Below are 56,655 nucleotides of genomic sequence, written 5' to 3' on the forward strand. Positions count from 1 at the left end.
CGGACGCGGACGATGCGCTGCGGGGCCGCCAGATCCGGCCGCTTCCCGGGCAGAGTGCCGCTGCCGGTGCCGGAAGCCGGCCCGCCACCACCCGCCACCTCGTGCACACCGCTGTTCACCCGTCCGGCATCTGCCATACGCCCGCCTGCCGCCTCCCCGCGGTCCAACGCCCGTGAACCTTCAGCCTAGCGGCGCCGGGGGCCGGCTCCCATACGTTATTTTGCGTATGCGGCAGCGGCCATACTGCTCCGCAGCATGGGCGTCGTCCGGAACCTTGTGACCGGCCCGGCAGTTCTTCGGCCAGGCGGACGCCCAACCGGGCGCCCGAAGCGACATGACGCGGAGGCCCGCATGAACGAGCCCACCCCCGCCCAGGAACGCGCACGCCACCAGGGCCAGGGCATCACCCCCGGCCCCCATCCGGGCGCCGACGCCCACGGCACCCCCGGCCCCGACGCCCCGGTCAACCCATCGGGCCACCCCCCGGTCGAAGACCGCACCGACGCCCGCCAGGCCCGCACCACCGGCCGCATGCGCCATGTGCTGTGGATCAGCCTGTCGCTGGCGGTGCTGGCGATGGTCATCGTTTATCTGCTGATGTTCTGAGGGGGCGACAGCAGGCTCCGCCACATCGCCGCACCCCCCGATCCCCGCCCCACCCCGCCCGCGCCTTGCGTTATGATGGCGTTGCCCGATGGTGCGGCGAGGGGATGGATGTCCGATGCACACCGAAGACCAGAGCGCTGCGATCGCCTGCGTGAAAGAGCATCTGGCGGCAGGCGACGGCGTGCCGCCGCGGCTGGTGGAGACCCATATCTCGCTGGTCTTCATCGGCCGCACCCGCGTGCTGAAGCTGAAGAAGGCGGTGCGGTTTCCCTATCTGGATTTCGGCACCGCGGCGCTGCGCGCGGCCGCCTGCGGGCGCGAGGTGGCGTTGAACCGGCGCACCGCGCCCGGGATCTATCTGGGGGTCCGGCGGCTGACCGCCAGCCCCGACGGCCGGGTGGTGATGGAGGGTGCAGGGCCGCTGGTCGATGCCGTCGTCGAGATGGTCCGGTTCGACGAGGACGGGCTGCTGGACCGGCTGGCGGCGCGTGACGGCTCGGGAGAAGGCGACGGGCTGAACCGCGGCCTGATCGAGGCGCTGGGCCAGGCGGTGTATGATTTCCATGCCGCCGCCCGGGTGATCGGGCCCGAGGGCGGCGCCGATCGGGTGCGGCGGGTGCTGGAGATCAACCGCCAGGGGCTGGAGGCGGGCCGTGCCGCCGGGCTGCTGGATGGCGGGGTCGTGCGCGCCGTGATCGGGGCGAGCGAGGCCGCCTTCACCGCCCATGCCGCCCTGCTGGAGACGCGCGGGCGGATCGGGCGGGTGCGCCACGGCCATGGCGATCTGCATCTGCGCAACATCGTGCTGATCGACGGCCGCCCCACCGCCTTCGACTGCATCGAATTCGACGACGATCTGGCGATCACCGACGTGCTCTATGATCTGGCCTTTCTGATCATGGATCTGCTGCACCGCAACCGTCCGGCCGCCGCCGCCGCGGTATTCAACCGCTATCTGGATGCCGGCCCCCAAGACGATGCCGGCGCCGCCCATGACCGGGGCCCGGGGCTGGCGCTGATGCCGCTGTTCCTGGCCATGCGCGCGGTGGTGCGCGCCCATGTGGGGGCCGCCGCCGCGATGGATGCGAGCGGCGCGGATCGCGACCGGATCGCGGCCGAGGCCGGGGCCTATCTGGATCTGGCCCGCCGGCTGCTGGCCCCCGCCCCGCCCCGGCTGGTGGCCGTGGGCGGGTTCAGCGGCAGCGGCAAATCGACCATCGCCGCAGCCCTTGCGGCCGATCTGGGCGCCGCACCGGGCGCCCGGGTCATCGCCAGCGACCGGCTGCGCAAGCGCGCCTTCGGCCAGGCCGCCACCACCCGCCTGCCGGCCGAGGCCTACACGCCCCAGGTGTCCGAACGGGTCTATGCCGGGATGGCGGCAGAGGCCGAAGCGGCGCTGGCCGCCGGCCATTCGGTGATCGCCGATGCCGTCTTCGACCGCGCCGACACCCGCGCGCGCATCCGCGCCGTGGCCGAGGCGGCCGGCCTGCCCTTCGACGGGTTGTGGCTGGAGGCAGCCGAGGCCGTGCTGGTGGCACGCGTCACCGCCCGCCGCGGCGACCCGTCGGATGCCGATGCCGATGTCGTCCGCGCCCAGCTGGCCCGGGCGGCCGGCCGCGGCGCCCCTGCGGATTGGCACCACCTGGCCGCGGATGGCGCACCCGACGACCGGGCGGCACGGGCGCGGGCCATGCTGGGGCTGGCCGCCGATCCCCTCTCAGGCCCCGCCGTTACCTCTGCCACTGCGCCAGAATGACCAGCGCGCCGGCGAAGACCAGCCCCGCCCCGGCCCAGTCGGCCGTGCTCAACCGCACGCCGTCGACCAGCCGCAGCCAGACCAGGGCGGTTGCGACATAGATCCCGCCATAGGCCGCAAAGACCCGGCCGCTCGCGGCCGGATGCAGGGTCAGCAGCCACACGAACAGCGCCAGCGCCGCCGCGCCGGGCAGCAGGATCCAGAATCCGGCGGCGCCACGCAACCACAGCGCGGGCAGCACACAGCCGACGATTTCCGCCAGAGCCGTCACCACGAACAGCCCGACCGTCTTCAGCACCGGGTCCGCCTCGCATCATTTTTCATGACGTGCCACTTGCTTTTTCTTTACCATCACCATGTCATTCTTTCGCAAGAAGGAGGGATCCGTCCATGCTGCACCGCGCAGCCGGCGACACCCGCCGCAGGACAGGTGGTTCCCCATGTCTGACGATCGTCTGCCGCAGGTCGACATCCCCCGGACGCCGGGGCGACGCTGGACGTTACGAAGCACGATGGCCGCGGCCAGCCTGCTGGTGGTGGCCATCTGCACCGCCATCGGCATCACCGGCACCCGCCTCGCCGATGCATTCGACCGCGTGGCGGATACCCGTGCGGTCATCGCCGCCGCCGACGGGCTGCTCGCCGCCCTCACCGATGCCGAAACCGGCCAGCGCGGCTTCCTGCTGACCGGGGACGAAACCTATCTCGGCCCCTATTACAGCGCTCGGCCGCTGATCGAGGCGCGCATCGCGGATCTGGACCGGCTGACCGGCGATTCGGCCGCCCAATACGATATTCTTGAAGAGTTGTCGCCGCTGGTTGAGCACAAGCTCGCAGAGCTGGAAGAGACCATCATCATCCGCCGGATCGGCGGCCTGCCCGCCGCGATCGACATCGTCCGGGCCGGTCACGGCATTCAGACCATGGACGGCATCCGCGGTGGCCTGAACCGCCTGCTCGCCGCCGAGCAGCAGCAGCTCGACAACCATACCAATGATGTGTTCACCAATTTCCGCATCGCCATGATCCTGGGCGGCAGCGCCGCGATCGGGCTGGTCGTCCTGACCTTCGCCTATATCCGCATACAGGATCGGGCCCATCGCCAGCAGATCGCCCTGACCCGCGTGCTGGAGACCGCGAAGGTCGAGCTGGAACGACGGGTCGAAGAGCGCACAGAAGAGCTTGCGCAGGCCAATCTGATCATGTCGCGCTTCCTTGCTAATGTCAGCCACGAGCTGCGCACGCCGCTGAATGCGATCATCGGCTATGCCGATGCCATTTCCAGCCGGATGCTCGGCCCGCTTGGCAATGACCGCTACGCCGAGTTTGCCGGCAACATCATCTTCAGCGGCCGGCATCTGCTCGACATGATCAACCAGATCCTCGACTTTTCGAAAGTCGAGGCGGGCGGGCTGGAACTGGAGCTGGAAGCCCTGGATCCGGTAGAGCTGGCCGAGGGCTGCATCGACATGCTCCGCCCGATGGCGGACCAGAACCAGGTTGAACTGATCCTCGATCCAGGCGACGCGCCGCGCCGGATCGTCGCCGACCCGGTGCGCCTGCGCCAGATCCTGGTCAATCTTCTGTCCAACGCGGTGAAATTCACCCCTGAAGGCCGGACGGTGCGGCTGGAACTGGCCGCGGTGCCGGTCGATGCCGCCACACCCTGGCTGATCCGGATCCGGGTCTGCGATCAGGGCATCGGCATGACGCCCGACCAGATCCAGGTGGCCCTCACCCCCTTCGGCCAGGTCGACAACAGCATGGCCCGCCGTCATGCCGGCACCGGGCTCGGCCTGCCGCTGGCCCGCCATATGATTGAGCTGCATAACGGCCGCTTCGCGATCGAGAGCGAACCCGGCGTCGGCACCACGGTCGAGATCGCCCTCTGATCCGCAGAGCGGACCGCAGGCCGCCGCCTCTTGTCCAGCCGCCCCGCACGCGCCTATGCTCCCGCGGAACCACAAGAACCGTATCCAAGGGAGGCTGCGGCCCCATGCAGAACCTGTTCGACATTTCCGGCAAGGTGGCGCTGGTCACCGGCGGATCGCGCGGCATCGGCGAAATGATCGCCACCGGCTACGTCGAGAACGGCGCCAAGGTCTATGTGTCGTCGCGCAAGGCGACGGTCTGCCAGCAGATCGCCGACAAGCTGTCGGAGCGCGGCACCTGCATCGCACTGCCGGCCGACGTGTCGACCCTGGCCGGCATCGAAAGCCTGGTCGCCGAGATCGGCGCGCGCGAGCAGAAGCTCGACATTCTGGTCAACAATGCCGGCGCCACCTGGGGTGCCGCCATCGACGACTACCCGGAAAACGGCTGGGACAAGGTCGTCGACCTCAACATGAAGTCGGTCTTTTTCCTCACCCAGAAGCTGCTGCCGCTGCTCAGGGCCTCGGCCTCGGCCGCCTCGCCGGCGCGCGTGATCAACATCGCCTCGATCAACGGCATCAACCCCACCTTCCTTGAAACCTACGCCTATACCTCGTCCAAGGCGGGCTGCATCATGCTGACCCGCCATCTGGCGAAACGGCTGGCGGCCGAGAACATCCTGGTCAATGCCATCGCCCCCGGCCCCTTCCCCAGCCAGATGATGGCGGCGACGCTGGCCGAGCGCGGCGACGAGGTGATCGGCGAGGTGCCGCTCGGCCGCATCGGCCAGCCCGAAGACATCGCCGGCGTCGCGATTTTCCTGGCCGCGCGCGCCGGCGCCTATACCACCGGCGCCACCATCCCCTGCGACGGCGGCGCGGCGGAAGTCTGATACACCCCGTCCGGATCCTGCCGGCTCAGCCGCCCTCGACCACCGGCAGCGGCAATTCCCCCAGCGCGGCGCGGATGCGCGCCGCGCCGGCGGCGGGCCAGTCGGGTGGCAGATCCAGCCGCAGATGCAGGCCATGGGTGCCGTCGGTGGCGGCGCTCACCGCCTCCGTCGCCGCCGGATCGATCGCGGCAAGCAGCGCGCGGGCGGCGGTCTCTGCCGCCAGCTCGCGCAGCCGCGGCTTGAAGATCTTGCCGACCGGGGTCACCGGCATGTCGGCGAGCGCTTCGATCCGCCTGGGCCGGGCCGGCGGCTCGGTGATGCGGGTTTCCATGAAGCCCGCCAGATCCGCCAGATCCGCGCCCGCGGCCGGCACCACGAACAGCATCGGCACCTCGCCCGCGTAAGCGTCGGGCAGGCCCACCGCCGCCGCCATGGCGACGCCCGGATGGGCCAGCGCCGCATCCTCCAGGATCAGCGGATCGATATTATGGCCGCTGCGGATGATCAGATCCTTGATCCGGCCGGTGATGTGCAGCTGGCCGCTCTCTGCGATCCGGCAGATGTCGCCGGTGCGCAGCCAGCCGTCGTAAAAGGCGGCCTCGGTCTGGCGCGGGTCCATATAGCCCGCGAAGACCTGGGGGCCGCGGGCGAGCAGCTCGCCCGCAGGCGTCGGTGCCGTGCGGTGCAGCACGCCATCGGCCAGAACCGCCACCTCCACCTGGGCCAGCGGCAGACCGACCGCGGCGCCGTCGGGCATGACGTCGTGATGGACCTGGGCGATGGCGCCGGAAAATTCAGTCATGCCATAGACCTGGCGCACGGCATCGCCGCCCCAGGCGGCCAGGAAGCGCTTCACCACCTCCGGCGGGCAGGTGGAGGCGCCGGTCAGCACCAGGCGCAACGACGACAGATCGGCGCCGTCCGTGGGCGTGCCGGCAACCGCCCCCAGGCTGGTCGGCACCAGCGCGCCCAGGGTGATGCGGTGGCGGGCGACCATCTGCCAGAAGGCTGCGACCACGGCCGGGTTGCGGAAGCCGGCGATGGTCGGGAACCACATGCCGGCCCCGGCCGCCGCCGCGGCCAGCGCGCCCACGAAGGCGCCGCCGACATGAAACAGGGGCAGCCCCGCCAGCAGCCGGTCATCCCGGCGATAGTCGATCGACAGCATGGAGCCCAGGGCCGAGGCGACCATGCTGCGCTCGGTCAACCGGGCGAGCTTGGGCGCGCCGGTGGTGCCGCCGGTGGGGTAGAGCGCCGCCACCCGGTCGGGATCGGCCGCGACGCGCCCCTCGTCGAGCCGGGTGCGCCAGTCGGGATCGGGCGCCAGCGCCTCGCCATCCAGCGCCACGCTGCCGTCGATGGGCGCGGTCATGATCCGCAGGCCGGGGATCTCGGCCTCCAGCCCCGCGACCTTTTCATACAGCCCCGCCGGCGCGCCTTCGGGCGGCACGATCAACAGCCTGGCCTTCGCCGCCGTCAGCTGGGCGGCGATGGCCTCGCGGGTGAAGAGCAGATTGAGCGGCTGTGCCACCCCCGCCCACATCGCGGCCCACAGCGACACCATCAGCGCCGGGCAGCTGGGCAACAGGATCGCGACCGCATCGCCCGGCTCCAGGCCGGCGGCGCGGAAGCGGGCGGCGGCGGTTGCCACCAGACCCATCATCCGGTCATGGGTGACGGGCGCCATGCCCGGATGATCGGGGGTCGGCAGATGAACCAGCGCCACGCCCTCGGGGTTCAGGCGGGCACCGCGCGCGACCAGATCGATCACCCGCGGATGGGCGGCGGTCAGGTCGGCGGCCAGCTGGTCGGTTGCCGGCTGATCGGTGGGGCTGGGCGTGGCGGCGGAAACGTCGGTCCGGGTCATGGGGTCACGTCACCTCTGGTCGAGGGACCGCCCATTCCGGCCGGTCGGGATCAGCTTCGGGCAAGCCCTGCGACGGCGGGCGGCCGCATGGCCGGCGGCAGCACGCCATCGGTCAGGCGGATGTCGAGCCGGCGGGAGCCGGCGACGATGTCGCGGGGGCGCAGGCCGAAGATGTTGCGGATCGACCGGCTGAAATGGGTCTGGTCCGGATAGCCGAAATCCAGCGCCAGATGCGCCAGATTGGGGTTGCGGTTGACATGGGCAAGCGAGATCCGCGCCCGTTTCCAGGCGCGCCAGTTGCGGAAGCTCAGCCCCGTCTGGTCACGGAACAGATGCAGGAAGCGTGAGACCGACAGCTCGCACAGCGCGGCACAGGCCTCGGCCGAGGGGAAGGCCTGGATGTCCGCCGGGGCCTGGCGCACCACGGCGCGGATGCGGCGGTCCAATACCCGGGGCGGGATCGCGGCGCCGAAGAAGGCCCGGTCGAAATCGGGGCTGTCGGGGCAGGCGCCGCCCGGGCGGGCGGCAAGATCGGCATGGGCGGCGCGGATCCGGGCCACCGCTTCGGGCGCCTCGACGATGCCGGCGGCATCGGGCAGGGTCAGCGCGCGACGGATGAAACCGGGCAGGCCGTGGAGGTCGACGGTCTCGGGCTCGATCTTCACCGCCAGGATGTCGCGGCCTTCGGCGCGGATGGTGTGGGGGGTATAGGCGGGCACCACCGCGCAGCTGCCGACGCGGTCGGGGCCGCCGTCCACCTGAACCGCGATCCGGCCTTCCGCTGCCACATAGATGCCGATCCCGCCCAGATTGCGGGTGCTGGGCCGGCCCAGCAGCCCGGCATAGAACAGCCGTTCCGGGCCGATCAGCATCACCCGCGGATTGCCGCCAGCGCTCATGCTCATCACCGCCCTCCGTCCGGTCAGGCGAGGCCCGAGAAATCGGGCTTGCGCTTCTGGAAGAAGGCGCCCACGGCCTCGCGCACGGCGGGGCCTTCCATCAGCGTGGCAAGGGCGCGCATCTCGGCCTGGATCGCGCCTTCAAGTGCGGCCAGATGGACATCCTGAAGCAGTTTCTTGGTTGCCCGCACCGCCTCGCCCGCGAAGCCCGCAAGCTGGTCGGCGACCGCATCGGCGCGGGCCTCCAGCATGTCATGGGGCACGATTTCGGTCACGAGGCCCGCGGCCAGCGCCTCTTCGGCGCCGATCTTCCGGCTGGTCAGCATCCAGTCCCGCGCCCGCCGCTCCCCCACCGCCAGCGGCAGAAGATAGCTGGAGCCGATCTCGGGGCAGATGCCCAGGCTTGAGAACGGGAACACGAAGCCGGCGCGATCCGATGCGATGACGATGTCGCAATTCAGGATCAGCGTCGACCCGCCGCCGATCGCCGGCCCCTGCACGGACGCCACGATCGGCTTCTGGAACCGCGCCAGTTCCAGCGTGCATTCATACAGCGCCGACTGTTCCCAACCGCCTTTCAGCGGATTCTCGACGAATTCGTTCAGATCCCCACCGCGGGTAAAGGCATCGCCGGTCGATCCCAGCCGCACCACCCGCACCGCCGGATCACCGCCCACATCCCGCAGGGCATCGCGCAGCGCCGCAAACAGCGCCGCATTCATCAGATTGCCGGTCTCGGGCCGGTTGAACACGATCTGCGCGACACGTCCGCGACGCTCGACGGCGATGGGCATCAGGCATTTCCTCCCTGGCCACCGCCTGCATGGGCGGGGCGCGTTCTTGTGGATTGGGGGTATAATGCCTGTGTTTAGGTATTTAGGCAATGCGGGCTGACATCTGTCAGCCGCATGCATACACGGCTCATTTATACGCGATTCATTCTCATTTGCATATTGACCAGAGAGGCACCTGGTTCCTATCGTACCGGGTATCCGCTTTGGGGTTGATCCCCTGCCCCGGGGAGACCTGAGAGGAGATGCAACGGATGCCCGTTCCGGCCCATCCCGATCCTCGCAGGCCGGCACGGCTTGCCGGCCGGATCCTGCCGGGGATCCTGTTCGCCGCCGGTGCCACTGCGCTGATCGTCCTGCCGCTCAGCCAGGGGCCGTTCCTGGCGATGCAGACGGATTACCCGAGGGACACGCTGATCGCCGGCACCGTGGTCACCTTCCTGTGGTTCCTGGCGCTCTGGCTGATGACCGCCCGCCTGGTCCGCATCGCCCGCCGAAGCCCGGCCCGCCGCGCCGCGGGGCTGGGCTTCAGCCTGGGCCTGCTGCTGATCCTGGGCGTCGCCCTGGCCCGCATGCTGACGGGATCCGGCCTGATGGGCGTGGTGATCGGGGGGCCGGCGGCACTGGCTCTGGTGCTGGTGGGTGAGCGGCTGTTCCGTGACCACAAAACATACTGAAACGACCCGGCCTGCTTCCAGGATTGGCCGCATCTGGCGGCGCTATGTCGACCTCGTCTGCCGGTATACCCCGATCTACCGGCGATCCGTGCCGCGCCTGACGATCGGCTTCGCGCTCGTGCTGATCGGCATCGGCCTCTGGGCGCTGTTCGGCGACATCTGGATGGTGGGTGTCTTCGCCGTTGCCGGCGTCTCACTGATGGGGGAGTTCCAGGGTGATATCCGCCATGCCTGGGATACGAGAAACAGAAAAAGAGATCATGAGCGAGACTGATTCATAGGTCAGTCACAAGGAATTCGATGACCGGGTCGGGCATCTTTCAACGGTATTTGACAGCCTGACAGATGCTTCAGAGGCCGTCTCGACACCAACAAAGAGAAGGATATCGAGGCCACCATCGACTTCGCAGAAACATTCCTCTACGTCGCTGCGGTCATGCTTCTCGTCCGCAGGATCCCAAGGGGAGGATGAGTTTCGAGGCCGCCCCTAAGCAGAAGGCCAGACCGGCATGATCGAGTTCGGATCGGTCGCGTTGATGCAGTAGACGAGTGTCAGATAGGGTGACATGTTGGGGTGCGGGATACCGCCCCCGGTAGACGTAATGGTTGCATCGGCCATGGCGACGGTGACAGGCGCACTGCCGTCACCGATATACCCTTTGTACAGATACTGCTTGCCCTTGAACGGATATTGCGGCGATCCGATCAGGGTCGTGCTTCCGGGCTGCGCCGCGCGCTCAACGCTTATCTGCGTCTGTATCACATGCGTATGGGCTGGAATGGTGTCCTTGGTCAGCGCGACGGTGGCAGAGCCCACCGCCTGCCCGGCGGTGAAGCTGCGTCCGGCAGACATGCCCGTACCGATCACCGCCGACCCCAGCAGAGACGGCAGGCCGAACGTCCCCTCGCCGCCGCCATAAGTCGTCCCGATGACCGAGAACAGATTCTGGTATGTGTCCATCGACACCAGGCTTCCGTCGCACAGCAGCCATCCGGCCGGGATGAAGGCATAAGGAAAGGCGCGGACTTCGCCGACAAACACGTCCATCAGGCACCTCCTTCCGGCATCGTCTGCGGCATGCTGCCCGCCACGGAGATGATGTAGGCCATGGGCATGCTCGGCATCATATTGTCGTGGGGCTGGTTGCCGCCGACATAGGTGAGCATGCTCGCCGACAGGGCGACCGATCCGGCCGTGGCCGATTGCGGCACGAAGGTCTGAAACGGCTGGGGCGGAACGGCGGGAACCGCGCCGTCCGGCTGGGTCGTCGTGGCCGCATCCGTTGTCACCATGAAATCATGGCTGTGAGGCGGCAGGGCCGTCAGGGTCGTGGTCTGCTGGCCGCCGGTCTCCGCCAGCAGATAGGCCGGCTGCGCGGCGGTCGCCGCCCGCTGGCCGATCGGCAGCCGCCCGCGAAGATCGGGCAGGGCGAACTGCCTGACCCCGTCCCCGCCATAGGTGGTGCCGATCATGGAAAACAGGCCGGGATACTGGCTGATATTCACCAGGCTGCCGTCGCATTTCAACCAACCGACCGGCGCCCGATCCGTCGCGATCAGACGGATTTCCCCCATCAAGCTGCCATCCATGGACCTGACCTCCGGTCAGCTGCTGCGTGAAGGATAGGGGCCGTTCGTGCAGATGCAGTAGCTCAGCACGATATATGGCTGCCGGTTTTCATGCGGCAGATCGGACCCGGTGGAGGCGACGGTCATCGGGTGCAGCGCGGTGAGGGCCGCCGGATCAGGCTTCCAGACGGGCGGCCCGGCCGGTAGCGACGAGGATTGCGGCGTCGGCTCCGCCAGATATGCGCCGGCCGGGTTGGCCGTATCGGCCGGTGCCGACACGGCGGCCACGGGGTGCGTATGTGGCGGCAGATTCTCGACCGTCACCGTAACCTGCTCGCTGCCGCCGGTCTCCCCCCGCCCGGCGGGCGCCACGCCGATGACCGCCCGCCCCCGCAGATCAGGCAGGGCGAAGTTCAGGGCATCACCGCCGAAGGCCTTCCCCAACAGGGTGAACAGGGCCGGATTGGCCGTGATACCGATAAGGGAGCCGTCACATACCGCCCAATTATCGGGGATCTTGTTGTGAGCGAACAGACGGATTTCACCAAGATAGGCCAGCAGATCGGACACCGGCGCACCTTTCCGGCCAGGGCTTCAGACAAGGCGCGATGTCAGCTGGCGTTTCCCAGCCCGTCATTCACGACCACCGGCCCGCCGGCAATCGTGTTGTCGGTGACGTCGAGCACGGTCAGCTGCGGGCGCTGCCACAGGGGGGAGGTCGCGGCCGTCTGATCGGATGCCGCCGCGGAAGGCTTCGGATGCGCGCTCATGGGCATGGTTTCTTGCACAAGGGATGGACAGGGCCCACGGATGGACAGGGGCCAAGGATGGACAGGGGCCAGAGATAGACACAGGCTGGCATCCTGCGCCACGTCCGGTCATGCGGGGGTACCGTGTGGCGTGAATATCCCGTACATATACGACGACATTTGCACAGGCGGCAACGCGGATCAGCGGCCAGCCCGAGACAAATCCGCGTGATGTGTCATCGGTGCAACATCGTCCCGACCAGGGTTTTCAGCTGCCCGAATTCGGCCTCCAGCCCGCTCGCCGCGGCAAGCACCTCCTGCGACACCCGGCCGCTTTCATCGGCGGCCTCGCGGACGCGGCCGATACTGACCGCCACCTTGCGGGCACCCTCGGCGGCCGTGGTGACACGGCCGGCGATGTCGCGGGTGGTCGCGCCCTGCTCTTCGGTGCCGGCGGCAATGGCCGACGAGATGTCGCGCAATCGTGCGATCACCGCACCGATGTTCTGGATCGCCTCCACCGTGCCGCGGGTCTGCTCCTGAACCGAGGCGATCTGGCCGGCGATCTCTTCGGTGGCGCGCGCGGTCTGGGTCGCCAGGCTCTTCACCTCGCCGGCCACCACGGCAAAACCTTTGCCGGCGGCCCCGGCGCGCGCCGCCTCGATGGTGGCGTTGAGTGCCAGAAGATTGGTCTGGCTGGCGATCTGGTTGATCAGGCTGACCACCGCGCCGATCCGGCCTGCGGTGCCGGCCAGTTCCTGCACCAGGGCATCGGCGCGGGTGGCCTCGTCACCTGCCGAGCGGGTGACGGCGTCGGCTTCGGCCATCCGCGCGCCGATTTCGCCGATCGACGCCGCAAGCTGGCCGGTCGCCGCGGCGATCGCCTGGGCTTCGTCGGACACCTGTGCCGCGGAACCGTCGGCCGCCCTGATCTCGTCCAGCCCGCGATGCGCCTCCACGGCCAGGCTGCGGGCCCGCGACTGCATCTCGTCGGTCCGGCGGGCGAAGCCCTCGGCGCGCCCGATCACCTCTTCCGCCATGTGCCGGCCGGCCTCGCGCTCCTCCACCACCCGCGTCAGATCGCGCCAATAGACCACCGCCAGAGGGCGGCCCTGGTGTTCGAAGGCCACCAGCGTCACCTCGACGGGCACGGGCGTGCGGTCAAGCCGGCAATGGGTCCATTCGAAACGCGAGAACCCTTTGGCCAGCGCCGCCCGCAGATGGGCCACGGCCCCCACCTCGGACGGGGACCCGTCGGGCTGAACAGGGGGCGACAGCCGCGCCGGCTGCAGGCCGATGATCTCGGTGCGATCGCGTGCGCCCAGGAAGCGGACGGCGGCATCGTTGCAGGCCAGGAACCCATCGGGCCCGGCGACCAGGATCGGATCTGCCGAGCGGTCGAAGGCGATCCGGGCCAGCATCTCGGCCACATCGCCCTCCCGCGCGGCAATATCCGCGGCACCACCGGTCGGGCCACGCCCGATGCGGCCAAGGCCGAGCCCCCCCCAGGGCAAGCGCGGTGCCCGCCACCCCCGACAGCAACTCGCCGCCGCCGGCCATCTGCCCTGCCACGATCGCCGCCGGCACCGCCGCCAGCACAAGACCCGCTCCCAGAAGCTGCCGCATATCCATGGACCGATCCCACTCCGAAATCCGACCATCGGTGCAGATTGCATCGATGGCGGGCGCAAGCTAGTGGAATCGGCACGCAGATGAAAGAGCCAATCACTGGCGCGTCATATGACACCGCAGAAATTGAGTGTTTTCTTTAACTATCTGAAATTTACCTATTATTTACCATGACCCGGCAGGCTCTCCGGGGTCGTTTACCATATCGGCGGCACACGAAATCTGCGCAATATCCTGCAATTTTTCGGCAGGTGGTCAAACGGCCGTGATCGAGCCCGGCCTGCATGCGCCATCGCCCGCATGCACCATCGGAGGGCGTTCTGAGCAAAGGTGCAGCTGGGGGACGGCAGTTTCGGCCGCCCCCATTCGACCCGGTCGGCTCAGCTGAAGATGTCGACATCGCCAGTGCCATATTCACCGGCCGCGGTCTGCGTCGCGTCGAGCATATCCAGCTTCGGGCTGCGCCATGCCGGCCGAGATCCGGCAGGGGTCGCCTTTTCCAGGTATGCGGCGGACATACCAGGGTTGGTTTTCTCTGCAAGGCTGCTGATCATTTGTTCACCTGTCCCGACATCAGAGTCGTTTGACAACATTCGGCTGCCAGGATTCTGATCAGATGACTGGCTGATGCTATTCCGTTATACGTTTTAATCCGTCGGATCTCTCATCTTCTGCATTAAAAATACATTTTTAGTTGCTTTATTTCCGGATGTTAACGCATAGGCTAAACGCCCTCCCGCAAAATCAGATCAGCCGGTCGGCAGGCCGGAAACGCGGCGAGGCCGCGCTCATGCGCAGCACCGACGGCCGGCGTCCGGCCCTTCGGGCAGCCACTGAACGCAAGACGCACCGCACCGCCACCCGATAGGCTGTGGTCCGGGCGGTTGCCGGCTGCATCCCCCAATGCTCTCCTCCCGAGGCCGGCGACCGCCCCCGCAGGACCAGACACGACCATTCCATCCGCACGGCAGAGGTGCCCGGCCCATGACGCAGATAACGTCCTCCATCTCGACCGGAGCCGAGAGCTTCCAGGCGAATCGCCGGGACATGACGGCGCTGATCGATCGGGTCCGGGCGCTGGAGGCGCGGACGCGGGCGGCATCTGCCCGGTCCAAGCCGCGGTTCGAAAAGCGCCACCAGCTGCTGCCGCGCGAACGGGTCGCCCTGCTGCTGGATCCGGGCACGCCTTTCGTCGAGCTGTCGACCCTGGCCGGCTATCTGATGGACAGCACGGATCCCGAAAAGAGCATTCCCGGCGGCGGCGTCATCGCCGGCATCGGCTTCGTGTCGGGCGTGCGGGTGATGGTCTCTGCCTCCGACAGCGGCATCGATGCCGGCGCGCTCCAGCCCATGGGCCTGGCCAAGCAGCTGCGCGCGCAGGAACTGGCGCTGGAAAACAAGCTGCCCTATGTCCAGCTGGTCGAAAGCGCCGGCGCCAATCTGATGAACTACCGCGTGGAAGATTTTGTCCATGGCGGCAGCATGTTCCGCAATCTCGCCCGGTTGTCGGCCGCGGGCCTGCCGGTGGTGACCGTCACCCATGGCTCGTCGACGGCCGGCGGCGCCTATCAGACCGGGCTGTCGGACTATATCGTCATGGTCCGCGACCGCACCCGCGCCTTTCTGGCCGGCCCGCCGCTGCTGAAGGCCGCCACCGGCGAGATCGCGACCGAAGAGGAGCTGGGCGGTGCGGTGATGCATACCAGCATCTCAGGGCTCGGCGACTATCTGGCCGAGGACGATCGCCATGCCATCGCCATCGCCCGCGACATCGTCGCCGGGCTGGACTGGGATGCGGGCCTGGTGCGCGCCACGCCGGAACACGCCCCGCTGCCGCCCCGGCTCGACCCGGAAGAGCTGGTCGGGCTGATGCCGGTGGATCACAAGCGGCCGGTCGACATGAAACAGGTCATCGCCCGCATCGTCGACGACAGCGACTTCCTGGAATTCGGCGAGCGCTACGGCCCGGCCACGGTCTGCGGCCATGCCCGGATCGAGGGTTTCGCGGTCGGCATCATCACCAATAACGGCCCGATCGATCCGGCCGGCGCCAACAAGGCGACCCATTTCATCCAGGCCTGCTGCCAGTCTGAAACCCCGATCATCTACCTGAACAACACCACCGGCTACATGGTCGGCCGCGCCTATGAAGAGGCGGGGATGATCAAGCACGGCTCCAAGATGATCCAGGCGGTGACCAGCGCCACCGTGCCGCAGATCACCATCTATTGCGGCGCCTCCTTCGGTGCCGGCAATTACGGCATGTGCGGCCGCGGCTTCCACCCGCGTTTCTGCTTCTCGTGGCCCAATGCCCGCACCGCGGTGATGGGCGGCGAGCAGGCGGCCCAGACCATGGCGATCGTCACGGCGGCCGCCGCGAAGCGCAAGGGGGTGGAGCCGGATCAGGCCCAGCTGGATGCGCTGCAGAAGCGGATCATCGACATCTTCGACGGCCAGATGAGCGTCTTCGCCACCAGTTCCCGCCTGCTGGACGACGGCGTGATCGACCCGCGCGACACCCGCGCGGTGCTGGCCGAGGTGCTGGCGATCTGCCGCGAGGCCGAGGCCCGCCAGCCCCGCCGGATGCAGTTCTCGGTCGCCAGGCCGTGACCGGAGGGCCGCCCTCTGCCTGATCCGGGCAGAGACGCGCCGCCCGCCCCACCCCTTCCCCGTCTTCCGTCAGAGTGTCAGGGTCATGGCCGAACCTACCCCCTTCTCCACCATCCTCATCGCCAATCGCGGCGAGATCGCCCGCCGGGTGATCCGCACCGCCCGCCGCCTGGGCTATCGCACGGTCGCGGTCTATTCCGATGCCGATGCCGGCGCCGCCCATGTCCGCGAGGCCGACCGCGCCGTGCGCATCGGCGAAGCCGCACCCGCCGCCTCGTATCTGAAAATCGATGCGATCATCGCTGCCGCCAAAGCCGCCGGCGCCGATGCCATCCATCCGGGCTATGGCTTCCTGGCGGAAAACGCCGGCTTCGCCGCCGCCTGTGCCGAGGCCGGGATCGTGTTCATCGGCCCCTCGCCCGCCGCCATCATCGCCATGGGCGACAAGGCCGGCGCCAAGCGGGTGATGGAAGCGGCCGGCGTGCCCTGCGTGCCCGGCTATCAGGGCGAGGACCAGGACGAGGCCCGGCTCGCGGCCGAGGCCGGCCGGATCGGCTTTCCGGTGATGATCAAGGCGACCGCCGGCGGCGGCGGACGCGGCATGCGGCTGGTCGAGACCGCCGCCGATTTCCCCGCCGCGCTCAAAAGCGCCCGGTCGGAAGCGCAGAGCGCCTTCGGCAACCCGGATGTGATCGTCGAAAAGGCGATCCTGTCGCCGCGCCATGTCGAAATCCAGGTCATCGCCGACCGCCATGGCAATGTGCTGCATCTGGGCGAGCGCGACTGCTCGGTTCAGCGCCGCCATCAGAAGGTGATCGAAGAGGCGCCGTCGCCCGCGGTCGACGAGGATCTGCGCGCGCGGATGGGCGAGACCGCCGTGCAGGCCGCCCGGGCCATCGGCTATGAGGGCGCGGGCACGCTGGAATTCCTGCTCGACACCCAGGGCCGCTATTACTTCATGGAGATGAACACCCGGCTGCAGGTGGAGCATCCGGTGACCGAGGCCGTCACCGGGCTCGATCTGGTCGAGTTGCAGCTGATCGCGGCCGCCGGCCGGCCGCTGCCCATCACCCAGGCCCAGGTGCAGGTGCGGGGCCATGCGATCGAGGTCCGGCTCTGCGCCGAGGATCCGTCGAAGGGCTTCATGCCCCAGAGCGGCCGCTTCCGGGCCTGGGAGCCGACCGCGGCGCTGCGCGTCGACCATGCGCTGGGCGGCGACCCGGAAATCTCGCCCTATTACGATTCGATGATCGCCAAGGTCATTGCCCATGGCGCCAGCCGCGACGATGCCCGCCGCAGGCTGATCCACGGGCTGGAGGATACGGTGGCGCTGGGCATCGCCACCAATCAGGGCTTCCTGGCCGCCTGCCTGGCCCATCCGGTCTTCGCGGCCGGCCAGGCGACCACCGCCTTCATCGGTGCCCATGGCGACGAGCTGCTGGCCCGCGATGCGCTGGCCGACCGCCGCGCCGCCGCGGTCGCGGCCCTGCTGCTGCACGGCATCGCCACCGACGGCCGCGGCGTCGCCGGGCGCAGCCTGGCCCATACCCTGCCGGTGCCGGTTCTGCTGGCGGTGGACGGCAATGCCACGGCGGTTTCCATCGCCCGCACCGGCCCCGGCCGCTTCACGGCAGAGGTCGGGGAGGAGACGGTGGACCTGGCCCCGGTGGAGCTGACGCCCGGCGCCGATGGCGTGGCCGGCACCCTGGTTCTGGCGATCGACGGCACGGTCACCCGGCTGCGCTTCGCCCAGGACGGCCATGTGCTGCATCTGCATCTGGACGGCCGGCCGGTCAGGATCGACGACCGGTCTTTCGAGCCCGCCCATCGCGCCGGCGAGGCCGCCGGCGACGGCCGGATCAAGGCGGCGATGAACGGCCGGGTGGTCGCGGTTCTGGCCGCCATCGGCGACGAGGTCGAGCCCGGCCGGCCGCTGGTGACGCTGGAGGCGATGAAGATGGAGCACGTTCACAAGGCCGACCTCGCCGGCCGGATCACCGCCATCACCGTCGGCGAGGGCGACCAGGTCGGCGCCGGCCAGGTGCTGGTGGAAATCGAGGCCCCAGCCGCCGCAGGCTGAACCACACGGAGACGCCCCCCATGAACCTCCTGCGCTCCCCCTATCTCTCGCCCGAGCATCTGGAGTGGCAGGACACGCTCCGCCGCTGGGTGGCGCGCGAGATCACCCCCTTCGTCAACGACTGGGACGAGGCGGGCGAATTCCCGCGTGACCTCTACCGCAAGGCGGCGGAGATCGGGCTGCTCGGTCTCGGCTTTCCGGAAGACTATGGCGGGATCCCGGCCGACCGGTTCATGAGCATGATCGCCGGCCGGGAACTGGCCCGCTGCGGGGCGGGCGGCGTGCCGGCCAGCCTGCTCAGCCATACCATCGGCGCACCGCCGATTGTGAAAGCCGGCTCCGACGAACTGAAGGCCCGGGTGCTGCCGGGCATTCTGGCGGGTGAGAAAATCTCGGCGCTCGCGATCACCGAACCGGGTGGCGGCTCCGACGTCGCCAATATCCGCACGAAGGCCCGGCGCGAGGGCGACCATTACGTGGTCAGCGGCGAGAAGACCTTCATCACATCGGGCATGCGCGCGGATTACTACACGGTCGCGGTGCGCACCGGCGGGCCCGGCCGCGACGGCATCAGCCTGATGGTGATCGAGGCGGAAAGCCCCGGCTTCGCCCGCACGCCGCTGAAGAAGATGGGCTGGTGGGCCTCGGACACGGCGACACTGCATTTCGACGAGGTCCGGGTGCCGGCCGCCAATCTGATCGGCGAGGAGGGCTCGGCCTTCCGGACCATCATGCTGAACTTCAACGACGAGCGGATCGCGCTCGCCACCACCGCCTGCGCCTTCGCCCGGGTCTGCGTGGACGAGGCCGCCGCCTATGCCCGCGAGCGCACCACCTTCGGCAAGCCCCTGTCCAGCCATCAGGTCATCCGCCACAAGCTGGTCGACATGGCCCAGCGTGTGGAGGTGACCGAAGCCTTCATCGAAAGACTGGTCTGGGCGCTGGAAGCCGGCGACAATCCGGTTGCCCAGATCTGCATGGCAAAGAACCAGGCCACGCAGACCATGGCGTATTGTGCCTCGGAAGCCGTGCAGATCTTCGGCGGCGCCGGCTATATGCGCGGGGCGGCGGTGGAGCGGATCTACCGCGAAGTGAAGGTGAATGCCATCGGCGGCGGCGCCGAGGAAATCATGAAGGATCTGGCGAGCCGGCAGATGGGGCTGTAAGCCCCGCAGCCGTCGACGCCGGACGGACAGCACCCGGGAGGATTTGACGCCTTGCTGACCCTCTATCATTGCCACGACGCCCGGTCCTTCCGCCCGCTCTGGACGCTGGAGGAACTGGCGGTGGAGACCGGCGGCCCGGCCTATGAGCTGAAGATGCTGCCCTTCCCGCCCCGGGTGTTCCAGAAGAGCTATCTGGAGATCAACCCGCTCGGCACCATCCCCGCCCTGTTCGACGAGGGCCGGCGGATGACCGAATCGGCGGCGATCTGCCAGTATCTCGTCACCCGCTATGGCCCGACCAGCCTGGCGGTGGCGCCGGACGAGGCCGATTACGGCCCCTTCCTCAACTTCCTGCATTTCGGCGAGGCGACGCTGACTTTCCCGCAGACCCTGGTGCTGCGCTATCGCTTCTTTGAACCCGACGAGCGCAAACTGCCCCAGGCGGCCGACGACTACGCCAAATGGTTCCTGGCCCGGCTGCGGCTGATCGAGCAGATGACCGGCGAGCAGGACTATCTCTGCGCCGGCCGCTTCACCGCCGCCGACATCTCGGTCGGCTATGCCATCCTGCTTGCCCATTCGGTGGGGCTGGCGGGCGAACTCGGCCCCAATGTCCGCGCCTATTGGGAGCGGCTGTCGGGACGCGAGGGCTTCCGGCGCGCCAAGGCGGTGCAGCTGGCCGCCGCGGAAGACCAGGGTGTGCCGGTGCCGAAGATCGGGGTGTCCGGGTAACAGACCGCCCGGTATCGCCGGGGGTTTACCCGGCCGCTGCCGATGCCTTTGATCGGACGCGGCGGCATGTCAGGGATGGTGCCGGCGGATGGATTGGTGAGCCCGTCATCCGCCAGGCCACATCTTCGATATGCACCCGGGCCGGGATACCCGCCATGGCAGACGCCATCCATACACACGCGCCGGCAGCGCAACAGACGGACATTCTTGAACGACTGGCCCGGCTGCTGGCAGCCGCCGGCCGTGACGCCGCGCTTCATCACCGGCTGTGCCAGGCCCCGAAGGCCGTGCTGGCCGAGGCCGGCCTGGCCGTGGCCGACGGCGTTCAGGTGACCATCCATATCACGGACCCCGCCGATGCCGCGGCGATTGCCGAGGCGACCACCCCGGATCATCTGGTCCTGCCCGTCCCGCCGCTTGCCGGCCAGGATGCGCTGAGCGATGCCGATCTGGACCATGTGTCGGGCGGCAACCGGTTCTACGATCAGGTGCAGACCTTCGGCCCCTCGTTCACGACCGGCATCCCGGGCATATTCGGCCTGCGTTGACCGCGCAGGCCATAAGCCGGAATGAGACGGACGGCCGGATTTCAGAGACGGCACGAAAAGTCGGGCCCGGCCGCCCGCGCTATACTGCGGGCATCAGCCTGCGCGCGCGGACGCAGGACAGCGAAAGACCGATGCCATGCCCGACACCCCCGCCCTCGCCCCGACCGATCCGCTGCACCGCCTGGCCCGGCTGCTCAACGATGCCGCCCATGATCGGGCCCTGCACCAGCGCCTGCTGGCCGATCCGCGCGCCGCACTCACCGCGGCCGGCATCGCCGTGGACGACGATGTCCGTGTGACCGCCGAAATCACCCCGCCGGCCGAGGCCGCGGCCGTGGTGGCGCGCACCACCCCCACCTGGCTGATCCTGCCGGTGCCGCCGCTGGCCGGCGATACGGCGCTCAACGACAGCGATCTGGACCGGGTCGCCGGTGGCGGCTGGTTCAACGACCTGATCTCGGCCATCGGGCCGATCGCCGGATCGGGCATCGGCAAGCTGATGAACGGCCGTTGACCAGATGAGACAGACGGCCGGGTTTTAGAGACGGAGCGAAAAGTCCCGCCGGGCCGCCCCCGCTATACTGCGGTCATGACTGCACGCCAGCGGAAGCTTGTTCCATGACCGACGCCACTGCCGCGACCGAAACCGATGTCCTGCACCACCTGGCCCGGCTGCTGAACGATGCCGCCCACAACCCGGCCCTGCATCAGCGCCTGCTGAGCGATCCGCGTGCGGCCCTGGCCGAAGCCGGCCTGCCGGTCGACGATGTGGTTACCGTCACGGCCAGGATCACCCCGCCGGCCGACGCGGCCGCCGTCGCGGCGCAGACCACGCCCGACCGGCTGGTTCTGCCGGTGCCGCCGCTCGTCTCGGGCACCGAACTCAGCGATGACGAGCTGGAGGCTGTGGCAGGCGGCGGCGCGCTCGCCAACATGTTCAGCAACCTGATCGGCGCCGTCCGCAACGCTTTCGCCCAGATTTTCGGCAAGAAGGTGGATATCGCCGGCGCGGTCGCCCAGCACCATGCCGATGTGCAGGCCGCACGCGGCAGCCAGGGCTGACACCCCCAATCCTTCGCGCAGGGCCCGGAGATCCACCATGGCAGACATCCTTCACCCCACCGCGCCGGACGCCATGCAGGTGGAGATCCTGACGCAGCTGGCCGGGCTGTTTGATGCCGCCGGCCGTGACCCCGGGCTGTACGACCGGCTGCGCACCGATCCGCGCGCCGCTTTGGCCGAGGCCGGCCTGCCGCTGGCCCCGGATGTCGAGATTGCAACCGAGATGACGGCCCCGGCCGGTTTCGGCGCCGTGCTTGCCCGCACCACGCCCGCGCGCCTGGTGCTGCCCCTGCCCGAGCCGGCCGACGGCGAGTTGAGCGATGCCGATCTGGAGACCGTGGCCGGCAGCGGCGCGGCCGGTCGCTTCATCGCCCATCTGATGGCGATGGGCGCGGGCGTGCTCTTCGCCGTCGGGCTGTTCACAGGCCACTCGGTCAAGGGTGCGGCCGCCAAGACGATCAACGACATCTCCGCCGTCTACAACAGCTGACGGCTGCACGGCCGGTCAGAGGCATGTGCACGCCCTTGCGCTGACCGGGGCGATGGCGGACAATCGGGCAAATTGAAACGAACGTCTGATTGACGAGGAAACGCCCCGATGCCCGCCACCCCGCCCGCCTTCACCACCCTCGCCGTCACGCTGGAAGGTGCGGTTGCCCGCGTGACGCTGAACCGGCCCGACAAGGCCAATGCCATGAACGCGCCGATGTGGGTGGAGCTGAAGGCCGCGATGGAGTGGCTGGACGAGACCCCGCAGGCGCGGGTCGGCATCATCACCGGCGCCGGGCGCTTCTTCACCGCCGGCATCGATCTGGCCATGCTGGGCGCCATGAAGGACGAGGTCGCCGACGGCTGCGATGGCCGCCGGGGGGAGAAGCTGCGCCGCCAGATCCTGGCCATCCAGGACACCGTGACCTCGGTGGAACGCTGCCGCAAGCCGGTGATCGCGGCGGTGAACGGCCCCTGTGTGGGCGGCGGCATCGACCTGATCACCGCCTGCGACATGCGCTATGCGGCCGACGATGCCTGGTTTTCGGTGAAAGAGGTCGATATGGGCCTGGCGGCGGATGTCGGCACGTTGCAGCGCCTGCCCAAGATCGTGGGCGAGGGCATGGCGCGCGAGCTGGCCTATACCGCCCGCAAGGTGACCGCGGCCGAAGCCGAAGCCATGCGGCTGATCAACCGCCGCTTCGCCACCGTCGACGCGCTGAACGACGGGGTCGCGGCGATCGCGGCCGAGATCGCGTCCAAGTCGCCGCTCGCCATCCGCGGCACGAAGGAGATGATCACCTATGTCCGCGACCACTCGGTCGCCGACGGGCTGAACTACATCGCCACCTGGAACGCCGCCATGCTGCTGTCGGACGACCTGACCGAAGCGATGACCGCCTTCTTCGAAAAGCGCCCGGCGCGCTTCCGCGACTGACCCGCCCCAGGCGGCGCCGCCCGGGGCTGAACGCTCACGGGCGGCGCGCGGGCGATGATCACCGCCGGGATGACGACCGCGATCTTGCGCGCCCGGTCGGCCAGGGTCCCGGCCGATGCCAGGCCCTCGGGCATTTCATCGCGGACGCGCCGGTCCGGATAGCCGCGCTGCTCCGGCCACTGGCAGGATCATGGCAGGACCTTCCGACGGATGGCACAGCAGGCGGGGCCGGTCCGGATCTTCATCGGGCCCTGGCCTGAACGAAAGGCGGACCCCTGACGTCGCAGCATGTCGATCTACGGCATCATCCCTGGCCGGGGCGAGGCCTTTCTGGCGGTGTGCTGGCGGTGACAAGCCGGAACGACGCGGCCATCGCCCGGCGGCCGGGCGGGGGCCCGGATACCCGGCAGTTCACCTGCAATCCCGCGCAGCACCGCCTTGGCATGGGGGCGCGGGACATCGAAGATGTCGTCGATGACGTGGAAAGCCTGGCCCCGGAACAACCTCACGCGCCGCCGCCGCCAGATAGAACAGCCCCATCGGATGCGTGCCCCGGCTGCTGGTATGCAGCGTATCGGGCGCGCTGTCGGCGGTAACGAGCAGGATGCGGCGGATCATCGGGCGTCGGAACCTCGGCCGGAAACGAGTGCAAGACCCCGAACTTCCCACGAAACGTCACAGGCCATCAGCCCTGCCGCAACCGCTCGCGCAGGCGGGGTGCGGCATGATCCAGGAAGGCCTCGATCCGTCGCGGTGCCCGCTCGCGGCCCAGATACACCGCATGCACCACCTCGCTGTCGGCCAGGCAGTCGTCGAGCACGGTGACCAGCCGGCCGGCGGCGATGTCGTCGCGGACATGGTATTCGGCAAGCCGGGCCAGCCCCAGCCCGGCGCGGGCCATATAGCGCATGGTCTCGCCGTCGCTGACCTGGATCCGCCCCTCTACCTCGCGCGCCACCTGGCGGCCGTCGACCGTCATCGGCCAGACCGCGGCGGCGCGGCGGAAATTGAAGCCCAGGCAGTCGTGATCGACCAGATCGTCGGGCCGCCGCGGCACGCCGCGCCGGGCCAGATAATCGGGCGAGGCCACGATCCGCCGCCGCACCTCGCCCAGATGCACCGCGCGCAGGCCCGAATCGCCCAGCTTCCCCACCCGGAAGGCGATGTCCACCCGCGCCAGATACAGATCCACCACCTCGTCGGTGAAGGTGAGATCCAGCCGGATCTGCGGATATCGCAGGGTGAAATCCGGCAGCAGCGGCAGCAGGCAGTGCCGGCCGAAGGGGATGGAACTGTTGATCCTGACCAGCCCCGACGGCACCACCGCCTGGCCGGCGACTTCGGCCTCCATCGCCTCCAGCTCGGCCAGCAGCGCCTCGGCCCGCTCGCGGTAAACCTCGCCCTCGGGCGTCAACCGCAACCGCCGGGTCGACCGCTCCACCAGCCGCACCCCCAGCCGCGCCTCGATCCGCGTGATCAGTTTGGCGGTCGCCGACGGCGTCATCCCCAGCTCCCGCCCGGCCGCACTGAAGGCCCCGCGCGCCGCGACACGCAGAAAGACACGCATTTCCCAGGCGCGGGCGTCGGTCATGGGGTGGGGAGCCGGGAGGTGGGGGCGGACATAGCGGCAACGGCACGCGCCTGCGCCCGACCGCGCAATTCCTCGTAAAGCTCACCCGGCCCCAGCAGGATGTCGCGCAGGCGCTGGCGGACGCGCTCATTGTCCAGGGCCTGGCGGCTCATCGCGGTATGAGCCTCCAGCGCGTCCATGATGGCGTGAAGAAGGCTCTGATCAAGATCGGGGGATGCGGAGAACTGTTCCTTGCTGTTGCTGACCGCCTGCTCGCACAGGGTCTCGGATTCCAGCAGCTTCCCCTTGATGACGCTGTTGACGTAGATCAGCTTGTCGTCATCGGTCATGTCGCCTTCGAACAGGTCGTTGATCCGGGCGATGATCTCGGCCAGCAGGGCCTTTTCCTTGTCCCGGATTTCGCCGCTGCCCGGTGCGGTAAGGGGAGCCAGCTTCTCGGCCTCGCCCGGGCCCAGAGCCAGGGCACGGCGGCCGCGATTGCGCAGGGAATGATGGGTCAACACCACGCCCGACAGATCGACGCCCTCGCGCTCGCGGCCGAAATCGAGCAGGGGCAGCAGGCGGCGATAAAAGATCGCCCTTTTCTCGATATCGGTGTTGCCGTAATCGAAGATCTGCGACAGGAAGGTATAGAGCCGCAGGAAGGCGCCCAGATCGCCCTTGAACAGGACCAGCGCCGCCATCTCGTCGCGGGCGTCTGCTGCCGTTCGCTCGTCCCCGCTATCCCGCGCCGTTTCCAGCATGTGTTGCAGGGTCTTGTAGCGGCGGAGCAGCCGGTCGGCGACGGGGGCTATGGCGGCCTGAAGCTGTGCCTGGCTTCCACGCGGGTCCAGCTCCGCCGCAACCACCCGCTCGACCTCGTTGTCGTCATAATGGCCGAAGGCATCCAGCCGGCTGCGCAGGTCATAGACCAGATCCGGATCGGTAACCGCCGCCAGCTCCGCGGTTTCATAATAGGTCTGGAAGGCCGCCAGGATGTCTTCGGGCTCGTTGACGAAATCCAGGATATAGGTCGTATCCTTGCCCGGATGGGCGCGGTTCAACCGTGACAGGGTCTGCACCGCCTGAATGCCCGCCAGCCGCTTGTCGACATACATGCCGCAGAGCAGCGGCTGATCAAAGCCGGTCTGGAACTTGTTTGCCACGATCAGGATCTGAAAGGCGCTGGTGGCAAAGGCCTCGCGGATGTCGCGCCCGGCAAGATCGGGGTTGAGCATCCGGCTGGTTTCGGTGAACGGATCCGGCGCCAGCTCGGTATCCGTCACCTCGCCCGAAAAGGCCACCAGCGTGCCGATGGAATAGCCCTGCTCGCGGATATAGCGGGTCATCGCCAGCTGCCAGCGGATCGCCTCGCGCCGGCTTGCCGTCACCACCATCGCCTTGGCGGTGCCGCCCAGCAGGGGGGCCACGGTCTCGCGGAAATGCTCCACCACCACCTGCACCTTCCGGGCGATGTTGTAGGGATGCAGCCGCACCCAGCCCAGGATGCCCTTCATCGCGGCGCTGCGCTCCACCTCGCGCTCGTCCCATTCGCGGCCGCCGCTGGCCAGGCGGAAGGCCAGGCGATAGGGCGTGTAGTTCTTCAGCACGTCGAGGATGAAACCCTCCTCGATCGCCTGGCGCATGGAATAGACATGGAACGGCGCCGGCAGGTTGTCGGGGCCGGCCGGGCGCGAGGGATCGGGGCGGCGCCCGAAAAGTTCCAGAGTCTTGGCCTTGGGCGTTGCGGTGAAGGCGACATAGGTGACACCGCGCCGCGCCGCCCGGCCGTCCATGCGGGCGATCAGAAGATCCTCGCTGCCCAGCTCCCCGCCATCGGCCAGATCCTCAAATTCGCGTGCCGACAGCACCTCTTTCAGCTTCACCGCCGCCTGGCCGGTTTGGGAAGAATGGGCCTCGTCGGCAATCACCGCAAAGCGCTTGCCCTGGGTTGCGGCCAGCCTTTCCACCTCGTCCAGCGCGAAGGGAAAGGTCTGGATGGTGCAGACCACGATCTTTCTGGACCCGGACAGCGCGGCTGCCAGCCGTCTGCTCTTGCTGCCGTCGACATTGGTGATGGTCTCCACCACGCCGGTGGTGCGTTCGAAGGCGAAGATCACCTCCTGCAACTGTGCATCCAGAACCGTGCGGTCGCTGACCACAAGCACGGTATCGAACAGCTTTGTGTCGGTCGCATCATGCAGATCGGCCAGGAAATGGGCGGCCCAGGCGATCGAGTTGGTCTTGCCCGATCCGGCCGAATGCTGGATCAGATAGCGGCCGCCGGGCCCGTCTTCGCGCACCGCAGTCACCAGCCTGCGGATGGCGTCAAGCTGGTGATAGCGTGGAAAGATGATCGCCGCGATCCGCTTGCGGGCATCGCGGGTGGCGACGATATAGCGGCCCAGGATCTCCAGCCAGCTGTCCCGCGCCCAGACCTCCTGCCAGAGATAGGCGGTGGCATGGCCGTCGGGTACCGGCGGGTTGCCGGCGGCGCCGTCATGGCCGCGGTCGAAGGGCAGGAAACGGGTGGCGGTGCCGGCCAGTCGGGTGGTCATCCGCACCAGCGTGTTGCTGACCGCGAAATGGACCAGCGCGCCGCGCGGAAAATCCAGCAGCGGCTCGGCCGCGCCCTGGCCGCGCGGGCGGGGGTCGCGGTCGGTCCGGTACTGGTCGATCGCATCCTCGACCGCCTGGGTAAAATCGGTCTTGAGTTCGGCGGTGGCGACCGGAATGCCGTTCAGGAACAGCACCAGATCCAGGCAGTTCTGGTTGTGCAGCGAATAGCGCAGCTGCCGCACCACCCGCAGGCGGTTGGCGGCATAGCGCGCCTGCAATGCCGGGTTCATCCCCAGGGCCGGCCGGAACTGGGCCAGCATCAGCCGCTGCCGCAGCCCCAGCAGATCCACGCCGTGGCGCAGCACGTCCAGTGTGCCGCGATCATCCAGTTCCCGGCGCACCCGGTTCAGCAGCACATCGGCCGCATCGGCGCCGTGCCGCTGGCACATCCCCTCCCAGGCCTCGGGCTGGGTGTCGCGCAGCCATGCCAGAAGATCCTCGGGGAAGACGGCCCGCCGCCGGTCGTAACCGGCGGCGGCGGCCGGATCATACAGCCAGCCATGCGCCGCCAGATGGGCGCAGACATCATCCTCGAACGCGATCTCCCGGTGCAGACTCATGCCGCCTCCGTCGCCCCCGCCGCCACACGGTCCCGCACATCGATCCGGCCGGTGACGGCGGCGGAAATCAACGCGGCGCGGCGTTCTTTCAGGAGGGTGATGGCTTTTTGGGCCTCGGTGATGAGGGCTCCATACCGCTCCGTCTCCCGACGAAGATGGGCCGCAATATCCTCCTGCTCCTGGCGAGGAGGGAAAGCAAAACGATAACGCCGAAGAGCTTCGGCAGTCAGATGTTCGATGGTCGCTTGATTTCCTCCGGCAACGAATACGCCCTGACGAGTCGCGTTCTCCATGACGAACAAGAAAAATTCAGCAGTGTCCGCCATCTTATCATGAGGTCGAAGCCGGTGGAGTGCCTTCTGATAATAGCATTCCTCCATCTCCCCACGCCAGACCGCAGAGCGTCCCACGTAACTTCCGCCTTCATTTACAAGAAGATCCCCTGCTCTCAAGCTATATCTAACGCGGTCTTCCTGATCAAAATCCATCTCCGGAAGATCATCGATATTGATCTTATCCCACTGAACATCAAAAACCCGGAGATAAGGGCGCAGATTTTTGCCGGTGATTTTGTTTCCATCCAGCATCTTGCCGAGTTGAACCTCATAGCGGTAGGAAACCGGCACCACATCCCAATGCGCCGGCACCTCCCCCAGCCACGCAATCCCGCTGTCCTTCATCGGAACCTGCGGATCGAGCCCTTTGGTCACGGCCCGGGAAATGACCGCCTGCCGCTTTTCCTTCAGCAGATCGATCAGTTTTTCCTGTTCGGTGACCAGGGCGTCGATTCTGGCGGTTTCGCGGTCGAGGAAGGTGGCGATAAGCCTTTGCTCCTCATGAGGAGGGCGCGGGAGTATCCTTTCGTGCGCGAAGTCTCTCGGCAGTCCCGGCACACCTGTGTCCTGGGATACCGAACTCAACTCCGCAATGTGGAGCAGCCAAAACATCCATCTAATGTCTGGATCGCAAGATCTATTATCGACATAATAAACAGTATCGATCCCAAATGAACTGACATCACTCCAATTTAGAGCTCCACACGAACCTTTCCGACCAATAAATATTGCTGGGGATTCCGTATTTGATCGATCATGGTATCCCACGACACCATTTGAGCCAAAAACGGGCACCATACCTTCTTCGTTCCTGATATCGGCAGGAAGGGCTTCTCCGTAAGCGAAGCGTGCGAAGCGCTTCATTGGGCACACCTCCCAATGCGCCGGCACCTCCCCCAGCCATTCAACGCCACTGTCCCGATAGGCCGGATAACGCTGGAAGCTCATGCGCTCAACCCCTCGATCATCGCCTTGATCCGGTCGGTGGTCTGTTTGAGTTCGGCGTCGATCACCTCCAGCGGGCGGGGCGGGGTGAAGACGTAGAAATGGCGATTGAAGGGGATCTCATAGCCGATCCGGGTCTTGTCGTGATCGATCCAGGCATCGGGAGCATGGGGCAGGACCTCGCGGCGGAAATAGGCCTCCACATCTTCATCCAGCGGCACGTTTTCGGTGTCGCGGCGGCTGGTATCGGGGACCGGGCGGCCCTTCATTTTGCCGCGCTGGCCCAGGACGATGCGCCCCGCCTCGTCGCGGGTGGGGCGCTCCACCGTGATGGTGCGATAGCCGAAGGCGGTGTTGGGGAAGATGCGGGATACCGGCCGGCCATCGGCCTCCGCCTCGACGAAATGGCCGAACAGGCGGGTGATCTCGTCGATATGGGCATCCGACAGTTCCTTGCGCTTCGAGCCCAGGCTCTTGCGCATCTTCTGCCACATGGCCGAAGCGTCGATCAGCTGCACCTTGCCGCGACGGGGGGCCGGCTTGCGGTTGCTGACGATCCAGATATAGGTGCTGATGCCGGTGTTGTAGAACATGTCGGTCGGCAGGGCCACGATCGCCTCAAGCAGATCGTTTTCAAGCACGTAACGCCGGATCTCGCTTTCGCCGCTGCCGGCACCGCCGGTAAACAGCGGCGAGCCGTTGAGCACGATGCCGAAGCGAGAGCCGCCATCGGCCACCGGCCGCATCTTGGCGATCAGGTGCAGCAGGAACAGCATCGACCCGTCGGACACCCGCGGCAGGCCGGGGCCGAAGCGGCCGTTGAACCCCTGCTGGGTGTGCTCTGCCCGAACCTCTTTCTCTACCTTCTTCCATTCCACGCCGAAGGGCGGGTTGGAAAGCATATAGTCGAAACGTGCCGCCGGGTGGCCGTCATCCGACAGGGTGTTGCCGAACACGATCTTGGACACGTCCTGGCCCTTGATCAGCATGTCGGCCTTGCAGATCGCATAGGATTCCGGGTTCAGCTCCTGGCCATAGACGGTCAGCCGCGCCTTGGGATTGTGTTCGGCCAGATATTCGCCCGCAATCGACAGCATGCCGCCGGTGCCGGCGGTCGGATCATAGATCGTGCGCACCACATTGGGGCGGGTCAGGACGTCGTCGTCTTCGATGAAGATCAGGTTGACCATCAACCGGATGACTTCGCGCGGCGTGAAATGCTCACCCGCGGTCTCGTTCGACAGTTCGGCGAATTTGCGGATCAGTTCTTCAAAGACCAGCCCCATCTGGTGGTTGGTCACCTGATCCGGATGCAGATCGATCTGGGTGAAGCGCTCCGCCACCTGATAGAGCAGCCCGGCCTTGTGCAGCCGGTCGATCTGGTTTTGAAACTCGAACCGCTCGAAGATGTCGCGCACGGCCGGCGAGAAACCCTCCAGATAGCTCGCCAGGTTCTGCCGGATATCGTCCGGCGCCCCGATCAGCGTCTTCAGGTCGAGCGGCGACGTGTTACAGAAATTATGCCCCGCCACCCTGAGCACGAAGGGTTCGGGGTTGATCCCCTGGGCGCGCTTCGCCGCATGCTCCGCCAGCACCGCCGCCTTGGTGGGGGCCAGCACGCAGTCCAGCCGGCGCAGTACCGTGAAGGGCAGGATCACCCGGCCATATTCCGACTGCTTGTAGTCACCGCGCAGAAGGTCGGCGACCGACCAGATGAAGGCGGACAGGGACTGCTGATTCATGGACGCAAGAAACCTCGGACGGCATCACGACCGGCGTCACCGGCCCCCGGCACCACGGTGCCCGGCAACCACTTCCGCCAGCAAAGGTACCGCAGTATCCCGTCAACCCGCACGAGAAGGCAAGCGGGGGGGCCCGGCTGCCGGGCGACCCATGCCGCCCCCCATCGATCAACACAATTTATAGTTGCATCGTCAACAGTCGATCATCATGTTCGATAATATGCACATGATTGATCCCCATCTTCTGCAAGTGCATATTTCACGCCAATTTTTCGCCCTCCATTGAAATGATTCGACTCACTCTTCGCATATAGATTGCGCTACGGTCTGTGTGACGGGCCTCACATCCGCCCGCTTCGTACAGTCTTCCTGACAACATCATACAACTATTGATAGTGTATCGATCCGGGAGGGACGGATGCCTCAGGATGACCCGATGGCGGGGATCGCCCGCCTTTTGCCCGGCCTGAAGGCCGATCGGCGGACCCCGGCGGCAGATCTCGGCGTGCTGGCCGGAAAGATCGAGACCGGGGGCGCGAACATCCTGGCGGCGCGGCCGCAGGATGCGTTTTCGGTGCTGGCCATGGCCGGGATCGGGCCGGCGGCGGATCTGCGCGGGCTGGCGCCGTCCAGGGTGGCCGGGCCGTTCGTCGATCTGGACGGGCGGCGGCTGTTCGTCGATGTGTTCGAGGCGGGCAAGCTGACGCCGGTGATCCCGAAGGGTGAAACGACACCGCTGATGCTGGTCCCGGGCGGCTCGGCGCGGCGGATGCGCGATCAGATCGCGATCAACATCACCGCCGGCACGGTCTGGATCGCGGCGGGGCTGTTCTCCAGCAAGGCACCGGCGAAGGGCTGGGCCGGGCTGCCGGTTCGGGGCGGCACCGCCCGGTTCGCCGCGGCCACCACCACCGGCACCGCCATCGCCGCCCCGCCCAGGGGCGAAATCGTGCTGGAACTGGGCTATGAACCCGACCCGGCCAATACCTGCCCGGATGCGGCGATCACGGCACCCGCCAAGCTCACCATCACCATCGACGGCGGCAAGGCGACGGTTGCACTGGACGGCGGCGAGGCGCGGTTCGGCGGCACCACCCATGTCGTGGAGCCGGCGGAAAAGGTGGTGTGGCATGCCGCCGAAAACGGCCTCTGGTTCCCGGCCGACATCGCCCCCACGGCAATCGATGCCGCCGGGATCGACTGGCGGGTGGCCGGTTTCGATGCCGGTTTCCGCATCGCCCGCGGCGGCTGGCTGATCCCGGTGGTGGTGAACGCCGCCCCCGAAACCCTGCCCCAGGCCAGCACCAGCGGCCATTGGTGCCTGGCGCTGAAGGGCGATCCGCAGGTCGGCTGGGCGGGGCTGAATGGCCGGGTGCGGATCACCGATCCCACGCTGCTGATCGGCCAGGGCGTTTTCATGCTGATCGACCGCAGCGCCGCCGCCGATCCGGGGGCCGCGACCCGCTTCGATCTCTGGGCGCTGGGGGCCGACATCGCCGGCCGCCAGGGCATCACCGCCACACTCGCCACCGCCGGTGCGGTGGTGATCGGCTGCGCCGGCGCCGGTCGGCATTTCGCCATGGCCGAGGCCCGGCTGGCCGAACGGCTCGCCTGTCCGCGCGACCATGCCGGCCGGCCGGTCGCCACCCGCCCGGTCGCCGCCATGGTGATGATTTCCGAAGAAGCGGGGCAGCTGCGGGCCGATCTGATGGCGACCGGTTTTGCCGGCGATGCCCCGGGCAGCCTGCGCCTGGTGGTGGAAAACGCCGTGCTGGCGACCGGTCTGCCGGCGATCTACCGGGTTTCCGGCACGGTCGATGCCGATGGCGTGATCCGGGCCGGCACGCTGGATCTGGTCTTCGGCCTGCTGAACTGGCTGCCCACCCTGCCCGACCCCTATGTTTCGTCCTGCGCGGGCGGGCTGCCACTGCCCCAGGCCGGGGCGGCCGCACCCGAAGGGGTGCTGCGTGCCGCCGTCAGCTGGTCGGGCGACGGCCCACCGGCCCTCGCCTTCGCCGGCGACCTGCCGCCGCCCCTGCTGGGCTGCGACCTGCCGTCCAAGCCCGATCAACGGCCGGCACGCCTGCCCGATCGCGAACTGGCCGGCCAGACCGCCCAGGGCACGGGGCTTCACGGCGAGGCCCAGCAGGCCATCCGCGACCGCGCCCGCCGTGCCGCCGAAAAGTTCAAGGGCAACGAGGTCTGGCCCAAGGCACAGGCGGGCTTCAACGACCGGGTGGGCACGCTGGGCCGGCGGCCGGGCGTGGCGCTGCTCGACGTCTCGACCCGGCGCCATCAGATCGGCGTGGCATTCGAGACGAGACGCGACCAGCCCCTGACCCATGCCGTGCCCCTGCCCGGCGGCACGGCGCAGATCGAGGGGCTGCGGTTCAAGACCGGTCTCAGGGTCTTCGCCCTGCCCCAGATCCAGTGGGAACCGGTGCGCACGCTGGATGCGGATCAGGATCTGGCGACGCTCGGCTGGTTCCCCACCCCGCTCGCCTCGGCGGGCGACGGCGGGCCGGCGATGATCCGGGGCGCCGCGAAACTGCGGCCGGCCATTCCCGATCTGGCCCTGGAAGAGATGGTCGCCGGCTTCGGCAGCGGCGACCCGCTGGAGGTGCTGACCACCCTGCCCTTCGGCATGATGGCGAAGATCGAGATGAAGGGCGCCGCCGATGCCGATGCCGCGGCCGATACCGCCACCATGCTGCGACCGCGGTTCCATCAGGGCGGGCCGCTTGAAGGCGGCCATCAGCTGAGCCTGCGCGCCGGCACGCCGACCGCGGCGCCGCCCCGGCAGAGCGCCAGCTTCCGCGGCCTCGCCACCCAGACGCCCAATGGTGTCGATCTTGCCTCGGGCGCGCCGCTCAACATTTCGGTGCTGGGCGCCACCGCCGGTGCCGACGGCGCGGTGGAGGCGATGTTCAACAATGAATTCACCCTGTTCCGCCCCCGGGTGCCGGTCACCCGGCTCGATCTGTCGGGCTATGGCAGCAGCACCTTCAGCGACTGGGGCAACCCCTTTGCCGCCTTCGCCGAGGCGGCCAAGGTTCAGTTCCAGGTGATGGTCGGGCGCACGGCGCTGGAGGTGGTGAAATTCGTCAGCGTCATCTACCCCTGGGGGATCAGGGCGACGCGCACGGTCACCATCGAACGCCGCGGCGGAGGCGGGGTGCTGCGCCGCGACAGCGGCTGGCAGGCGGCATCCGCCGGGCTGTTCGATTTCCGCCATGTGCCCGAAGGCGGCGGCGCGCCGGTCGCCCCCGATTACGAGGTCCATCCGGGGTTGATCCGCGGGATTTACGACGTCACCCGCATCCGGCCGTCCGACCGGCCGGCGATCGATCTGCCCGCGGGCGGGCGGGTGCTGCCGATGTATTTCGATGCGGTGGCCGAGATCGGCACCGATGCCGCCCATACCCGCACCCCCGTGCGCGGCATGCTGGGCTGGCTGCATCTGCTGCCGGTGGGCGACCCGATCACCCCCGGCGAACTCGACCAGTTGCTCCGCGTCTATGGTCCGGCGGGCGGGCCGGTAGAGGTGTCGTTGCCGTTGGATGCGTCCGGCTTCCGGATGCGGCTGAAGCGGATAGAGGCGGCCGCAGCCTGGAACGGTCCCAACCCGGCCATCGTCGGCGCACTCGGCGGCGCGCCGCAATTCGGCGCGGGCAACGGTGCCTGGTCGGTGGCGGCCTTCCCCGGCCCGGCCCATCCCGACCAGCCGGGCGAGGCGGTGGCCGCCCCCGACGGCGTGGCGGTGCTGCGCGCGGGCGAGGCCGGCACGCCCTTGGGCGATCGCATCCACGTGCCCGCAGCCGCCCCCATCCTCACCTTCCAGGATCCGCAGGATCTGTTCGCAGGCGCCAACCCGCGCACCGATTACGCCTTCGTCCAGACCACGCCCACCCATGCTTTCGCCTTCCGGCGGCCCCGGATCCAGATCGGCAGTTCCGACATCACCGCCGGCCTGCCGGCGCTGTTCGCCGATGTCTTTGCCCGCACCACCGGTGCCGGGGTCTTCCCGCATCCCGATGCCGCCATCCCGCTCGGCGGCGTCGGCAGCCATCGCCTGAGGGTCAACCCGGCCAATGGCCGCTTCCGGCTGATGCCGCCGGTGGCCATGGCACCGGGGCCGATACAGATCGTGCTCTCGGACGATGCCGATGCCGGCAGCCGGATCGATTACGGCGCAAGCTCGATCACGCTCTCGATCGACGAGGACGGCTGGTCGCTGACCATGCCCAGGGTGAAAGTCTGGACCGATATTCTGGGGCTGACCGACGTCACCGGCCTGCAGACCGACATCGTGGGCGGCAGCACGCTCAGGCCCCGGCTCACGGCCATCCATTCGCTGATGCATCCGGTGCTGGAAAGCATCATGACCTTCCTGCCCGGCTTCTCGTCGCGTCCGGAAATCGCGCCGGTCGACCTGGCGGCCACCAATCTCAAATACAAGGTCAAGCTGAAGACCGTGGCCGAGAAGGAGGTCGAACTCGGCCCCCTGCATCTGAAGGTCGGCGGCGTGTTCGAGGCCGGCACCGACGAGGTCGACATTCCGCCCGACCTGCTGCCCGCCGGCAGCCCGCCCACCGAGGCGCCGGTCGAATTCGTCGGCGGCGGCATCTCGATCGGGCTGGAGGGCGAGATCCCGATGACGCCCTGGAAAGTGGTCTATGGCGCCGAATTCGGGCTCGGCGGCAAGACCTATATGCCGCAGCTGACCACCGACCCCTCGGGCGGTGGTGCAGTGGTCGGCAGTTTCTCCAAGGCGTCGTTCGAGCTGAAGGCCTATATCGGCATCGGCGTCGGCGGCAAGCTGGGGCCGTTCAAGGCCGAAGCCTCGGTCGGTATCGGCCCGGTGATCGTCTATGAGGGCGACTGGGGCTTCGGCGGCTTCGTGTTCTTCGATGCCAAGGTCGACCTGAAGGTCGTCACCGTCGGCGTCTATGGCGAATTCTCGCTGATGATCGTGAAGAAGGTCGACGGCGACTACGCCGCCTATGAAGGTGAGGTCGGCATCTACGTCAAGATCGTGTTCTTCTCGATCAAGGCCAGTATCGGTTTTTCCAAGGAAGACATGCTCTGAGGAGGCTCCGGCCATGGCCGCACCCCGCCTGTCGATTCTGCCTTTCCTTCAGTCCTGGGACGCACCCGCCGGCCGCCTGACGGTGAACCTGCTGCTGGTGCCGGTGGGCGACCCGGCCCAGCCGCTGGGGCCCCCCACCGCCCCGGCCTTCCAGGGCACGACGCTGCGTCTTGCCGCCCATATCTCGGATGATCCCGGGCGGGTGGCGACCCTGGCCGACGTGCCGGCCGGGGCGCAGGTCTTCGATCTGCCGCCGCCGCCGGACCAGGCGGCGCTGTTCGACTGGCTGCGCACGGAATTCAAGCTCACCCTGCCCGAGACGGTGCATGTCCGCAGCAACGACTTCCGGCTGCGCAAATACCTGCCGCTCAGCTATCGCCGCTCTCATGGTTTCGTGGCGCCGAAAACACCGCTCGCCTCGATCGACGACACCTATCACTGCCTGCTGAAATGCCCGCCGCCCCCGGCGCGCCCCACCCCGCCCGAAACCGACGAGATGAGCTGGGGCGAAGGCTTCGCGGTGCTGCTGCGCCAGCCGCCGATCGCCCGCGCCGCCGGGCTCATCCATACCGTCACGCTCGACCTGCCGGAACCGGCGCCGGGCCAGGCCCATCCGGGCGGCTGGCTGTTCTTCTCGCTGGCGGCCGGCCATCCCTTCGCGGCCGAGGCCGCCGCCGATCCGGGCTGGGCGAAGCTCTACGCCACCCGCCTGCCCCGGCTGGACCGGGCGGAGCCCCGGCCGGTTTTCACCGCCACCCTCTTCCCCGTGGCGGCGGATGCCGCGGCGGCGGCGGCGCTGGGGCCGCTCGACCAGGTCTTTCCGGAAGCGGCCGTCTTCGACGACGGCTTCGCCAAGATCGTTCATGCCCGCCAGCCGATCCATGCCGATGGCAGCGCCGAAGACGCGGCCGGCGGCCCGCCGCTCCGGCTCGACCCGGGCATTCAGCTGGCCTGGGACGACGAGGACACGCTGGTCGCCACCAACCGTGCCATCGGCACCGAGATGGACGGCTCTCTTCCCCCTGAGGCGCCGAGTGCCGTCTTCGGCTACCGTGTCGATGTGCGGGCGGCCGGCGATGCCGGCTGGACCTCGCTGCAGGCGGTCACCTCGCCCGGCTTCACGGTCGGCGGTGCGGCGATCCCCGCATTCGATGCCGAGGGCATCGTCGAGGTTCACCCCATGACCGTTGCCGGCCAGTTCTGGCTGCCGGTCTTTTTCGCCCGCTGGGCCGGCGGCTCGCTGGTCGCCCCCGGCGATGACGAAGTGCTGCTGCGCGGGCCGGCGCGAACCGCGGCGCTGCCCTATTCCGGCACCGGTGCCGATGCGGTGCCGCTGCGCTATGGCCGCGACTACGAATTCCGCGTGCGGCTGGCCGATACCACCGGTGGCGGCCCGGCGGCGGATACCGATCCGGTCAACCCGGCCGCGGCGCCGGTGGCACGCCAGGCCTTCCGCCGGATGATCCCCCCCGGCCCGGTGCGCAGCCGCGACCTGGACGGGGCCGGCGCCCACACGCCCCGGCATTTCCAGATCCAGCGGCCGCGGATCGGCTATCCACAGGCGGTGTTCACCGGCTTCCCCGGTGCCTTCGACCATCTGGCGGCGATCGGCCGCGCCAATCAGGGCCGGCCACCGGCCGCCTGGGTGGTGCCCGACATGCCCGATCCGGATGCCGAGCTGCTGGAGATCCGCGTCCTGGTCCAGGCGCCGCGCTTCGACCCGGCCGGCGGCGATGCCAGCTTCACCGAGCTTTACCGCACCACCCGCGCCTTCCCGGCGCTGGTCGATCCGGCCGCCCCGGCGGTGCTGGACCTCACCCTCGACTGGGTGGATTGCGCGCGCCTTTCCGACATCGCCTGGCCGATGGATGGCGGCCTGCCCGGCGCCGGGCCGGTGGTGGTGCCGCGCGGCCGCAATGTCCGGGTGCTGGTGCGGGCGCTGGGCCGTGCGGATCCGGGCTATTTCGGGTCTGAGGCCGCGCGTCTGGGCAGCCCGGGAGAGCTGTGGCCGGGCACGGTGACGGTGCCGCTCTCGCCCGAACCGCCACTGTTTGCGCCGACCACCGATCAGGAGCGTCTGGCCTCGGTCTTCCTGCAACCGGAAGTGCCGCGCGCGGCCGAAACCGCGGTGGCGGCCGCCCAGCCGGGGGCCACGAAGCTGATGGTCACACGGCTTGCCGCCGCAACCGGGCTGGTGGCAGAGGACGGCACGCTCTACGGCGTCCCCGGCCGGCGCACGGTATTCGGCTGCGCCGGGCTGAAACATCACCTGGCGCCCGATGGCGGCGCGCTGACCCTGACCAGCCCGGTGGAGCTGGAACAGGTCTGGCTGAACCTGGTGCGCCTCAGGCTGGATCGCGACTGGAGCTGGACGGGGTTGTCCAGCCCCGCCGTCACCGTCTCGCGGCGGGTGGAGCTGCTGCCGATCGGCCAGATCTCGACCCGGTCGCTCGGAAGCATATCGGTCGATCATGCGATCAACGGCCAGGCGCTCAGGGCCGCCCCCGACCGCGAGAGCCTGGATCTGGTCTTCCTCGACGCGCTGGAACCGCCCACCGGCCCCGACGGCCACCCTTACGAGGTCCGTCTGACCTATAGGCTGACCGCGCGTTTCGACGATGGCGGCACGCAATCGGTGGAGGTGGAAACCCGGCTGCCGGTCGCAACCGCGCCCAAGGTGGCGCCGAAACTGGTCTCGGCCGGCCATGCCTTTTCCGACTACACCATCCTTGGCGATTACGAGGCGACCGGCCGGCGGCGGCGCATGCTCTGGCTGGAATTCGAACCCGACCCCGCCCGCGACCCGCGCGACATCATCTATGCCCGGGTGCTGCACCATACCCCGGATCCGATGCTGATGCCGGGCTGGGAACCGGCGGCCGACCCCGCCCCCTATGCCGGGCTCGACCTCGACCCCGAGGCGGTGCGGGTGATCCGCCCCGGCCAGGGCGACGACCATGCCGGGCTGAACGCCATGCAGCCCCTGATCAAGGCGGTGGACAGCGACGTGCATTACGCCCTGCCGCTGCCGGCCAATCTCTCCAGCCAGTCGCCGGAACTCTTCGGCTTCTTCACCTATGAATTCCGGGTCGGCCATCCGCAGGGCACCGAGGCGGCGCCCTTCTGGTCCACCGCCCAGGGCCGCTTCGGCCCGGCGCTGGTGATCGAAGGCGTGCAGCACCCGGCGCCCGATCTCGCCTGCGCCATCCGCCGCACCCGCGCCGGCATCACCGCCAGCGCCGGCTATGCGGTGGCGGTGCAGGATGGCCGGGTGATGCGCATCCAGCCGCCCAATACCGAGATCTGGTTCGTGCTCTACGGCCGGGTCATGCAGGCCGACGGCCAGAGCTGGCGCAACATCCAGCTCGACCTCCGCCGTGCCCACCCGGCCCCCCGCCGCCCGACCCATGGTCGCCCGGTCGCCCGCCACCTGCCGCCCACCGGCCATGCCGCCTGGACCACGGCCGACATCGAAGCCCGCCTCGCCGCCTTCGGCTTCGACGACGCCACGCCGCTCACCGCACTCGCCATCGAACTCCTCCCCGAACCCAACGGCGCCTTCGACGCGCCGCTGGCGGGCGATCTGGGCCAGGTGAGGATCCTGCGCACCTCGCCGCTGGTGTCGGTGGGTGGGGCGTGTTGTCCGCCGGAGGTTTGAGGGGCAGACCTGTGCGGCGCGTTGACGTGCCGCACAGGCTGAGGCCTACGCGCCTTTTCGCGGGCCACCATCCAATGAAAACTGCAAGCGGCCAAAAGCACCTTCCGGAAAGAACACGTTGAACACCTGGCCGGCGGTCATGTCCGGAGGTGATACAGCACCATATTCGGCTTCATTGCGTTCGCATTTTCGGGCGATGGACTCCACCTTCAGAAGTCCCGGCCTGACTACATCGGCAAGCAATCTGAAGGCATGCGACCAACGGCGCCGCTTCACCGGTTCGAGCAATAGAGAATTGATAAGGTTAGGCAGATCAGATAGATGTATTCTCGTTTGAACAGTAATTTCGTTTCTACGAAGTGTTGCCAATGCACCGAATGCGGCCATTAGATCATAAGATGAACCCAACGCATCCCATTGCATGCCACCGAATCTTGTAGCAACTTTATTCCATATTATTTCTGCCGTGGCATGATCATTGATCTTCAATGCTTTGTAAAAATTATCGCGGGCGCCGGCCAGTTCTTTATCCCTCTCGACGAGACGATTCAGATAAGCATCATAAGAAGCATGAATTGATCGAGGACGACTACCCGCTGTTCCCCAGTTCAAATCCTCTGGAGAAACAATCTTTGTTTTCCACATTGGAGAAAACTGCTCTGATACCGCCCCTGGTAGAAGCCGGTGGAGCTTGAAACGCGGTGCACCGACCTTCCGTGCCTCCGCCATAACCTCGTCATCCAGCCCAAGAATCTGGCCGTCATTCCGCAGATAGATATCCTTGAAAGCCCGCCGGTCAGATTGCCAGTTGGAGCTGTCGACAACCCAGACCAGCCGGATGCCGTTGGCTGCATAGAAATCTTCCCGACGGACGATGTTCGGGAGTTGGGTTGTCGCCAGCTGGATTTCGAAAGCTGCAGGATCACCGCGCCACGATTTCGCGAAAACATCCGGGAAGGCATATCCCGTCTCACCCGCTCCTTTTATATACTGTTCCTGACTGACACGGGCGCTGGCCGTGTCCGGATCAAACTCCAGGTTCTCCTGGATCATCGCTTTCAGTTTTTTATGGCGATCGCTCTCTTGATTGCCGCCGAATTTCTCGGCGTCTATCGATCGGACATCTCGCGCATTCGCTGATGCCCACAGGCAATTTTTAACTTCCGTACCGAAATGATAACAATGGCGGCGGCCCCTGGTGGATTCCCGCGCATAGACGGGGTGTCGGCAACAACCACACCGCAGAAGGGGCTTATCGGTTTTACGGGATCGGGTTGCCTTGGCACGCAACTCGGTCCATTCGGTTTCTGACAGCGAATGCAGGTATGAGTCAGCGCGGATTGGCTCATCCAAAGCCCTTCCATCATCTATGAATACTGCCTCGACTGTCAGTCCACCGATTCTCATGGCCACATAATATAATGAATGTGAGCGCTCGCTAAACGGAATAAGGCGAGCACGGTCAGCAGGTTCATAGTCAGGCCCACTACCCTTGAGTAGGTCGGCTCGATACGAGCTGACTTGCCATTCAAGCCGTCTCTCAGATTCTGAAGTCGTGACGTACGGCGCGAACGGTCAGACAGGACGCGCTCATGGCCAGACAGAAGCATGCAGCCACCGCCAAAGCCGTTCTGGATACGCTAGGGCGGGGCGATACCGGCACCATATCGCGGCTCAATGCCAGGACCTGATATGATGGTCATGCTCGATAACAAATTCTCTGGCACCTACGCCAAATGAGGGGCCAGTCCCCGCTCATGATCATCCGTCACATCTGGCGTAGCGACTTTCCTTGAGCAAAGCAATTTGCAGATAGTTCTGACATAGAATGCTATGCGCCACGTTACATCCAACAGCGGATCCCCAGGTTTTCTGCGGCTCAGGTGCGTGGATTGAAACACTGCCCCGCATAGAAATGCTCGGACGCCAAGCGGCAAATGGCGCGGAAAATCTTCCGCGTTGCGGCACTGCGGAGTGACGCAAACATCTGTACACCTTCTGTGTACACCCGGCACGCCTAGGCAAAATCTCTAGGAACGATTTCCGGAGCAACTGCAGAAGACGCACTTCTGCTCATGGATCGTGCTTCTATGCCTGGACTCACGAAGCCGAGTGGGTTTAGGATGCCGTCTGCTTCCCTTCGGAAAAGCGAAGGGCCCGGTGCTTCCAACACCGGGCCCTTCCGAAGGGAGCTATCGTTATAACCGCTCAAGCTACTTCGAATAGGGAGGTAAGTCCCCTAAAAGCTCCTTCATACACACTCAGGGTAACAGGGGACCTCTTCTCATTCAAGGTGCTTTCGCCTTGAAGAAAGGTTCCGCACATGCGGACATATCGCACACCTTCTCGGAAGATATCTCCCTCTGATGTTCCGTTCATCAAGCGGCGCATCCTTAACGGAGAGTTCCTGAACCGGATCGCTGCTGACTATGACGTGAATCCAGGACGCATCTCCGAGATCAAGACTGGAAAATGCTTCGGCGATATTCCGCCGGCGCCATGACGCCGGTGGAATGAGAGCAGAGATCGGGGAGGCTTTGGCATCCCCGATTTCGTTTCTGAAAGGAGCATCAGCCACAAGATGTTGTGGATTGAGGGGTGGTCCCCTCACCCCCCAACCGCGCAATCACCTCCTCCACCCCCACCACATCGGCATATTTCGCCTGCAGATCGAACAGATTGGCCTCATGCGGCCCCGGCGCCCGGTCGCCCACCGCTTCGCGGACCACGATGGGGATGAAGCCGTGCTGGAGGGCGTCGAGGGCGGTGGCGCGGACGCAGCCGCTGGTGCTCACACCGGTGATGATGGCGGTATCCACGCCGAGCGCCGTCAGCGTCGAGGCGAGCGAGGTGCCGAAGAAGGCGCTGGCATATTGTTTGGTCACCACGATTTCGCCGGGCGCGGGCTCCAGCCCGCGGGCGAAGCGGCCGAGCGGTGAGCCGCGGTCGAAGACCTTGAGCGCTGCGACCTTGCGATAGAACAGCCCGCCATCGGCGCCGCCCGCCTGGTATTCGACATTGGTGAAGATCACCGGTATCCCGGCGGTGCGGGCCGCGGCCAGCAGACGGTGGATGGCCGCCAGCATGTCCTCCACCCCGGCATAGAGCGGCGAGCCGGGCTCGAAATAGGCCTGGACCACATCGACGATCACCAGCGCCGGGCGCCGGCCGAAGCCGAGCGCGCCCATGAAGCCGGCGCCCTGATAGTCCGTGGTGAGATCGGTGTCGGCGGTCATGGGCGGATCCTCGATGGGAAGGGACGATGCCGGACGGGGGGGCAATCAGCGCAGCGGCGAGAAGGCGGTGGGCACCAGGATGCGGTTTTCCATCGCCTGGATGAACGGCGTCACCCTGGGCAGGAAGGCGCGCCAGTCGTCCGAGGCGGCGAGTGCGGCGCGGCGCCTCTCGCGATCGGCCATGTCCTCATAGCCCCAGAGATGGACCACGCCGTTGATCATGCCGACCTCGGTGGTGAAATAGCCGATCAGATTGCCCAGGATCGGCCGGATGATGCCCAGCCCCTCGCGCTCGAACACGGTCAGGAAGTCGCGCAGATGGGCGGGGGCGATGGTGTAGCAGCGTTCCTCGACGATCATGCCGGCATCTCCCGGCGGGCAGCTTCCTTCGCCTGCGCCTCCTTCGCCTGTGCCTGGCGCCACCAGGCCGCCATGCGCCCGCCCAATGGCCGGTCGAGCAGGGTTTCGGCCAGGGCGACCGCATCGAACAGCCGCCGCCAGTCGATACCGGTCTCGATGCCGGCCTCGCTCAGCATGAAGACCAGATCCTCGGTGGCGAGATTGCCGGCGGCGCCGGGCGCGAAGGGGCAGCCGCCCAGGCCGCCGAAGGCGGCGTCGAAGCGGCGGATGCCCGCCTCCAGCCCCGCCCAGGCCATGGCCAGCGCCAGGCCGCGGGTGTCGTGCAGATGCAGGGCCAGCCGGTCGGTGCCGACACCGCCGGCCAGTGCGGCGACGATGTCGCGGATCTGCGCCGGGTTGCCGGCCCCGATCGTGTCGGCGATCGCGACCTGATCGGCGCCGGCCGCGAACATCTCTTCGGTCAGCGCCACCACCCGGGCCAGCGGGGTTTGCCCCTCGTAAGGGCAGGCGCAGGCGGCGGCGACATAGGCGCGCACGAAAACGCCCTCGGCCTTCGCCCGCCCGATCACCTCGCAGCAGACGGCGCGGGCCTGGTCCAGCGACATGTTGATGTTGCGCCGGTTCAGCGTCTCGGTGGCCGAAAGCACCAGCGCCACCGCCCGGGCGCCGGCGGCGGTGCCGCGCTCATAGCCGCGCATGTTCGGCACCAGCGCCATGTAGTCGACGCCCGCCCGTGCCGGCAGGCCGGCGAGCAGGGCCTCGGCATCGGCCAGCTGGGGCACCGCCTTCGGGCTTACGAAGCTGGTGACCTCCAGCGAGGTGAGGCCGGCCTCCAGCAGCAGCCCGGCCAGGCGCAGCTTGTCGGCGGTGGCGACATGGACCGGCTGGTTCTGCAGCCCGTCGCGCAGCCCGACCTCGGTGATGGTGACGCGATCGCTCATCCGCTCTACTCCCCTCCCGGTCCTCAGCCGATGATGCCGCGGGCGCGCAGCGCGCCGCGTGCCTCGGCGCCCAGCCCCAGCAGCTCGTCCAGCACCTCGTCGGTATGGGTGCCGAGCAGCGGCGGCGGGGTATAGACCTCTTCGGTCATGCCCGACATCTTCACCGGATTGCCCGGCATCTCGACCCGCCGTCCCGAGGGATGGGCCACCTCCACCACCATGCCGCGGCCGCGGATCTGCTCGTCGGCCATGGCATGGGCGATGTCGTTGACCGGTGCGCAGGGGATCTGGTTGCCGAACCGCGCCAGCCAGTGCTCGCAGCTCTCGGTCTCCAGGATCTCCTGCAGGCGGGCGTTGATGAAATCGCGGTCGGCCCAGCGGCCGGGCTGGGTGAGATAGACCTCCTTGCGCAGGTCCGGCGCATCCAGAATATCGACCAGCCGCTGCCAGAACTGGTCGGTGATCACCGCCAGGATCACATGGCGGGTTCTGGTGCGATAGGTGTTGTAGGGCACATGGACGAAATGGCCGTTGCCCGACCGGCCGGGCTCGCGGCCCGACAGCGACTGCATGGTCGCCATGTAGTTCAGCATCGACAGCTGGCAGTCGAGCATCGAGATGTCGATATGCTGGCCCTGGCCGGTGACGTTGCGCTGGTTGAGCGCCGCCAGAATGCCGATGGCGGCGAACAGCCCGCCGCCCAGATCGCCGATCGGGATGCCCGCCCGCAGGGGCGTACCGCCCGCCTCGCCGGTCAGCGACATGCCGCCGCCGATGCCCTGGGCGACCAGATCGAAGGCCGGCCGGTCGGGATTGGGGCCGGTCTCGCCGAAGCCGGTGACCGAACAGGTGATGATCCGCGGGTTGATCGCCGACAGCGTCTCGTGGTCGATGCCCAGTCGGCCGGTGACGCCGCGGCTGTAATTGTCGACCACGACATCGGCCTTCCGCACCAGATCATAAACCAGCGCGCGGCCCTCTTCGGTCTTCAGGTCGACGGCGACCGACTGCTTGTTGCGGGCGAGGGTGAGGAAATAGGCGCCCATGCCCTCGATCGAATGATCGGGATCCTTCGCCAGCAGCTTGCGGGTGCCCTCGCCGGTCTTCACCGGCTCGATCTTGATGGTGCGCGCGCCCAGATCGGCCAGCAGCATCGTGCCATAGGGCCCCGAGAGCATATGGGTGAAGTCGAGGATGATGACATTGTCGAGCGGTCGCATTCAGGGGGCTTTCGGTTCGGCCGGGGGGGAGAGGGAAAGATCGGCCACCAGCGCATGGCGGGCGGCATGGACATGGGCGCGCATCACGGCACCCGCCCAATCGGCATCCCGCGCGCGGAAGGCATCCACCAGCTCGCGGTGATGGGCCATGCTGCGGGCAAGCTGGCGGTCGTGATACCGCCGGAAGGTGCGGTGGACCAGGATCAGATCGACGGTCTGGGTCAGCAGCCCGGCCAGGCGGTCATTGCCGCAGGCGGCGGCGATACGGGTATGGAAATCGTGGTTGAGACCGGTGATCCGGTCGAGGAAGCCGGCCGGTCGGCTGACCGCCAGATCCTCCATGCGGGCCGCCAGCACCTCCAGCGCGTCGATATCGGCGGCCGTCAGATGACGGGCGGCCTGCTCGGCCACGGCGGCCTCGACCAGCGCCCGCACCGCAAAGATCGCCTCCAGATCTCCGATGCTCCAGCTCGACACGAAGGCGCCGAGACCGGGGGTCAGCACCACCAGCCCTTCGGTGGCGAGCCGGCGGAGCGCTTCGCGAACCGGTGTGCGACTGACGCCCGCCGTCTCGGCCAGATGCTCTTCCCGCAAGCGGTCTCCGGGGCGGAAGCGGCCGTCCAGAATGCCGGTGCGGATGGTGGCATAGGCACGCGCCAGGGCGGTTTCGGGTGGGGCGGTCTCGATGTCGGTGAGGGACGTCACGATGACAGCCTTCTTCAGTGCTTCAGCAGCAGCGATCCCCAGCCATCGATCCGGTCGTCGATCCCCTGGGCGCGCAGGGCATGCCAGAAGATGGCGGTGTTGATCGCGATCACCGGCTTGCCCAGCCAGGTTTCGGCGAAACCGGCCAGCCGTGCCATGGCGAGGTTGGTGCCCACCTGAACCACGGCGTCGACATCGGGCCCGTCGACCTCGCGGATCGCGGCGGCAAGCTCCGCCTCCCCGACATGGGCGATCTTCACCGGGCTTGCGCATTTCAGCCCCTTGATCCGGGGCACCTCGTAGCCGCATTCCTCGAAGAAGCGCACGACATTGCGGTCGCCGACCGGCTGATAGGGCGTGATCACCGCGATGCGTTTCGCGCCGTAAAGGCCGAGCGCGGCCTGGCAGGCATCGGACCCCATCGAGACCTGAAGCCCGGTATGGGCCTCCAGCTCCGCCTTCAGCCGGCGGCTGGCGGCGAGCCCGTCCCAGAAGGTTTCGGCCGAGATGCCGAGCACCAGCCGGTCGGGCTCGCAGGACATCACGCTGTCCACCGCGGCCATCTGGGCCTCGGCGATCAGCCGGATCAGCTCGTTGAAGTCGTCGTCATTGTGGAGCGCGATGTTGGGGATCGCGATCCGGGCAATGTGGCTGGTGACGCCAGGGGGCGCCATCCGGTCGAATTCAGGCTGGACACTGGTATTGGTGCTGGGGACCAGCACGCCGAACTTGGCACGCCACCCGAGACTGTCGCCCATGTGAGTCTCTTTCATATTTGCGTTAGCCCCTCGGCCCAAGCGGGCACCGAGTCTTTTTAGCCCCTCGCCGGGCGGGTGCTCCGCACCCTTGGCCGCCGCCTCAATGGCGGCTGGGGGAGTCTTTTCCGTCCCTCGGCCCAAGCGGGTGCTGCCGCACCCTTGGCCGCCGCCGGGTCTTTTAGCCCCTCGCCGGGCGGGTGCTCCGCACCCTTGGCCGCCGCCTCAATGGCGGCTGGGAGCCAGGATTGGTTGAGGTTGGTGATTGTCATCCATCACGACCACAGAACCAGGCGGCCCGAGGGCAGGCGGCCGATGAAGGAGCCGATGGAGATGCGGTCATGGCCCGGGGCGGCGCGGCCGCCGGCGATCTCGTGCGGGTTGCGGGTGTTGAAGATGACCACGTCGCCCGCAACCGCCCGGAAGGTGAAGCGCTCGGCGCCGGCCACGGTATCGGCCGGCAGGCCGTAGCTCTGCGGGATCTCGCCCGGCGCGTGGACGGGATCCCAGGGCGCGTGATGAACGGTGGTCTCGCCCCCATCCACCAGCTCCTGGGCATAGAAATTCCAGCCAAGCTGCGCATCGATCGCCGCGATGTCATAGGCGGGTGAGTTGACCGGCGCCCAGTCGGCATGCAGATCCACGCCCTCCGAGGCATGCCGGATGATGCCGGCGTAATAGCGCCCGCCGGCCTCTTCGGCGATGCCGACCCCGGCGGGGCTCACCGCCGCCAGCCGGTCGATCAGCCGCCCGACCGCATCGAAGGCCCGGGCCTGCACCGCATCGCGCCGCGCCTCGACCGCCGTGGCATCGCGGAAATAGTCGGATTTGGGCCGGTCCCAGCGATATTCGTACTGGGCGAGGCCGATATAGCCGATCCGCCGCTTGACGCTGTAATAGGAAAGCTCCGCTTCCGAGACCGCCTGCGCAAAGGCCGCGCATTCGGCAGGGCTCGCGAAGCCGGGGATGCGGATCGCCGGGATCTCGTCATCCAGCAGCGCGCGCAGGCTGTCCGCGGTCAACGGCGCTTCGGCGGCCGATCGCCAGCGCGGCCGGGTGGGAAGGCCGGCGCCTGTATACAGCGGCGCCGGGTGATGGGTTGCAAGCGTCGCCACGGCCCTCACTCCCAGGTCTTGCGCGGCGGCGACTTCACCTCGACCTGAAGGCAATCCTCCAGCGCCTCGCTGTAATGCTCGACACCCACCGGATGGACCCAGGAACTGCCGGGGGTGGCAATAAATTCCTCACCGCCAATCACCAGCCGCATCTTGCCGCTGATCAGATAGGCAACGGTCTCGTGATCCATGTGCTTGTGCACCGGATCGATCAGGCCTTTCTTGCGGAACACTTCCAGAAACAGGATATGCTCCCCCACGGCCATTTTCCTGACCGTGACATGCCCCTGTTCCTCGACCCCCTCTACCCGGTTGATCACTTCCGGCACCACATCGGCCGAATTGACGTGCAGATGGCTGGTCCGCTGCATGATGCGCTGATCGTCCACGACTCGTCTCCCTGATTGTTGCTTGTGCCCGGCCGGCTGGGGCGCGGCCGTTTTGTCTGGACAATTTACTGTATGCAGAGGGCGGGGGTGGGCGCAAGGGGATTTGTCCGGACAATATGAATCCTGCCAGACTCCCGACTCAGTGACACCTGGAACGCAATGATGGCCGCCGGCACGACGGCCGAAACATCGTGCTCCTCGCGGCAATCGGCGTTACATAATATTATATATCAATAGCTTAATGAGATTCATCCGGCGAATTCATCAACCTTGATTGTCCTTGAACATCAACATTTATGACATTATGATTGAGTTATGACAATACATTAATGTCCTATGCCATTATGGACGGCCGTGCGCCACCGCTGCCCTCCGGCATCTGACAGTCGCGGATCCTGGTGCCTTCAAACCGGTGCGCCTGACGGCGGGCTTCACGGTCCACCACGACGACATCGTCCGAAGACCCGCAGAGCAGATCCGACCCGTTCGTTGTGCAAGGAGAAGACCTATGTCGCTGGTCTCCGAGAACTTACGCCCCGCCGCCGCCCCCACCGCCGCGACCGACGATGACATCCGCGACGTCCTGGCGCTCGTCACGCCAGAGGACTATCAGGCCGCCTGCGATCAGCTGGCCCGCATGTACGGGCTGCGATACAGCGAGGCGGCCGGGCATCCGCTCAACATCAAGACCATCATCAAGGGGCGCGATATCACCTTCGCGCAGGGCGTGTCGCTGTCGTCGCGGATGTTCATGCTTCTGCACAGCCTGGGGCACTATTTCTTCATCTGCGCGGCGAAGGACAAGAAGATCGAGCGCTATGCCTACATATACGATCTGCGCGGCGTGCAATCCGCGCTGCACTATTATGAAACCGAAGGCCAGGCCAACGGGCTCGATGCGCCGCCGGAGATGACCGACCAGAAGCGCAAGGATCGGGTGTCGTTCGAAGTCGGCGCCAATAATTTCGCGACCGACCTGCTCCGCCATATCGGCTTTGCCAAGGGCGAGAAAGTGGTGCGGACCTATGAGGCCGGGGATATCAACTACATTGTCGACGTCTCGGGCTATGGCAAGAACGCCATCGTGCCGACCGACGGCGATTATCTGCGCAAATATGTCTGCGCCGGCCTGACGATCGATCCCGACGACACCTATGACGACGGCGTCTACGATGCAACCAGCTTCCGCGTCGACGGCATCGACTGGGACTATATCGAAGACATCAAGCTGGAAATTCATTTCTTCTAGGATTGTGCGACGGGGGATCGACCATGTTGGACGCCGTATCGGTCGCGGCCGACCTGCGACCAACCGCCGCCGAGGCGGAAGAAGCCGTGCGGACGCTGCTCCGCTGGGCAGGTGATGATCCGGACCGCGAAGGATTGCTGGGGACGCCGGACCGGGTCGTGCGCTCCTATGGCGAATTCTTCGCCGGCTATGCGATGGAGCCGCAAGACGTTCTCAGGCGAACATTCGAAGAGATTGAAGGCTACGACGAAATCGTGGCGCTGCGCGACATCCGGTTCGAAAGCCATTGCGAGCACCATATGGTGCCTGTGATGGGAACCGCCCATGTCGCGTATCTGCCCCGGACCCGGGTCGTGGGCATCTCGAAACTGGCGCGTGTCGTCGAAGGCTATGCGAAACGATTCACCATCCAGGAGAAAATGACGGCGCAGATCGCCAATGCCATCACCACGGTTCTTGAACCGCGCGGCGTTGCAGTGATCGTCGAGGGATCGCACCAGTGCATGACCACGCGCGGCGTGCACAAGCCGGGCGTCGCGATGATCACCAGCCGGATGACCGGCGTTTTCCGGGAAGATCCCGGGGCGAGGCTGGAGCTTTTTTCGCTCCTCGGCATGCGGCCCGGTGCCGGTCCGGAGGGGGGCTGTTGACGTCGACCAGTGCCTTGAAAGGCGCCCATCAAAACCGGGACCGGCGAAGCGGGGGCCACGAAAGCGGGGAGATGGGCGCCTGGTTCGCAGTGCTGTGGGTCTGCCTGTTCATCATCGGTTCGGCGGAAGTCGTCGCCGGGCCGATGATGACCGTGATGGGCGCCCATTTCGGCGTGCCGTCCAGCCGCATCGCTCTGCTTCCCGCCGCCTATGGTCTGGTTTACGCGGCGGTCGCACTTGCCGCAGGCCCGCTCGCCGACCGCCTGGGGCGGAAACGGATGCTGACGGCCGGCCTTCTCGGTCAGGCCGTCACGCTCTCGATCCTGCCGCATTGCGGCAGCCTCACCATCGCGGTCTGGCTGTCGGGCCTGGCGGGGTGCAGCGCCGCGATCATCCAGCCCAACGCCTTGACCATCGTCGCCGACCAGGCACCGCCCGACGATATCGGCCGGTGGATCGCACGGGTCTTCGTCGGGCTGATGGCGTCTTTCGTGATCACACCGGTCGTGGCCGGCTGGATGGCGAGCGGCACAGGCTGGCAACATGCCTATCATGCCCTTGGCGCGACGGCGTTTCTCTGCGCCATCGGGGTGGTCGCCCTGTGCCCGCCGGGCAAGCGGGGGCGTCCGGCATCCTTCTTCGCCACGCATGGCGCCGCCCTGCGAACGCCAGGCGTGCGGTCCGGCCTTGCGACCAGCTTTCTGTGGCTGGGATGTGCCGCCGGCTTCGGCGCCATCGTGGCCAATGTCGCGGCCCGCAGCCTGCCGATCACGACCGCGGGGGCGGGGCTCATCGCGGCATGGTTCGGGTTTGTCGTCATCCTCGGCAATCTCAGCGGCCATGCCCTTGAACGGCGCTGGCCGGGCCGGGCGCTGCCGGCCCTTGCTGCCGCCTCGGCCATCGGCATCGCCCTCTTCGCCCTGCCCGCGGGCTCACCCTATCTTCTGGCAGTTGCGGGAACACCCTGGGCCTTCGGCTACGGGGCCGCGGGGCCGCTTCACCACGCACGGCTGAACCATCTCTCCGAACGGTGGCGCAGCACGATCAATTCCTATCACGCCAGCCTGCTCAATCTTGGAATCTTCGCGGTGTCGGGCCTGTATGCCGTCATGACACCGTACCTGTCGCCAGGCTGGTTCTGCGTGGTCATCGCCGGTCTCTGTTTCTCGGGAACGGTCTTCATGCCCGGCACGGGGCGCAGCCTCTCTGCCGCAAGGGCCGGGAGGTGACAACCGCATTACCCCTTCCCCCTCCCCTGATGCATACTGCCCGCCGCCACGCACAGCATCGTGAAGGGGTCCATGGTGACGGGGTGGAAGAAGGCCGGCGCGGTCTGCGTCGGGACGGTCGGGTTCGGGCTGGCCTGGCGGCCCGCACCGTCTCATCCCAGTTTATGACCGCCAATACCGCGCCGCCCATGAAGCACACGCAAAATTTCCACGACGCCCGGCCTGACCCGATAGAGCACCAGATAGGATCCCGCCACCACATGGCGCACGCCAGGGCCCAGATCATCGCGGCGGCGGCCGGACAGGGGATAGATCAGGATCTGACGGAAACGGCTCTCGATCGCCTCGACGAGTGCAAAGGCGGCGCGCGGGTTATGATCGGCGACATAGAGCGCAATGCCTTCCAGATCCGCCGCCGCCTGCGGAAGAAGCCGAAGCTTCATATGTCGTCGGGACGTCGGGATCTGTCGTCGGAAAGGCGCACGCGCAACCTCTCGCGAAGCCCCGCGAAGACCTCTTCGGCGTCGATCGACGGGCCGCTGTCGATACCGGCCTGAACCAGATCGCGCAATTCGTCGACCGTGTAGCCCAGCAGATCGCGACGATCGTGCCATTCGCGCACGGCCTCGCCGATCACCTCGCTGGTCGAGGCGTATTGGCCCGTCTGCACTGCATCACGGACGGCCCCTGCCATGTCTGGCGGCAGGACAACCGTCATCTTCTCGACGTCCGCCATAGCGCACCTCGTTCACCAATCGTTCTAAAGACTAAGCGATCCACGCCATAGCGGCAAGGCCCCGGCCGCTTTCCAGGACAACCGGCCGATACCACCCCCGCCCCAACCGCCCCGCCCCAAGCGCCCCGCCCCAACCGCATTACCCCTTCCCCCCTCCGCTGATGCATACTGCCCGCCGCCACGCACAGCATCGCGAAGGGGTCCATGGTGACGGGGTGGAAGAAGGCCGGCGCGGTCTGCGTCGGGGTGGTCGGGTTCGTTCTGGCCTGCATGGCCGGCAGCTGGCTGTCGGCGGTGACCGGGATCGGGCTGCCGGGGCAGATTCTGGCGGTGCCGATCGTACTGGCGGTGCTGGCCTGGCTGCCCGCGGCGCGGCGGCCGGTAGAGGCGGCGGGGGATGTTCTGCTGCCGCTGCTGGGGCTGTTCCTCATCCCGCCCGCCACCCGGGCCCTGCAGGCGATGGTGGAAGATCCCGGGCGGCTGCCGGGGCTGCTGCTCGCCATCGGCCTGACCCTGCCGGTGACGGTGGCGGTGACGGTGGGCGTGTTCACCCGCCTGAGGCGGCAGCCGCCGATGCCGGCGGCGGAGCGCGGGGATCGGGGACATGGCTGATCCGGTCACCGAGCTTCTGGCCTGGGCCGGGGCGCTGTCCTGGCAGACGCTGGCCCTGCTGGCGCTCACCTTCGCGGCCTGGGCCGCGGCGCGGCGCTTGTGGGCGGCGGCGCGAGGCTCCGCCTTTCTGACCCCGGTGCTGACCGCGGCGGTGCTGATCACCGGCGTACTGACGGCGATCGATCTTCCGGTCGGTGACTACGGCCGCGCGACCACGCCCCTGTCGGCCGCGCTGTTGCCGGCGACCGCCGCCATGGCCGTGCCGCTCTGGCGGATGCGGGTCTATCTGCGCGCGGTCTGGCGGCCGCTGGTGGCCGGCACGATCGCCGGCGGCGCCACCTCGTTCCTCGGCATCTTCCTGATCGGCCCGCTGCTGAGCCTGCCCCTGCCCGATCAGCTGGGGCTGGGCCTGCGCGCGGTCACGGCGCCGGTCGCGATCCCGCTGGCACAAAGCCTGGGCAGCACCATGGACGTCACCATGCTCGGCATTCTGGGCAACGGGCTGTTCGGGGCGATGGCGACGCCGCTGCTGGCCCGCCTGGCGCTGACCCGTCTGGCGGGCCTGCGCGACGACGACCGCGTCACCGGCTTCACCCTTGGCCTCACCAGCCATGCGATCGGCGTGGCCCATGCCGCCCCCCGCGGCGGCGACATGGCGGCGATGGCGGCGGCCGGCATGCTGGCGAATGCGGTCTGCACGACCCTGATGGTGATCCCGCTGCTCTGACGGCGGCGCGGTCTCAGCCCTCGACCGGAGAGGCTTCCACCGGGCAGGCCGGCCCCTCAAGGCCGATATCGGCCAGCCGCCGCTCGAAATCCTCCGCCAGATCCTGCAGCGTCACCGCAGCCAGACGGGCGCGCAAAACCGCCTCGGCCTCGGCGAGCGCACCGGCCAGCGCCGCATCCACCGCCTGTTCCACCAGGCAGTCCGGATTGTCGCGGGCAAGACCGATCGCAAAGATCTGAGGGTCGCCCACCGCCCGGTGCACATCCAGCAGGGTGATGCCGGCCAGCGGCCGCGCCAGCCGCCAGCCGCCGCCATGGCCTTTTTCCGAGCGCACATGCCCCGCCTCGCGCAGGCCCGCCATGGTGCGGCGCACCACCACCGGGTTGGTGCACAGCATGGCCGCGATGGCATCCGAGGTCATCGGGCCGTCATGGCGGTTCATGTGGATCAGCACATGCAGCATGCGTGACAGACGGCTGTCGGATCTCATCGCTTCTGTCCGGCGTGGTGGCGGATGACGGGTGGCGGCCCCCTTTCCTACCACAGATCCCGCCGCGATACGCGTTCACGCAACGGCAGAAGCGACGTGAGCCTTGACGCCGGCTCATGCCACTTCTAACGTTACGTAACTTTCGGCGACAGGTGATCAGGAGAGAGTCATGCGCTTCGATGCGATCGTGGCAGGCGGCGGCTTTGCCGGGCTGGCGGCGGCCATGCAGCTGGCCCGGGCACGGCGGCAGGTGGCGGTGGTGGATGCCGGCCAGCCGCGCAACCGGTTCTCCGCCGCGCTGCACGGCATGCCGGGGCAGGATGGCCGCACGCCCGCCGCCATTCTGGGCGAGGCCCGCGCCCAGCTTGCCGCCTATCCGGCCGCAACGCTGATCGGCGGGCAGGTGGCGACCGCGGCTGCCACCGGCGACGGCTTTCTGGTGCAGCTGGCCGACGGCCGCGAGATGACCGCCGCCCGGCTGATTCTGGCCCATGGCCTGACCGACCGCATGCCCGGCGCCGAGGCCGGCCGGCCACTGGCCGCAGCGCTGGCCGAACGCTGGGGCCATGGCGTGCTGCACTGCCCCTATTGCCATGGCTATGAGACGGCCGGCGGGCCGATCGGCGTGCTCGCCACCCGCCCCGACATGGTGGCCCATGCCCTGCTCTTCACCGATTGGGGGCCGACGACACTGCTGCTGGACGGCATCCCCGCCCCCGATGCCGAAACCGCCGCCCGGCTGGCCGCGGCCGGGATCACCATCGAGACGGTGCCGGTGGCCGAGCTGCTGGGCCCCGCCCCCGGCCTTGCCGGCCTGCGCCTGGCCGACGGCCGCACGCTGCCGATGACCGGCCTGTTCGTCGCCCCCGAGCCGCGGTTCACCACCCCCCTGCCCGGCATGCTGGGCTGCCGCACCGAAACCGGCCCCACCGGCCCCTGGATCGTGACCGACGACTGGGGTCTGACCTCGGTTCCTGGCGTCTATGCCGCAGGCGACATCGCCTTTCCGATGCACAATGCCAGCCTGGCCCTGGCCTCGGGCGTGCGGGCGGGGGTGGGCGCGCATCGGTCGCTGGTCTTCGGGGGCGGCGGGTGATCCACCTGCCGGGCGTCAATGGCAATGATAATCGCCGGTCTTCCGGTTGTGATGACAACCATTGCGATCCAGCCCGCCACCATGGGCCGGCGGGGGCGCCGTCAGCTCCGACGGCAGCGCAGGCATGGCGGATGCCGCCGCGGAGGCCACCGATGCCGCAGGCAACGCCAAAGCGAGCAGTGCCAGGGCGAGAGACGCAGCAATAAGCTGTAAATTTCTCATGATGATCACCAAAAGGTTGCATTACATGCCTCATGACTCCACGCATAGGCGTCAGGTGTCAAGACGGTCACCCCGAATGCAACCTGCGGTCAGCGCACCCCCTGCGCCGTCAGATCCAGCCCGGTCAGGTCCTCCCGAAGGTCGCCCGCGGCGCCGGCATCATGGGCGCGGTCATGCTGCGACCGTTTGGTGACGCCGCCGCCGCCGGAGCAGCAGCGCAATCAGAACCCCCACCCCCGCCGCACAGCCGCCGATCAGGAAGACCGGGCCATAGCCGGCACGGTCGGCGACCAGCCCGGCCAGCGGGCCGGTGAGGCCATAGGCCAGATCCTGAAAGGCGGAAAAGCCGCCCAGCGCCGTGCCGCGCAGATGCGCCGGCACCAGATGCACCACCTCGCGCCCCATGGCCGGAAACACCATCGAACAGCCGAGCCCGGTGAGGAAGGCACCCGCCAGCGCCAGCCCCGGCGTCGGCGCCGCCCAGATCAGGATCTGGCCCACCGCCTCTACCGCCAGCGAGGCGGTGGCGACCGGCAGCCCGCCCAGCCGGTCGGGCAGATGACCGAACAGGATGCGCACCAGCACGAAACCGGCGCCGAAGGCGGTCAGCCCCAGCCCGGCATGGGCCCAGCCCCGGTTCAGGAACAGCAGCACGAAGAAGGCGCCGATCGCGGCGAAGCCGATGCCCTGCAGGCAGACGATCAGCCCGTGCCGCCAGATCCGCCCCATCACCGACAGGAAAGAGGGCCGTGCGGCATCGGGATGGGGGGCCACCCCCGGCATGGCCGCGACGGCGATCAGGCCCAGGCAGGGCAGCAGGGCCGCCACCGCCATGGCCCCCATGAAGCCGGCATGGTCCATCAGCAGCAGGCCCAGCGGCCCGCCCAGGCCCAGCGCGCCATAGATCGCAGCCCCCACCAGCGCCAGCACCCGGCCGGCCCGCGCCGGCCCGGCGATGCCGATGCCCCAGGCGATCACGCCGACGCCGGCCAGGCTCTCGCCCAGGCCCACCAGCAACCTTCCGGCGAGCAAAACGACAAAAGCCGTCACCGGTGCGAGTGAGGCCAGCCCGGCGAGCAGCGAGACCAGGGCGCCTGCGGCATAGAGCGCAAGCCCGCGCTGCACCGCGATCTTCGCCCCAGACCGGTCCGACACCCGCCCGGCCAGGCCGCGGGTGAGGATGGTGGCGAGGAAGGCGATGCCCACCGCCAGCCCGGCCTGAAGATTGCCGAGGCCGAGCCCGTCGGTGACCTGCACCGGCACCACCGGCAGCGGGATCGCAACGCAGAGATAAGAGAGGAAAAGCACCGCAACCAGCAGCAGAAGGCGTGCCTGTGCCGGCGCACCGCTCGACGAGGTCGTCATGGGGAGGCTCCAGATAACGGAGAGGGGTGGCCCGAGGTCAGCCGAGCCGCAGCGACAGCTCGACATCGCCGGCAAAGGGCACCGACAGCCAGCCATGGGCGGGGTCGCG

At 67.7% G+C, this 56,655-nt stretch carries 53 protein-coding genes (2 of these 53 cut by a window edge); 23 read left to right on the plus strand and 30 right to left on the minus strand.

The window, feature by feature from the left end; translation table 11 throughout:
• Positions 1-32, minus strand: the 5' end (the start) of a protein-coding gene (locus P7L68_RS04545; protein WP_371999969.1) for an ATP-binding protein. The gene continues 3,541 nt to the left of window position 1, outside the view; the window shows 32 of its 3,573 coding nt (coding positions 1-32); its start codon is at positions 30-32; its stop codon lies beyond the left edge, outside the window.
• Positions 33-351: 319 nt separating this feature from the next.
• On the opposite strand from P7L68_RS04545, the gene P7L68_RS04550 reads away from it, so the two are divergent.
• Positions 352-606, plus strand: a complete 255-nt coding sequence (locus P7L68_RS04550; RefSeq protein ID WP_371999397.1) for a hypothetical protein — start codon at positions 352-354, stop codon at positions 604-606.
• Positions 607-721: 115 nt separating this feature from the next.
• Positions 722-2,362 carry an AAA family ATPase gene (locus tag P7L68_RS04555; protein ID WP_371999398.1) on the plus strand — a complete coding sequence of 547 codons (1,641 nt, stop codon included), beginning with the start codon at positions 722-724 and terminating at the stop codon, positions 2,360-2,362.
• On the opposite strand, the gene P7L68_RS04560 is transcribed toward P7L68_RS04555, so the two are convergent.
• Positions 2,337-2,660: a YnfA family protein gene (locus P7L68_RS04560; protein WP_371999400.1), complete on the minus strand. Its 324-nt coding sequence runs from the start codon at positions 2,658-2,660 to the stop codon at positions 2,337-2,339. The two genes, P7L68_RS04555 and P7L68_RS04560, sit on opposite strands and share 26 nt — an antisense overlap.
• 142 nt (positions 2,661-2,802) lie before the next feature.
• Here P7L68_RS04560 and P7L68_RS04565 point away from each other — a divergent pair, with 142 nt between their 5' ends.
• Positions 2,803-4,254, plus strand: coding sequence for a CHASE3 domain-containing protein (locus tag P7L68_RS04565; RefSeq protein ID WP_371999402.1), 1,452 nt, complete (start codon positions 2,803-2,805; stop codon positions 4,252-4,254).
• A 104-nt stretch (positions 4,255-4,358) separates the two neighbouring features.
• On the plus strand, positions 4,359-5,126 hold the full coding sequence (locus P7L68_RS04570; protein WP_371999404.1) for an SDR family oxidoreductase: 768 nt from the start codon (positions 4,359-4,361) through the stop codon (positions 5,124-5,126).
• 25 nt (positions 5,127-5,151) lie between these two features.
• On the opposite strand, the gene P7L68_RS04575 is transcribed toward P7L68_RS04570, so the two are convergent.
• From P7L68_RS04575 to P7L68_RS04585, 3 genes are read right to left on the minus strand one after another with little or no spacing between them, the layout of a single operon-like run.
• Positions 5,152-6,993, minus strand: coding sequence for an AMP-binding protein (locus P7L68_RS04575; protein WP_371999406.1), 1,842 nt, complete (start codon positions 6,991-6,993; stop codon positions 5,152-5,154).
• A gap of 50 nt (positions 6,994-7,043) precedes the next feature.
• The gene (locus P7L68_RS04580) at positions 7,044-7,898 is read right to left on the minus strand and encodes a helix-turn-helix domain-containing protein (RefSeq protein ID WP_371999408.1); all 855 of its coding nucleotides are present in this window, start codon (positions 7,896-7,898) and stop codon (positions 7,044-7,046) included.
• A 17-nt stretch (positions 7,899-7,915) separates the two neighbouring features.
• Entirely contained in the window at positions 7,916-8,686 is a 771-nt protein-coding gene (locus P7L68_RS04585; RefSeq protein WP_371999410.1) for an enoyl-CoA hydratase-related protein, read from the minus strand.
• A gap of 251 nt (positions 8,687-8,937) precedes the next feature.
• On the opposite strand from P7L68_RS04585, the gene P7L68_RS04590 reads away from it, so the two are divergent.
• Together P7L68_RS04590 and P7L68_RS04595 are read left to right on the plus strand one after the other, a co-directional pair.
• Positions 8,938-9,360 carry a hypothetical protein gene (locus tag P7L68_RS04590; RefSeq protein ID WP_345957560.1) on the plus strand — a complete coding sequence of 141 codons (423 nt, stop codon included), beginning with the start codon at positions 8,938-8,940 and terminating at the stop codon, positions 9,358-9,360.
• Complete coding sequence (locus P7L68_RS04595; protein ID WP_371999412.1) at positions 9,341-9,634, plus strand: hypothetical protein; 294 nt, start codon at positions 9,341-9,343, stop codon at positions 9,632-9,634. Before P7L68_RS04590 ends, P7L68_RS04595 begins: the two co-directional genes overlap by 20 nt.
• Before the next feature lie 213 nt (positions 9,635-9,847).
• Here P7L68_RS04595 and P7L68_RS04600 read toward each other — a convergent pair whose 3' ends face one another.
• From P7L68_RS04600 to P7L68_RS04625, 6 genes are all read right to left on the minus strand, one after another.
• On the minus strand, positions 9,848-10,408 hold the full coding sequence (locus tag P7L68_RS04600; protein ID WP_371999414.1) for a phage tail protein: 561 nt from the start codon (positions 10,406-10,408) through the stop codon (positions 9,848-9,850).
• On the minus strand, positions 10,408-10,950 hold the full coding sequence (locus P7L68_RS04605; protein ID WP_371999416.1) for a phage tail protein: 543 nt from the start codon (positions 10,948-10,950) through the stop codon (positions 10,408-10,410). Before P7L68_RS04605 ends, P7L68_RS04600 begins: the two co-directional genes overlap by 1 nt.
• 15 nt (positions 10,951-10,965) lie before the next feature.
• A complete protein-coding gene (locus tag P7L68_RS04610; RefSeq protein ID WP_371999418.1) occupies positions 10,966-11,499 on the minus strand; it encodes a phage tail protein in 534 nt (177 codons plus the stop codon).
• Between the two features lie 41 nt (positions 11,500-11,540).
• Positions 11,541-11,699, minus strand: a complete 159-nt coding sequence (locus tag P7L68_RS04615) for a hypothetical protein (RefSeq protein WP_345957552.1) — start codon at positions 11,697-11,699, stop codon at positions 11,541-11,543.
• A 215-nt stretch (positions 11,700-11,914) separates the two neighbouring features.
• Positions 11,915-13,099 carry a methyl-accepting chemotaxis protein gene (locus tag P7L68_RS04620; protein WP_371999971.1) on the minus strand — a complete coding sequence of 395 codons (1,185 nt, stop codon included), beginning with the start codon at positions 13,097-13,099 and terminating at the stop codon, positions 11,915-11,917.
• A 588-nt stretch (positions 13,100-13,687) separates the two neighbouring features.
• On the minus strand, positions 13,688-13,861 hold the full coding sequence (locus P7L68_RS04625) for a hypothetical protein (protein WP_371999420.1): 174 nt from the start codon (positions 13,859-13,861) through the stop codon (positions 13,688-13,690).
• Between the two features lie 430 nt (positions 13,862-14,291).
• Between P7L68_RS04625 and P7L68_RS04630 the strand changes: the two genes are divergently transcribed.
• The 9 genes from P7L68_RS04630 (at position 14,292) to P7L68_RS04670 (ending at position 22,931) form a co-directional block, all read left to right on the plus strand.
• Positions 14,292-15,917 (plus strand): acyl-CoA carboxylase subunit beta, encoded by a 1,626-nt coding sequence (locus P7L68_RS04630; protein WP_371999422.1) that lies wholly within the window; start codon positions 14,292-14,294, stop codon positions 15,915-15,917.
• Positions 15,918-16,002: 85 nt separating this feature from the next.
• On the plus strand, positions 16,003-17,997 hold the full coding sequence (locus P7L68_RS04635; protein WP_371999424.1) for an acetyl-CoA carboxylase biotin carboxylase subunit: 1,995 nt from the start codon (positions 16,003-16,005) through the stop codon (positions 17,995-17,997).
• A 20-nt stretch (positions 17,998-18,017) separates the two neighbouring features.
• Complete coding sequence (locus tag P7L68_RS04640) at positions 18,018-19,163, plus strand: acyl-CoA dehydrogenase family protein (RefSeq protein ID WP_371999425.1); 1,146 nt, start codon at positions 18,018-18,020, stop codon at positions 19,161-19,163.
• A 51-nt stretch (positions 19,164-19,214) separates the two neighbouring features.
• Complete coding sequence (locus tag P7L68_RS04645) at positions 19,215-19,895, plus strand: glutathione S-transferase family protein (protein ID WP_371999427.1); 681 nt, start codon at positions 19,215-19,217, stop codon at positions 19,893-19,895.
• Between the two features lie 155 nt (positions 19,896-20,050).
• The gene (locus P7L68_RS04650; RefSeq protein WP_371999429.1) at positions 20,051-20,443 is read left to right on the plus strand and encodes a hypothetical protein; all 393 of its coding nucleotides are present in this window, start codon (positions 20,051-20,053) and stop codon (positions 20,441-20,443) included.
• Between the two features lie 136 nt (positions 20,444-20,579).
• Positions 20,580-20,957, plus strand: a complete 378-nt coding sequence (locus P7L68_RS04655; RefSeq protein WP_371999431.1) for a hypothetical protein — start codon at positions 20,580-20,582, stop codon at positions 20,955-20,957.
• Between the two features lie 104 nt (positions 20,958-21,061).
• Positions 21,062-21,505 carry a hypothetical protein gene (locus tag P7L68_RS04660; RefSeq protein WP_371999433.1) on the plus strand — a complete coding sequence of 148 codons (444 nt, stop codon included), beginning with the start codon at positions 21,062-21,064 and terminating at the stop codon, positions 21,503-21,505.
• Between the two features lie 37 nt (positions 21,506-21,542).
• A complete protein-coding gene (locus P7L68_RS04665) occupies positions 21,543-21,995 on the plus strand; it encodes a hypothetical protein (protein WP_371999435.1) in 453 nt (150 codons plus the stop codon).
• 108 nt (positions 21,996-22,103) lie between these two features.
• Positions 22,104-22,931, plus strand: coding sequence for a crotonase/enoyl-CoA hydratase family protein (locus P7L68_RS04670; RefSeq protein WP_371999437.1), 828 nt, complete (start codon positions 22,104-22,106; stop codon positions 22,929-22,931).
• Between the two features lie 685 nt (positions 22,932-23,616).
• Here the strand turns inward: P7L68_RS04670 and P7L68_RS04675 are convergent.
• From P7L68_RS04675 to P7L68_RS04690, 4 genes are read right to left on the minus strand one after another with little or no spacing between them, the layout of a single operon-like run.
• Positions 23,617-24,522 (minus strand): LysR family transcriptional regulator, encoded by a 906-nt coding sequence (locus P7L68_RS04675; RefSeq protein ID WP_371999439.1) that lies wholly within the window; start codon positions 24,520-24,522, stop codon positions 23,617-23,619.
• Entirely contained in the window at positions 24,519-27,680 is a 3,162-nt protein-coding gene (locus P7L68_RS04680; protein WP_371999441.1) for a type I restriction endonuclease subunit R, read from the minus strand. The genes P7L68_RS04675 and P7L68_RS04680 overlap by 4 nt, the downstream gene beginning before the upstream one ends.
• A complete protein-coding gene (locus tag P7L68_RS04685) occupies positions 27,677-28,963 on the minus strand; it encodes a restriction endonuclease subunit S (protein ID WP_371999443.1) in 1,287 nt (428 codons plus the stop codon). Before P7L68_RS04685 ends, P7L68_RS04680 begins: the two co-directional genes overlap by 4 nt.
• Positions 28,960-30,702, minus strand: a complete 1,743-nt coding sequence (locus P7L68_RS04690; RefSeq protein WP_371999445.1) for an N-6 DNA methylase — start codon at positions 30,700-30,702, stop codon at positions 28,960-28,962. The genes P7L68_RS04685 and P7L68_RS04690 overlap by 4 nt, the downstream gene beginning before the upstream one ends.
• A 418-nt stretch (positions 30,703-31,120) precedes the next feature.
• Between P7L68_RS04690 and P7L68_RS04695 the strand changes: the two genes are divergently transcribed.
• A complete protein-coding gene (locus P7L68_RS04695; protein ID WP_371999447.1) occupies positions 31,121-35,791 on the plus strand; it encodes a hypothetical protein in 4,671 nt (1,556 codons plus the stop codon).
• Between the two features lie 13 nt (positions 35,792-35,804).
• Positions 35,805-39,449 (plus strand): hypothetical protein, encoded by a 3,645-nt coding sequence (locus tag P7L68_RS04700; protein WP_371999450.1) that lies wholly within the window; start codon positions 35,805-35,807, stop codon positions 39,447-39,449.
• Between the two features lie 45 nt (positions 39,450-39,494).
• Here the strand turns inward: P7L68_RS04700 and P7L68_RS04705 are convergent, their stop codons facing one another.
• The 9 genes from P7L68_RS04705 to P7L68_RS04745 all read right to left on the minus strand — a co-directional run bounded on the left by P7L68_RS04705 (position 39,495) and on the right by P7L68_RS04745 (position 48,170).
• Positions 39,495-40,739 carry a DUF6035 family protein gene (locus tag P7L68_RS04705; RefSeq protein WP_371999452.1) on the minus strand — a complete coding sequence of 415 codons (1,245 nt, stop codon included), beginning with the start codon at positions 40,737-40,739 and terminating at the stop codon, positions 39,495-39,497.
• Between the two features lie 1,280 nt (positions 40,740-42,019).
• Positions 42,020-42,685 carry an N-carbamoylsarcosine amidohydrolase gene (locus P7L68_RS04710; RefSeq protein WP_371999454.1) on the minus strand — a complete coding sequence of 222 codons (666 nt, stop codon included), beginning with the start codon at positions 42,683-42,685 and terminating at the stop codon, positions 42,020-42,022.
• Between the two features lie 45 nt (positions 42,686-42,730).
• Positions 42,731-43,045 (minus strand): NIPSNAP family protein, encoded by a 315-nt coding sequence (locus P7L68_RS04715; RefSeq protein ID WP_371999455.1) that lies wholly within the window; start codon positions 43,043-43,045, stop codon positions 42,731-42,733.
• Positions 43,042-43,986 (minus strand): hydroxymethylglutaryl-CoA lyase, encoded by a 945-nt coding sequence (locus tag P7L68_RS04720; RefSeq protein ID WP_371999457.1) that lies wholly within the window; start codon positions 43,984-43,986, stop codon positions 43,042-43,044. Before P7L68_RS04720 ends, P7L68_RS04715 begins: the two co-directional genes overlap by 4 nt.
• Positions 43,987-44,009: 23 nt before the next feature.
• Positions 44,010-45,206 (minus strand): CaiB/BaiF CoA transferase family protein, encoded by a 1,197-nt coding sequence (locus P7L68_RS04725; protein ID WP_371999458.1) that lies wholly within the window; start codon positions 45,204-45,206, stop codon positions 44,010-44,012.
• Positions 45,207-45,911, minus strand: a complete 705-nt coding sequence (locus P7L68_RS04730) for a GntR family transcriptional regulator (protein ID WP_371999459.1) — start codon at positions 45,909-45,911, stop codon at positions 45,207-45,209.
• Between the two features lie 14 nt (positions 45,912-45,925).
• Entirely contained in the window at positions 45,926-46,669 is a 744-nt protein-coding gene (locus tag P7L68_RS04735) for an arylmalonate decarboxylase (RefSeq protein WP_371999460.1), read from the minus strand.
• A 272-nt stretch (positions 46,670-46,941) separates the two neighbouring features.
• Positions 46,942-47,781 carry a hypothetical protein gene (locus P7L68_RS04740; RefSeq protein WP_371999461.1) on the minus strand — a complete coding sequence of 280 codons (840 nt, stop codon included), beginning with the start codon at positions 47,779-47,781 and terminating at the stop codon, positions 46,942-46,944.
• A gap of 5 nt (positions 47,782-47,786) precedes the next feature.
• A complete protein-coding gene (locus tag P7L68_RS04745; RefSeq protein WP_371999462.1) occupies positions 47,787-48,170 on the minus strand; it encodes a cupin domain-containing protein in 384 nt (127 codons plus the stop codon).
• Positions 48,171-48,678: 508 nt separating this feature from the next.
• On the opposite strand from P7L68_RS04745, the gene P7L68_RS04750 reads away from it, so the two are divergent.
• The 3 genes from P7L68_RS04750 to P7L68_RS04760 all read left to right on the plus strand — a co-directional run bounded on the left by P7L68_RS04750 (position 48,679) and on the right by P7L68_RS04760 (position 51,298).
• Positions 48,679-49,419 (plus strand): hypothetical protein, encoded by a 741-nt coding sequence (locus tag P7L68_RS04750; RefSeq protein WP_371999463.1) that lies wholly within the window; start codon positions 48,679-48,681, stop codon positions 49,417-49,419.
• 23 nt (positions 49,420-49,442) lie between these two features.
• The gene (gene folE / locus P7L68_RS04755; protein ID WP_371999465.1) at positions 49,443-50,069 is read left to right on the plus strand and encodes a GTP cyclohydrolase I FolE; all 627 of its coding nucleotides are present in this window, start codon (positions 49,443-49,445) and stop codon (positions 50,067-50,069) included.
• A gap of 71 nt (positions 50,070-50,140) precedes the next feature.
• Entirely contained in the window at positions 50,141-51,298 is a 1,158-nt protein-coding gene (locus P7L68_RS04760) for an MFS transporter (protein WP_371999466.1), read from the plus strand.
• Between the two features lie 152 nt (positions 51,299-51,450).
• Here P7L68_RS04760 and P7L68_RS04765 read toward each other — a convergent pair whose 3' ends face one another.
• Positions 51,451-51,741 (minus strand): type II toxin-antitoxin system RelE/ParE family toxin, encoded by a 291-nt coding sequence (locus P7L68_RS04765; RefSeq protein ID WP_371999467.1) that lies wholly within the window; start codon positions 51,739-51,741, stop codon positions 51,451-51,453.
• Positions 51,738-52,034 (minus strand): type II toxin-antitoxin system ParD family antitoxin, encoded by a 297-nt coding sequence (locus P7L68_RS04770; protein ID WP_371999469.1) that lies wholly within the window; start codon positions 52,032-52,034, stop codon positions 51,738-51,740. The genes P7L68_RS04765 and P7L68_RS04770 overlap by 4 nt, the downstream gene beginning before the upstream one ends.
• 204 nt (positions 52,035-52,238) lie before the next feature.
• Between P7L68_RS04770 and P7L68_RS04775 the strand changes: the two genes are divergently transcribed.
• Positions 52,239-52,646 carry a CidA/LrgA family protein gene (locus tag P7L68_RS04775; protein WP_371999471.1) on the plus strand — a complete coding sequence of 136 codons (408 nt, stop codon included), beginning with the start codon at positions 52,239-52,241 and terminating at the stop codon, positions 52,644-52,646.
• A complete protein-coding gene (locus P7L68_RS04780; protein WP_371999473.1) occupies positions 52,639-53,373 on the plus strand; it encodes an LrgB family protein in 735 nt (244 codons plus the stop codon). The genes P7L68_RS04775 and P7L68_RS04780 overlap by 8 nt, the downstream gene beginning before the upstream one ends.
• Positions 53,374-53,386: 13 nt before the next feature.
• On the opposite strand, the gene P7L68_RS04785 is transcribed toward P7L68_RS04780, so the two are convergent.
• Positions 53,387-53,863, minus strand: coding sequence for an Rrf2 family transcriptional regulator (locus P7L68_RS04785; RefSeq protein WP_371999475.1), 477 nt, complete (start codon positions 53,861-53,863; stop codon positions 53,387-53,389).
• A gap of 169 nt (positions 53,864-54,032) precedes the next feature.
• Here P7L68_RS04785 and P7L68_RS04790 point away from each other — a divergent pair, with 169 nt between their 5' ends.
• Positions 54,033-54,959, plus strand: a complete 927-nt coding sequence (locus tag P7L68_RS04790; RefSeq protein ID WP_371999477.1) for an NAD(P)/FAD-dependent oxidoreductase — start codon at positions 54,033-54,035, stop codon at positions 54,957-54,959.
• Positions 54,960-54,974: 15 nt separating this feature from the next.
• Here P7L68_RS04790 and P7L68_RS04795 read toward each other — a convergent pair whose 3' ends face one another.
• The 3 genes from P7L68_RS04795 to P7L68_RS04805 form a co-directional block, all read right to left on the minus strand.
• Positions 54,975-55,181, minus strand: coding sequence for a YHYH domain-containing protein (locus tag P7L68_RS04795; protein ID WP_371999973.1), 207 nt, complete (start codon positions 55,179-55,181; stop codon positions 54,975-54,977).
• A gap of 171 nt (positions 55,182-55,352) precedes the next feature.
• Entirely contained in the window at positions 55,353-56,546 is a 1,194-nt protein-coding gene (locus tag P7L68_RS04800) for an MFS transporter (protein WP_371999478.1), read from the minus strand.
• A gap of 37 nt (positions 56,547-56,583) precedes the next feature.
• Positions 56,584-56,655, minus strand: the 3' end of a protein-coding gene (locus P7L68_RS04805; RefSeq protein ID WP_371999480.1) for an O-methyltransferase. Its footprint extends 600 nt past the window's final position; 72 of the gene's 672 nt are visible here — the last part of the coding sequence; the start codon falls outside the window, past its right edge — the gene reads right to left on this strand; its stop codon occupies positions 56,584-56,586.

It is taken from the genome of Tistrella mobilis, assembly GCF_041468085.1.
In the GTDB taxonomy this organism is placed as follows: Bacteria; Pseudomonadota; Alphaproteobacteria; order Tistrellales; family Tistrellaceae; genus Tistrella; species Tistrella mobilis_A.

What these genes read in the sequence shown, in the direction of transcription:
- P7L68_RS04690 (WP_371999445.1), bottom strand. Translation starts at nt 30,702, where the DNA reads ATGAATCAGCAGTCCCTGTCCGCCTTCATCTGGTCGGTCGCCGACCTT.
- P7L68_RS04685 (WP_371999443.1), bottom strand. Translation starts at nt 28,963, where the DNA reads ATGAGCTTCCAGCGTTATCCGGCCTATCGGGACAGTGGCGTTGAATGG.
- P7L68_RS04720 (WP_371999457.1), bottom strand. Translation starts at nt 43,986, where the DNA reads ATGAGCGATCGCGTCACCATCACCGAGGTCGGGCTGCGCGACGGGCTG.
- P7L68_RS04580 (WP_371999408.1), bottom strand. Translation starts at nt 7,898, where the DNA reads ATGAGCATGAGCGCTGGCGGCAATCCGCGGGTGATGCTGATCGGCCCG.
- P7L68_RS04700 (WP_371999450.1), top strand. Translation starts at nt 35,805, where the DNA reads ATGGCCGCACCCCGCCTGTCGATTCTGCCTTTCCTTCAGTCCTGGGAC.
- P7L68_RS04660 (WP_371999433.1), top strand. Translation starts at nt 21,062, where the DNA reads ATGACCGACGCCACTGCCGCGACCGAAACCGATGTCCTGCACCACCTG.
- P7L68_RS04665 (WP_371999435.1), top strand. Translation starts at nt 21,543, where the DNA reads ATGGCAGACATCCTTCACCCCACCGCGCCGGACGCCATGCAGGTGGAG.
- P7L68_RS04565 (WP_371999402.1), top strand. Translation starts at nt 2,803, where the DNA reads ATGTCTGACGATCGTCTGCCGCAGGTCGACATCCCCCGGACGCCGGGG.
- P7L68_RS04800 (WP_371999478.1), bottom strand. Translation starts at nt 56,546, where the DNA reads ATGACGACCTCGTCGAGCGGTGCGCCGGCACAGGCACGCCTTCTGCTG.
- P7L68_RS04575 (WP_371999406.1), bottom strand. Translation starts at nt 6,993, where the DNA reads ATGACCCGGACCGACGTTTCCGCCGCCACGCCCAGCCCCACCGATCAG.
- P7L68_RS04780 (WP_371999473.1), top strand. Translation starts at nt 52,639, where the DNA reads ATGGCTGATCCGGTCACCGAGCTTCTGGCCTGGGCCGGGGCGCTGTCC.
- P7L68_RS04630 (WP_371999422.1), top strand. Translation starts at nt 14,292, where the DNA reads ATGACGCAGATAACGTCCTCCATCTCGACCGGAGCCGAGAGCTTCCAG.
- P7L68_RS04735 (WP_371999460.1), bottom strand. Translation starts at nt 46,669, where the DNA reads ATGGGCGACAGTCTCGGGTGGCGTGCCAAGTTCGGCGTGCTGGTCCCC.
- folE (WP_371999465.1), top strand. Translation starts at nt 49,443, where the DNA reads ATGTTGGACGCCGTATCGGTCGCGGCCGACCTGCGACCAACCGCCGCC.
- P7L68_RS04640 (WP_371999425.1), top strand. Translation starts at nt 18,018, where the DNA reads ATGAACCTCCTGCGCTCCCCCTATCTCTCGCCCGAGCATCTGGAGTGG.
- P7L68_RS04605 (WP_371999416.1), bottom strand. Translation starts at nt 10,950, where the DNA reads ATGGATGGCAGCTTGATGGGGGAAATCCGTCTGATCGCGACGGATCGG.
- P7L68_RS04615 (WP_345957552.1), bottom strand. Translation starts at nt 11,699, where the DNA reads ATGAGCGCGCATCCGAAGCCTTCCGCGGCGGCATCCGATCAGACGGCC.
- P7L68_RS04570 (WP_371999404.1), top strand. Translation starts at nt 4,359, where the DNA reads ATGCAGAACCTGTTCGACATTTCCGGCAAGGTGGCGCTGGTCACCGGC.
- P7L68_RS04590 (WP_345957560.1), top strand. Translation starts at nt 8,938, where the DNA reads ATGCCCGTTCCGGCCCATCCCGATCCTCGCAGGCCGGCACGGCTTGCC.
- P7L68_RS04715 (WP_371999455.1), bottom strand. Translation starts at nt 43,045, where the DNA reads ATGATCGTCGAGGAACGCTGCTACACCATCGCCCCCGCCCATCTGCGC.
- P7L68_RS04550 (WP_371999397.1), top strand. Translation starts at nt 352, where the DNA reads ATGAACGAGCCCACCCCCGCCCAGGAACGCGCACGCCACCAGGGCCAG.
- P7L68_RS04635 (WP_371999424.1), top strand. Translation starts at nt 16,003, where the DNA reads ATGGCCGAACCTACCCCCTTCTCCACCATCCTCATCGCCAATCGCGGC.
- P7L68_RS04770 (WP_371999469.1), bottom strand. Translation starts at nt 52,034, where the DNA reads ATGGCGGACGTCGAGAAGATGACGGTTGTCCTGCCGCCAGACATGGCA.
- P7L68_RS04775 (WP_371999471.1), top strand. Translation starts at nt 52,239, where the DNA reads ATGGTGACGGGGTGGAAGAAGGCCGGCGCGGTCTGCGTCGGGGTGGTC.
- P7L68_RS04670 (WP_371999437.1), top strand. Translation starts at nt 22,104, where the DNA reads ATGCCCGCCACCCCGCCCGCCTTCACCACCCTCGCCGTCACGCTGGAA.
- P7L68_RS04655 (WP_371999431.1), top strand. Translation starts at nt 20,580, where the DNA reads ATGCCCGACACCCCCGCCCTCGCCCCGACCGATCCGCTGCACCGCCTG.
- P7L68_RS04695 (WP_371999447.1), top strand. Translation starts at nt 31,121, where the DNA reads ATGCCTCAGGATGACCCGATGGCGGGGATCGCCCGCCTTTTGCCCGGC.
- P7L68_RS04765 (WP_371999467.1), bottom strand. Translation starts at nt 51,741, where the DNA reads ATGAAGCTTCGGCTTCTTCCGCAGGCGGCGGCGGATCTGGAAGGCATT.
- P7L68_RS04710 (WP_371999454.1), bottom strand. Translation starts at nt 42,685, where the DNA reads ATGACCGCCGACACCGATCTCACCACGGACTATCAGGGCGCCGGCTTC.
- P7L68_RS04675 (WP_371999439.1), bottom strand. Translation starts at nt 24,522, where the DNA reads ATGACCGACGCCCGCGCCTGGGAAATGCGTGTCTTTCTGCGTGTCGCG.
- P7L68_RS04790 (WP_371999477.1), top strand. Translation starts at nt 54,033, where the DNA reads ATGCGCTTCGATGCGATCGTGGCAGGCGGCGGCTTTGCCGGGCTGGCG.
- P7L68_RS04680 (WP_371999441.1), bottom strand. Translation starts at nt 27,680, where the DNA reads ATGAGTCTGCACCGGGAGATCGCGTTCGAGGATGATGTCTGCGCCCAT.
- P7L68_RS04600 (WP_371999414.1), bottom strand. Translation starts at nt 10,408, where the DNA reads ATGGACGTGTTTGTCGGCGAAGTCCGCGCCTTTCCTTATGCCTTCATC.
- P7L68_RS04620 (WP_371999971.1), bottom strand. Translation starts at nt 13,099, where the DNA reads ATGCTGGCCCGGATCGCCTTCGACCGCTCGGCAGATCCGATCCTGGTC.
- P7L68_RS04555 (WP_371999398.1), top strand. Translation starts at nt 722, where the DNA reads ATGCACACCGAAGACCAGAGCGCTGCGATCGCCTGCGTGAAAGAGCAT.
- P7L68_RS04625 (WP_371999420.1), bottom strand. Translation starts at nt 13,861, where the DNA reads ATGATCAGCAGCCTTGCAGAGAAAACCAACCCTGGTATGTCCGCCGCA.
- P7L68_RS04750 (WP_371999463.1), top strand. Translation starts at nt 48,679, where the DNA reads ATGTCGCTGGTCTCCGAGAACTTACGCCCCGCCGCCGCCCCCACCGCC.
- P7L68_RS04585 (WP_371999410.1), bottom strand. Translation starts at nt 8,686, where the DNA reads ATGCCCATCGCCGTCGAGCGTCGCGGACGTGTCGCGCAGATCGTGTTC.
- P7L68_RS04725 (WP_371999458.1), bottom strand. Translation starts at nt 45,206, where the DNA reads ATGCGACCGCTCGACAATGTCATCATCCTCGACTTCACCCATATGCTC.
- P7L68_RS04650 (WP_371999429.1), top strand. Translation starts at nt 20,051, where the DNA reads ATGGCAGACGCCATCCATACACACGCGCCGGCAGCGCAACAGACGGAC.
- P7L68_RS04760 (WP_371999466.1), top strand. Translation starts at nt 50,141, where the DNA reads ATGGGCGCCTGGTTCGCAGTGCTGTGGGTCTGCCTGTTCATCATCGGT.
- P7L68_RS04795 (WP_371999973.1), bottom strand. Translation starts at nt 55,181, where the DNA reads ATGAGAAATTTACAGCTTATTGCTGCGTCTCTCGCCCTGGCACTGCTC.
- P7L68_RS04785 (WP_371999475.1), bottom strand. Translation starts at nt 53,863, where the DNA reads ATGAGATCCGACAGCCGTCTGTCACGCATGCTGCATGTGCTGATCCAC.